This window comes from Hyphomicrobium sp. (assembly GCF_051860585.1).
In the GTDB taxonomy this organism is placed as follows: Bacteria; Pseudomonadota; Alphaproteobacteria; order Rhizobiales; family Hyphomicrobiaceae; genus Hyphomicrobium_C.
In genome coordinates, this window is record NZ_JBHYDS010000002.1 from 490,216 (window position 1) to 545,408 (window position 55,193).

Consider the following 55,193-nt stretch of genomic DNA (forward strand, 5'->3'; position numbering starts at 1 on the left):
TTTGTGTTTATCTGCTTTCAAAAACACTGCGCCCACTCCCCCCCCCCCGGGGGGGGGGGGGGGGGGGGGGGGCCCACACCGCAGCTTCAGCAGTTGGGATTCCCCCCACCCCTAACCCCTCCCCACAAGGGGGAGGGGAATACTTGGCATGTCCCGCAAGCATCTAAAGCTTCTTCGCAACCGGAAGCGCGGCCCCGGTGACATCGTCGCGCGCGATCTCGCCCAGCACTTCCTGGAAGTCGGCAGCCTCGCTAAAATCACGGTAGACCGACGCGAACCGCACGTAGGCGACGGAATCGAGCGCCCGCAAACCGTCCATTACATAGGCGCCGATGGTCGACGACGGGATCTCCGTCTCGCCCGAGCTTTCGAGCTGGCGGACGATGCCCGAGACCATGCGGTCGATCCGCTCAGTTTCGATCGGCCGCTTGCGCAGCGCAACCGCCACCGACTTCGAAAGCTTGTCGCGGTCGAACGGCACCTTGCGCCCGCTGCGCTTGAGCACGGTCAGCTCGCGCAGCTGCACGCGCTCGAACGTCGTGAACCTCCCGCCGCAATCCGGGCAGACCCGGCGTCGGCGGATGGCGGCATTCTCTTCTGTCGGGCGGCTGTCCTTCACCTGCGTTTCCTCGCAGGAGCAGTAGGGGCAGCGCATGAAAACTCCTGTCGGGATGAAAAGAGCGACGAACTTAACGCTTTTGCTTCTCGATCGCCTCTCGCATCTTTCGATCGAGATCATTGTAAGAAGCGACCAAGCGATCGCATTCGGCTTTCTCGGCGCCACAACGAAACAACGTTTTCACTGAAAACGCCCCGTCCTTTTGCACGAGGCTGCGGCATACCACGGACGGAAATGCCGGATTTGATGTCGTCGCGAAATTCCAGATGGTGCCCGTCGCCGCATCCGAATAGGACTTCACCGAACCATCGGTCGGCAACTCCTTGACGTTTGGCTTGGCTTGGATGGCGTTTTGTAAGGCTTCGAGCGTCGCGAAGGACTCGCCGCAAAAAAGCTGATCCGAACGCGCGTCCGTCAAGCCCAGTGTCAGCCAGATCAAACCGGCACACACCGATCCACGCATCGATCTCTCCGGCAATATCGGCCTACAGAAACTCGCGCCGGGGTTTTACGAGATTGAACTCGTAAACCCGCTGTCTCTAACCTTATTCGGCTATCAGCGTTGGGACTAGGCCCGAGATCATCAGTAGATCGGGAAACGCTTGCAGAGCGCGGTGGCTTCGGCCTTGATCTTCTCTTCGACCTTGCCGTTGTTCGCTTCGCCGTTCTTGGCCAGACCGTCGAGAACCTCGGCGATCATGCGGCCGATGTCGCGGAACTCGGCTTCGCCGAAACCGCGCGTCGTGCCGGCCGGTGCGCCGAGACGGACGCCCGAGGTGACCATCGGCTTCTCCGGATCGAACGGAACGCCGTTCTTGTTGCAGGTGATGTGCGCGCGGCCCATCGACTTCTCGGAGATGTTGCCGGTGAGCTTCTTCGGCCGCAGGTCGACGAGGATGAGATGCGTGTCCGTACCACCCGAGACGAGTGCGAAGCCGTTGTCCACCAGCACTTCGCCCATGGCCTTGGCGTTGACGATCACCTGCTTGGCGTAGGCCTTGAATTCCGGCGTCAGGATCTCACCGAATGCAACCGCCTTGCCGGCGATAACGTGCATCAGCGGGCCGCCCTGGATGCCCGGGAAGATGGCCGAGTTGACCTTCTTGGCGATGTCCTCGTCATTGGTGAGGATCATGCCGCCGCGCGGGCCGCGCAGCGTCTTGTGCGTCGTCGTGGTGACGACGTGGGCATGCGGGAACGGCGAGGGATGCTCACCGGCGGCCACGAGACCGGCGAAGTGGGCCATGTCGACCATGAGGTGCGCGCCGACTTCGTCCGCGATGGCGCGGAAGGCGGCAAAGTCGAACTGGCGCGGATAGGCCGAGCCGCCCGCGATGATGATGCGCGGGTTCTCGGCCTTCGCGATCTCGCGCACCTTGTTCATGTCGATGCGATGGGTATCGGGCTCGACCTGATAGTGCACGGCGCGGAACCACTTGCCCGACTGGTTGACCGTCGCGCCGTGCGTGAGATGGCCACCGTGAGCGAGGTTGAGGCCGAGGATCGTGTCGCCCGGCTTGGCCAGCGCATTGAAGACGCCCTGGTTGGCCTGCGAGCCCGAGTTCGGCTGCACGTTGGCGAAGCCGCAGCCGAAGATCTGCTTGGCGCGGTCGATGGCGAGGGTTTCGACGATATCGACGAACTGGCAGCCGCCGTAGTAGCGCTTGCCCGGATAGCCCTCGGCGTACTTGTTGGTGAGAACGCTGCCGGCCGCATCCAGCACGGCGCGGGAAACGATGTTCTCCGAGGCGATGAGCTCGATTTCGTGCTGCTGACGCCCAAGCTCCTTGTCGATCGCCGACGCGACCTCAGGATCGGTTTCGGTCAGCGGAGATTTGAAAAACCGGGCGGTCGGGCTCTTGGCCTTCAGTTTGAACATGGACGTTTCCTCGTTGGCATCGGCTTGTAATGGCGGGAGCGTGGGCAGCGCTGGAAATTAATGAACTGAACGAGCGAACCGCCCCCTGTCTGGCGACTGTGGGGATGCGGCATTGCGTGCCCGACTTTCGCATGCCCTTACCATGCGTCAACGGCCCGCAACAGTGAAGTCGCGGTCGCACCCTTTTTTACTGTGCGATGCACCAACTACGCCGCCCGGCAGCCGCAGCGCGGCGGCTCGAAGGCCTACTCCGCCGCGAGCTTGCCCGTGCGGCCGACCGCGGCCGGGCAGGCCGCCCAGAGACCGCGCAGGGCTTCCGTGAGGGCGTCCATCTGCGCGTCCGTGTGATGCGGACCGGGTGTCAGGCGGATACGTTCGGTGCCACGCGGGACGGTGGGATAGTTGATCGGTTGCGCATAGATGCCGTGAGCATCGAGCAGCCGGTCCGTCACTTCCTTGCAATGGACGGGATCGCCGATCAGCACCGGCACGATATGGCTCTGGTTCTGGAACACAGGCAGCCCGGCGGCCGCCAGCCGCGACTTGAGCGCGCGAACGCGCTCCTGGTGGCGGGCGCGCTCCATGTCGCTGCCCTTGAGATGACGGATGCTGGCGAGCGCGCCGGCGGCGATGGCGGGCGCAAGCGAGGTCGTGAAGATGAAGCCCGGTGCAAACGACCGGATCGCGTCGATCAGGTCGCGCGTACCCGCGATATAGCCGCCCATCACGCCGTAGCCCTTGGCCAGCGTGCCGTTGACGATGTCGACGCGATCGAGCACGCCGTCGCGCTCGGCGATGCCGCCGCCGCGCGGGCCGTAGATGCCGACCGCATGCACTTCATCGAGATAGGTGAGCGCGCCGTACTTGTCGGCGAGATCGCAGATCGTGGCGATCGGCGCGATATGCCCATCCATCGAGTACACGCTCTCGAAGGCGATGATCTTCGGCGTGTCGATCGGAACCTGCTTCAGCTTCGCTTCGAGATCGGCCGGATCGTTGTGACGGAAGATGCGCTTTTCGCAGTTGCCGTGCCGGATGCCCTCGATCATCGAGGCGTGGTTCTTCTCGTCGGAGAAGATCACGCAGCCGGGCAGCAGCTTGGCGAGCGTCGAGAGCGCCGCCTCGTTGGCGACGTAAGCGGACGTGAACAGCAGCGCGTGCTCTTTGCGATGCAGGTCCGCGATCTCGTTTTCGAGTTCGACGTGATAGTGCGTCGTGCCGGAAATATTGCGCGTGCCGCCCGATCCCGCGCCAACCGAATCGATGGCTTCGTGCATGGCCGCGATCACGCGCGGATGCTGTCCCATGCCGAGGTAATCGTTGGAGCACCACACGACGATCGGCTTGGCGCCGCCGGGGGTGACGTGGTCGGCTGCAGGAAATGCACCCCGGTGCCGTTTGAGGTCGGCGAACACCCGATAGCGGCCCTCCTTGCGGATCGCATCGAGGGATGCCTTCAAGTGCCTCGCGTAATCGACCATCGAAACGTTTCCTCAGGCTTCGTGTTCTTGGCGCGGCCGTTCTTAACGGCTCAACTCTGTTAACGACAGCATCTTTCGCTGCTATCTACTTTGCAACGGCTCTAATGTCGCGGCAATCCCTTTGGATACAAGCGAAAATCCGAAAACACAATGGAACGCAACGTCCTCCGTGGGCGTCGCCGTTGCTCGCGCTTGATAAATTTTTCGCTTGCTGCATTGCAGCGCGAACCGCGACCAGGAATGTGCGATGCACAACGAGGCGGCGAATTGGCCAGAGTCAATTGACCCTAGGTCAAAATGCGCGGCCGTTCCCGCGCCTCAGGTGCCCGTGCCTTAGGAGGGCGCCTTAGTAGGAGGTCGCGATTTCGGCGACGCCGTCCCGATTGTAAAGGTCACGGCGGAACTGGATCGCGCCGTCTTCCGTCGCCCATGCCGTGATGTAGACAAAGTGCAGTGGCACGGGGGTGGCGAGCCGCACGTCCTTGCGCTCGCCCGTTTTCTTCATCTCCTCGACGCGATCCTGCTCCCAGCCGTCGTTCTGGGCGACGAGCCAGTAGGCGAGACGCTCGATGTTGTGCACCCGGATGCAGCCGGAGCTGGCCGCGCGGAAGTTGCTGCCGAACAGACCCGACGACGGGCTGTCGTGCATGTAGACGGACTCGCCCGAGGCGAAGTTGATCTTCACAAACCCGAGCGGATTGTCCTTCCCCGGCGGCTGCCGGTACGAATAGGACTTCGGCGCTGACGAATTCCAGTCGACCTTTTCGGGATCGACCTTCTTGCCGTTGCTGTAGGCCTCGATCCCCGTCTTGACGAGGACGTTCTCGCCCTTGGCCTGCATCTCCTGGCCTTGCGGAATAAGATCCTTCGTGATCACCGTCGGCGGCAGGCGCCAGGTCGGATTGAAGTTCAGCTCCGTGATCGTCGAGCGCAACAGCGGCGTCGGCCGGTCCACCTTGCCGACCACGCCGGTATGGCGCGTGATCACCTTGTTGAGCGCCACGGCTTCGACCTGCGCGGCCGGGATGTTCACCACCACGTACTTCCGTTGCGGCTTCACCACCGCAGTCAGCTCGGTCAGCCGTTTGAGATTGGCCTTGAGCTGGGTCAGCCGATCCTCGGCCGTCACATTCAAAGCCGCGACCGTCGGCTTGTCGAGGCGGCCGTTCGGCGTCAGTCCATTGTTCGTCTGATAGACTTTGAGCGCCTCGACAAGTGTCCCATCGAGGTTCTCGCCGCCCGCCTTGTCCGCACCGAGTTCGCCGGACACGATCAACCGGTCGCGCAATTCGACGACGGCGAAGTGATCTTCACCCGGCTTGACCGTGGCATCGGGCACCGCCTTCCAGCCGCCCGCTTCGACGATGGCCGTATACCGCTCGATTGCCGTTTTAGTCGCCGCGACATTGGCGGCGGCAAGGGTGGGAAAACCGGGAGGCGGATTGCGTTCCAGCTCCTTGAGGGCTTGCCGTTCCGTCGCCGGATCGCTTCCACCGCCACCGCTGGTCGGACCGAACTGTAGCGCCCAATTTTCGTCCAGCGCATGCGCAACGCCGGCCGATGCCGCGAGCCCCACCGCCGAAAGCGATACCGCCAAAGCGCAAATGTAGAATCGGCCGCCGCGGCCCAACGCTGGTCTGGACATTGTCGTCATGCCCCCCTGCCCTGCTCGGCAGGGCCCTTCCATAGCCGCCGGTCCACACCGACCGGCCCGCACGCTACGCTGCGAAGTGGCCGCACATTCGCATACTCCGCGCCGCAAAAAATAGCCCCACCCCACGCGGACAGGGGAAGTGGTGCCGCCAAGCCACAAAATTGCGGGTGACTCTGACGGAAACGCCCCCGGCCGCCCTGTCAGCCGGGGTACCTCCCCGACGGCAGAACACGCCTGAGGGCGATCCCGGCCACCCAAGCGACGTCCGCAACCGTCACGAATCGAGCTGAGAGCGTCAACAACCGCTTGGTGCGGCGTGTCCCTTGAATCGCGCCGCAATCCATTCGGACGCGGCGAAAGCGCCATCGCGCCCCGCCAGCATATGCGAGACCCCGTCCATCATGTGCAGCGTGACCTTCGCGCCATGCCCGCAAATCCGCTTGGCATACGCTCGGGTAATGCGCGGCAGCACGAGGTCGTCGGCCGTGCCCTGCGCGATAAAGACAGGCAGCCCGGCGGGCAGCACGCCCGCCGAATTCTTTTCCATGGTGTCGCGCAGGCGCGGGTCGGAGATCGGATTCGATCGGAGATAGTCGCGGGGCAGCGCACCCTCGTCGTCATCCTCTTTGAAGAAATCGCTGAGGTCTTCGATGCAGTCGTTGGCCAGCCGCTTGAAGCCGGGAAGGGCTTCGGGGACGACATAATCGGAGAGCGGAAAACCGAACACATGCGACCAGGAATAGAGCGCCATCGTCGTCAGGCTTCGACCGCTGCTCTTGTTCCGGTCCGCATCGAACAGCGCGATGAGGTCTGTGGCGGGCGCCGCCGTTGCCACGCCGAGCAGCTTCAATTCGGGCGCATAGGTGGACGCTTCCGCGCCGGCGAACAAAGCCGCATGGCCGCCCTGCGAATGGCCCCACACGACAAAACGATCGCCGGCGTGCGTGTGCGGAAGCGCGCGTGCCGCCCTTACGGAATCGAGCACGGTCCGGGCTGCATTCTGCCCTATCAGGTAGGGATGCGATCCGGACGCCCCTAGCCCCGCGTAGTCGGCTGCGACGATCACGTAACCGGCGTCAGCAAAGTAATCGAGGCCTTGAATGGACGTCGACAGGTTGGGCATCAGCGTCGGCGCACACCGCGTCACGACGCCGGACGTCGGATGCGCCCAGGCGACCACCGGCCGTGGTGTCGGGCTGTCCGTCTCCGGAAACAAAACGGCGCCCGAGACGGCCAGCGGCTTGTCGTTGAAATCGACGGACCGATAGAGAATACGGAAGCCCTTGTAACCGGGGCGCACGCCGCCTTCGAGCGGCCAGACGCGCAGGATCGCCCCAGGTTGAGCGCCTTCGACATCCGCGGCCGATACGCCGGACTCCGCTAAAGCCGGGTTGAGCGGCAAACCGGTCGCGAACATCGCCGCCGCGAGCAGAAGGATTGCCCCGGCGAGCTCGCCGAGCGAGCCGCACCCGATCACGACGAGACCCCGCAGACGATCGAAGGCGCGCATCGAGATCTGACCCGTTGTGACGTGCAAACGTTGTGATGTGCAAACTGGCTTACCATCCGCCGCGACACGACGCGACGCAGGCCACCTTACGACATCGAGATTTCCTTCTCGCGCAGCGCCCGCTCGATGGCGACGTGCAGATCATTGATGACCGTCGCCCGATGCGCAAGCTTGAGGATGAAGGCGCGCACCTCAAACTCGAGGGCCGACGCGCCGAACCCGATGAAGAACACGCTCGGCTCCGGTGAATCGAGCACCTGCGGAGTTCCCTTCACGGCTTCGAGGATCGCCATCTGCGCCGCCAGTGTGTCCGTGCCGTAGGCGATGGAGACCTTCACGGTGACGCGCGTGATGCTGTCCGCCAGTGTCCAGTTGATCACCTTTTCCGTGATGAGGGACTTGTTCGGAATGATGATCTCGCGGTGCTCGCCGTCCGTCATGCTGGTGGCGCGGATGTGGATCCGCGACACCGTGCCGGTCAGGTTGCCGATCGTCACCGTATCGCCGACGCGGACGGGCCGTTCGAACAGGATGATCAGGCCGGAGATGAAGTTGGCCACGATCTCCTGCAGGCCGAAACCGACGCCGACGCCGAGCGCGGCCACGATCCACTGCACCTGGTTCCAGTCGAAGCCGACGCTGCGGAACGCCAGCACGATGCCTGCAATGGCAATCAGGTACCGGCTGACCGCGCTCACGGCATAGCGCGTGCCGGCTTCGACGCGCAGCCGGTGCAGCGCCGTGATCTCGAGCAGCCCCGGCAGATTGCGCGCGGCGATGAACGTGATCACGAGCGTGACGAACGCCACCAGAACGTTGGACACCGTGACCGGAACCGAGCGTGTCGCGCCATCCACCGTCAAGGTCTGCTGCCAGAGCGCAACGTCGAGCAGGGCCAGCGACGGCAGCGCCTCACGCCAGAACAGCCACAGGCACGCGGCCAGCGCCAGGAACGCGAACAGGCGCACGAGTTGGCGCGTCTGCTCGCTGATGGACGCGATATCGACTTCGGGCTCTTCTTGCAGAGCCAGGAGCACCGGTTCGCCTGCGTTCTCGCTGGCCTGCTGGGCGGCAGCCTGCGCCCGCGCCTTCTCACGGCGCTCCTTGGCGCGGCGGATTTCGAGCCGCCGCCGGGCGACCAGAACCTGGCGCATGGCGATGTTGTAGAGCAGGAACGCGCCGACCGTGATCGCGACCGACAGCACGACGCCGTTCTGAATCTGCGCCGCGCCATCGTAGTAGCCGGACAGCGCCAGGGCAGCGATGGCCAGCGGCGTCGCCCAAAGCAATGTGTGCCACAGCCCGCGCGTGACCCACATCGGATGACCGGGCGTCAGCCGCTCGGCGAAAATGCCCGAGCGCGGCGACGCAATCCGCGCCATGAAGATCGAGACCGCGATGGCGCCGATCAGGAAGGCGAACCGGCCGAGGCCGTCACGCAGGGACTGCGCGTTGTTCACACCGATGGCGCCCAGCAGGAAAGCCACCGGTGTCACGATGAACTTGAGCCACTGGATATTCTGCCAGAGCACCTGGCGCGCCCTGTCTGTCCAGCCGAAGTGCGCCGAGAACAGTCCGTTCTCGACGCAGATATATTGCGCGAACCGCAGGAACGTGACGATCGACGCCGCGCTGAGCAATCCCGTCCCGACCGACGTCGCGAATTCCGACGCCTGCGGAAGCTGCGTCAGAAGCCAGCCCGCAAGACCGAACAGGATCGGCGTCTTGAGCGCCAGCAGAGTGGTGATGCCGAGCGCCTCCGGCGTGCGCCAGTAGTTGTCGGTCGAATAGCGCCCGAGCGATGCGGCAATCGCGCCAAGGCGGGTCTGCAATCGCCGCCAGAAAACGGCCAGCAAGCCGAACAGCGCCACGGCGATCAGCGTCGGCACCGGATGCTCGCCGGCCCGCTCGACGAGCGTCTGCCCGACACCCTTCCAAGCGTCGAGGTTGGCGATCCAATCGATATTCGAACGAACCTGGCTCAGCCACTCCGTCCCGATCGGACCCGAGCTGGGCAGCCACAGCAGGCGGCTATTGAGCAGCGCGCCAAGTTGCGTGGTCTGGTTGAGGAGGTCACGCTCGTTGGCGTTCAACTCGGCGAGTTGGCTGATGCGGGCGGCAAGCGCATCGTGCAGTTGCACGTAAACGTCGCGCCGGATCGCCACGAGCTTCTCGAGATCCGGGCGAACCCCCGCCGGGGGCTGCGGCTCGCCCTGCCGCACCGAGCTTGCGAGCACCCGGTCGGCCATGCCGCTGACATCCGAGAGAGCCCGCCGGGCCTCGTCGGCTTGCAGCCGCTTGAGCCGTGCGTCCACGATCGCCTGTTCGCGATCCCAGATCCGCCGCTTGAGGCGCGCCGCGGACGGAAGCTGCGCGCGCATGGTGCGGAGGAATTCGCTGAACTCGCCACCCGCACTGCCGATTTCGAGAACCTGCTGCGCCGCCGCCTTGCTGTCGCGCAGGCGTGCGAGGTCACCTTGGACTTCGGCGAGCGCCGACTTGCCGTCATCGAGCAGAGCGACCGTGCTGGCCTGCCGCTGCCTCAGCGACTCGGAATCCTTGACGTAAGCTTCGAGCACCGGATGGCGCGCGGACAGCTTGCGTGCCTCGCGATCCGCCTCCTCCTGGCGCTTGTCGGCCTCGATCTGCTTCAGCCCATTGACCCGCGCCTCGATGATGGGGATCCGGCGCGTACGTTTGTCGAGCTTGGCCGCGGCCAGATCCCGCCGCGCCGTCGTTGCCTGCTGACGGGACGGCAGGCTGATCACTTCCTGGTCGAGCATGTTGAGCTTGGCGGCGCGAGCACGGCGTTCCGCCGTGAGCGCCTGCCGTCGCGCCTCCGCGATCAGCGGATCCTCGTCCGCCGCGCCCCCCGCATCGGGATCGTCGAGCGCATCGAGCGCCTGCTTTTCGGCCGATTGCTCCTCGCGCGCAGCCGTCGATCGCGTGCTCGCTTCGCGCAGGCGCGTTTCGAGTTGGCCAAGCTCGGTCTTGAGTGAGGCCGCCTCGCCGTTCGCGGCATCGAGGGCCTGCTGTGCTTCCGGCAACGCGAGCGCCCCGACGCCCTTGGCGAACTCCTCGTCGCTGATATCGGCCTGCAGCGCTTCGAGCTGCTGCTTGGCGTCCGCCACACGCTGCGGTGCGCGCTGGCTCGAATCCTGGAACCGCGCAGCGGCCGCGGCGCTGGCACCGGACGCTTCGATATGGCCGAGCGCGGTGCGCAGCAGTGTCAGCGCCTGATCGCGGATGCCGGGCGCCAGGTCGGCGCGCGCTTCGAGCTCCGTGATACGGGCTTTGATCCGCTCGACCCCACGATCCTGGGCCGGTTGCGCGTCGCCCTGGGCATCGGCCGGAGGCGCCACGGACGGATCGGTGGGCGCCGCTGCCCCATTTGGCGCGGGCGCTCCATCAGGTGCGGCAGGTGCGGCCGCAGGGGCCGTTCCCAGCGCCGGAGCCGGTGCTGCGCCGGGGGCCGGTGCGCCGGCGGGGGTCGCCGTTGCCGGCGGGCGAGCCGGAGCAGCCGCGGGCGCGGGAGCCGCTGCCGGTGCAGGAGCCGGCGCGACCGGTGCCGGGCCCTGTTTGGCGGGCGCCTGCTTGGACGGCGCGGCCTGCTTCGGTGCAGGGTCCACAGGTTGCAGCGGCGCTTGAGCGAATGTCCCCGCTGGGGTGACGGCCAGAGCCAGCAGCAAAGCGCCGCATGCAACGATCGAACGGGGGAATCTCATCATGGGTGCCGGAAGTGCCTCGTGGGTGCCGAGCAGGCGCATCGGTTTGGGGGCCATCGACCCGCAGGGCATCGGAAAAACGCATCGACCCCTACGGACGACAGCTACCTTTTGCTTCAATCAGGCTTTTATGCGGCGTCTTGCACGCGCCGGCGAAGAAGTGGTGCCGCCTGAGAGACTTGAACTCCCGACTAACCGCACAACCAATGCAACCGCTCAGCTACGGACGCAACCGCCGTCCGCTTGTGAGCGCCACTTCTTGACCTCAGTGCGCTGTGACGGCGCATGAGCGCTTCGGCTTCGACCGCTATGAAACGAATCGCTTCGGTTCAGAAAATCAGCAGCTTACGGGCCATAGCTCAAGGTGTTTGTGAGAGCTTAGGCGATAAATGGCGTAATATGCGTCCCGCTCCGTAAGCCGGAGCGGCAACCAGCAAAAAGGAAACCAGCATCCAAAGTGTGTTGGATGGCCACTTGTGCGCGACACCGATTTTTGTCCACCATGAGTAGACAAACACGAGCGTCAAGAGTGTCGCGAAAGACGCGCCTACGAATGCGGTCCAGATGCCGGATCTCCGCAACCCCAGAATGAAGGCAATGACGATGAGGACGACCCCAACGGGATCGGTGGCTCTGGCGTGCGCCATCCCGCTTAGCCAAGCGATGTAAGGCACAACGCCGGGCGCCCGGCGTGCCCAGGTATCTTCAAACCTTTGTTGGGCTTGGCGGGCTATTTCTATGGCGTCTTGCTCGATGCCGGTCTGCGCGAACGCAACTGCGCCCGCGAACAGCGTGAAGGCAATGAACACAGTAAGAATGGTAAAGACTGGTCGTTCCATGCGGCAGTTATTGCGTTTATCCGCATCAGGATCAACTCGCAAAGTCGGACGTCCGACTTTTGAAATAGGTATTGTTCTTTTTATGTACCGCGAGAAAACCCGCTCTAACGCTCTGAAAACGTTGGTGCCGCCTGAGAGACTTGAACTCCCGACCCCCTGATTACAAATCAGGTGCTCTACCAACTGAGCTAAGGCGGCACGAAGCGTCGCCCCTTGTAGCCAACTCTCGTCCCGGGAAAAAGAGACTTCGTGTCGCTTACGCACGCCCGCGCACGCGATCGGCCAGGCGCTTGAGCGCCGGCTGGCGGGCGAGGACCCGCTTGGCGCGGATGGCGGCCGCGACCGCCGCGCCCTTCCAGGTGAGCGGCACGATCAGATCGGCGAGGCCGAACGTGTCCGCCCCGAGCCGCCGCTTGAACTGGTAGTCCCCGATCCCGAGATCGAAAGTGCGGACGCCTTCCGCGACCAGCAACTCCATGACCGCCAGCAGCGTGATCCGCCCCGGTGAGAAGCGGCCCCACTGCGCGTCGTCGCTCGCGATCCGCAGCACGATGAAGCGGTCGCCGCTGCGGACACCGAACACAGCCCCGACCAGTACTTCGCCGGCCGACAGCGTGATCACTTCCGCAAACCCGGCCGGAATGCCGCATGCAATGACGGCCCGATAGAACTGCGCGTAAGCGGGCTCATCGAGACGGTAGTTCGCGCCGGTCTCCTCCCAGCGCTGAGATTGCAGCTGTTCAAGCCAACCGAACGCAGCCGCGATCCGCTCTTCGCCCGCCGCGCGTTCGAGCACCAACGGCCCCGTCGCCGCGATATGGCGCTTGCAGCGATCGACCTCCTTGCGGAATTTGCGGCCGAGGTCGGCCACGTACGATTGCACGCTGTCGGTTACGACGATCACGTTCCCGACCGCACGGCTCGCAAAGGAGCCCGGATAGATCGCAGGCAACGCCGGATACGCTTTGAGATCCGTCTGCAGGCGTTCGAAACGAATGAGGTCGTAGCCTGCGAGGGCAGCGCGGATGGCGTCGTAGAACTGGTGCGCCTCGGCGGCGCTCGCCGGAAACGCAGGCCCGAAGATCGGCGCCGTGTAGTCGGTCACGCCAAATTCGGCGAAACGGACGACGTTGCAACCACGCTCGCGCGTGACGGCAAGCGGGAATGCGCCCGCGAGTGTGCCGTCCGCCTCGCTGCGAACGGCGACACCGAACATGCGCCCACGCGCGCCGCTGCCCAATGTTTCGACAAGCGGACCGAGCCAGCAGGGCGACGAGAACGCGCTCTGCTCCGTTACGCCCTGCATCTCCGCCGCAAGCGAGACCAGCTCGTCGGCGGTGCACGTCACCGCACAATAGGGCGCGCCGCCACGCCGGAGCGTGACGGAAGCCTGCCGGTCGTCGAGCGCGGGCGTGAGGGTAGCGATCGGGATCACGCGAGTGGGCACTTTCGACGGAGGAACTCTTACGGCGCCAAGCCCCGCTTAGCGCCCAACCGGCGCCAGATCGCGGATCGCGCCGATGCGCTCGGTATCGAGCTGGAATTCGATCGACCGGCGTTCCTTGCGGGCCTTCTGCAGCAGACCTGCGCGCTTGACGCCGGCCTGCAACGCCGCCTTTGCCCAGAACCCGGCGCCGTTGATTGCGCGGCTGCGTGGCGTGACGCCGAGCTTGTGGCGCAGGATGCCGTTCGCAAGATTGATCATCTGCGACCGGCGGATCGGTTCCGTCCAGTATTCCGTCGTCATCGACACGTTCAGGCAGTCGAGGTTTTCTACCCGATGCGGCGCATTGAGCGGCCAGTGCAGCATCTCGCCGCCTTCGATCTCGAACACGCGCGCGTGCTCGTCGTACGAGGTATTGTAGGGAATATCGACTTCGACCTGATAGAGCGCGATCCGCTCCAGATCCTCGTCGCGGCGGAATGGCGGCTCGGCCGGATAGACGTAGACGCGCTTCTTGCCGTGGATCTGCCAGAGCGACTGCCCAGGCACGTCCATGTGATAATAGACCTCGGCCTTCGGCGACGAGATCAGAATGCCCATCGTACACCCGAAGGCCGAGAAGCCGGGCACACGCTCGCCGATTTCACCGAACAGCTGGTCGCGCAGCTCCGCGAAGCGCTTGTCGACGCCGCTCACATTGCGCAGGTTCAGCCACATGCGCCCATTGGCGATGCTCTCGATCACGCGATCGCCGGACATCTTGCCGATCTCGCCTTCGCGCCACGTGCGCCGCTCGCCGGGCGCGCCAACCTGCATCAGCGAATAGTGCTCGCGCGGATACCGGTCGACCAGTTCGGCCAGTCCCGCCATCGAGAACAACGGATCGGTGTGCAAACGATGCTTGAGACGCACCGGCTCGGTGGCCCAGGCCCGCGTGACGTCGTCCGTCCAGTTCGTGAAAATTGCATCGCTCATGGGGGGATCTACCGCTTTGAAAACAACAGCTTGAAATTCGGCCTACAAGTAGCGTGCACATGCACGGTGTCAAACGGCTGATGTGTGACAGAGTAAATCCCAGCCGGAATGCGCGGCTAGCTGAGGAAGTCCACCACTTCGAGACCCGGAACCCGATTGAGCGTATGCGGACCATGCACGGCCCCCGTTGCCCCCGCGATCCGCAGGACGCCCCCGGCCTGCTGCGCAAATCCGTCCCGGTCGAGCCGTGTGACCCGCGCCATCGTCAGCGCCGACCCGTACCCGCCTGTACAGTCCTGCGCCGGCCGCCAGAGCGCATCCTTTGCCTTGGTGAGGTTCCCGGCCGGCCGGCTGGCCCGCCGGTCGATCAGCAGCGGATTACCAGGCAGCGGCTCGAAAGACCCGGTCAACGTGTCCGCGGAATAGATGCTGAGCGAATCCCAGCTCGAGCTGGCGAGATCGCGCGTCGAGGCGAACAGGTAGAACCGCCCCTCATGCGCGGCCAGCGTCGCATCGTGCAACTCGGCTTCGATTACTTGGAACGCCGGCACCCAGCGATCCGGAAACGGGTCCGCCCGGTAGAGCGTCACGGCCCCGGATGCCGAGCATTCGGGCATCATGTAGATCTGCCCGTCATGCTCGATGATCTGCGGGTAGGAGAGGTGATACCGTGTCTCCAGCACGGGGCGCGGCGCACTCGCCCGCCCGTCCGCTGAAATCGTGAAATGCGAGATGATCCCGCGCCCGGTCGCGAGCGGCAGTTCCTCGACGAACACATGAGGCACGCCGCCGTGCACCCACACGAACGGATCGGCGAAATAGCGCTGCCCGTCGTCGGGCAGAACGCTGTACGCGCCAATCGCGGGAAGCGCATCGAGCGGGCCGCCACCCTCCGGCGCAAGGCGCCAGCCGACGCGCCATCGCGGCTCAATGCCGACGCGGCGTTTCAACGCCCGCCCTGCCTTGTCGGCGACCTTGTCCCAGGCAAAACGTAACGCCGCGGAGCCACGCAAAGGCGACGACGCAACGCGTCCCTCGTCCGCCGGCGCTTGCGGGAGCGCGTCGACCCCATGAACGGCGGCCGTCGCGAGAACCTGGACGAGACGCGACAACACCTGATCGGCCGCGCGACGGATCTGATGCGGATGCTCGATGGCGGGAAGCGCGGCATCCCGATGTCCCGAGCCGGAGATCTCCAATCCGAGGCGCGGCGGGCGATGGTCGAGCAGCGCCCCCCAAAGCGCCAACTCCGAGAGCTCTCCATCGAACGTTGGACGGATGAGATGGCTTGCGGCGCGAGGCTCTGCCGTCCCGCCGGTCAGATCGAGCACAGTGTCGAAATCCCCCGGCGGGGCCTCTCCGAACGTCACGGCGAGACCGAGGTCCCCGGCCGGGATCGCATCGGACGCCGCAGCCTGGCCGCGCGCGATCCGCCGCTCCGCCTCCAGCAGCAGCCGAAGCGGCAACGGCATGTCCGGACACGGAGCGTCCGCAACGCTGACGGCCAGGGTGACTCCGGGCGCCGCCGAAAGGCGGGAAATTAACCAGCCGTGCCATCGGCGAAGATGACGGCCGTTAAGAAGGACGAGGATGCGCATGCTGACCAAGTGTGGATGAAGTCTGGCGGACCCTCTGACGAACGGCGCGCGCAAGCCAGCCCCGTCCACAGTTGCGGTTAAGCAATCGAGCGACGAAGCGCCTCAACGGATCGCGCGGGAAGTAAGAGTATCACGCACGCTGGGCGCCGGCGCGCCAGCCGGCCGCGCCGCTTCGTTCCCGAGCCATGGATTTCGATGCTTCTCCGCCAGACGCTCCAATATTTCCCGGCGCAATTCCTCGGGCCCGTGTTCCAGTTCGTGTCGATCCTGACATGGACGCACTACCTGTCGCCGACCGATCTTGGCCTCGTCGCGCTCGTCACCGCCGTCCAGGAACTGTCCCTGGCCGCCACGCTCGGCTGGTTCACCCACTACACCTTGCGCTACGCAGCCAGCTTTCAGGGCGCGGCAAAGACCTACCTCGACACCGAAACCTTCGTCATCCTGCTCTCGGGCACGGTAACGATGCTGATCGTTCTTTCCATGCCGGCATTCGTCGACGCCAAGTGGACCTGGCCACTCCTCGCGGCAGCCGTGCTCCAGAGCGTGGGCCGCGTCGCCGTCGCGCAGCTGTCGGACCGTACCCGAACGTGGGGTGATCCCATCTCCTATTCCATCCTGCAGATCGGCTGGCCGGTGGGCGGATTTCTGATCGCCCTCGTTCTCGTCCTCTTCGTCCAGCCTTCCGCGACGGCTGTGCTGGCCGGTTACGCCATCGCCCAGGCTGCGGCCCTCGTTGTCGTGCTGACACGCATCGAGAAGGGCCGCGCCCCCCAGCATTTCGCGCGCGAGCTTTTGAGGAAAGCCGCGACCTACGCCGCCCCGCTGGTGATCGGCACCGTTCTCATCTGGGTTGCCAACAACGGCATCCGCTTCGTCGTCGAATGGCGCGACGGCGCGGCGGCGGTCGGCCTCGTCTCCGTCGGCTGGTCGGTAGGACTGCGCATCGCCTCGGTCGCGGCCATGGTGGTGACGGCCGCTGGCTTTCCCCTCGCGCTCGCCCGCGCGCGCGACGGCGGACCCAGCGCCGGGCAGGCGCAGCTTGCTCGCAACGGCCTTCTGCTCGCAGCCGTTCTCGCGCCCTCAGCCGCAGGTCTTTGGATGATCGCCGGCGCGCTGGTCCCTCTGTTCGTAGGCGCTCAATTCCAGGAAGTGACAGCGGCCATTCTACCGGCCTCGATCCTGGCGGGCGCCGCGCGCAACTTCCGCATTCACTGCGGCGAGCAGGTGTTCCTGTTGCATGAGCGCCCGGTCGTGCCGCTGATCAACGATGCCGTCGACGCGGCGGCCGCGCTCCTGCTCGGCGGGTTCGGGCTCTGGTACGCGGGCTTGCCCGGACTCGTTGCCGGCGCCGCCGTCGGTGCGGTCGTCAGCCTCGCCGTCACGATGATCTGGGCGTGGTGGGACCACGGCTTCGCGATACCCGGCCCCGATGTGATCCGCATCGGCATCGCCACGGCCCTCATGATGGCCGTGATCTGGACACTACCCACGGCAGGAAGCGTGCTCGCCCTCGGCTTCGTGGTGGCTGCTGGAGCGGCCGTCTTCGCCGCCGCAATGGCGGCGCTCTATCCGGCCGAACGCAGGAAGGCGATCGCGCTCGCGGGCGGGCTGCTTCAACGGGGTAACGCGTGAGGCGGCGCTCAAGCCTTTTTGAGCGACCGTTCCCACGCCAGCGCGTGCGTGACGATGAGATCGAGATTGTCGAGCATCGGCGCCCAGCCGAGCTTGCTGCGGATCTTCGAGGACTCCGCGACGATGGCTTCCGCGTCGCCCGGACGGCGCGGAGCCAGATTGACCGGGAACGGCCCGCCGTGCGCGCGCTTAACCGCGTCGATCACCTCGAACACCGAATAGCCGGACGAGTATCCGCAGTTGAACACGTCCGACGCGCCGCCGCCGTCGAGATAACGCAGCGCCACCATGTGCGCGGCGACCAGATCCGTGACGTGGATGTAGTCGCGTACGCACGTGCCGTCGGGGGTGGGATAGTTGGTTCCGAACACGTCCATCGACGGACGCTTGCCGAGCGCCGTCTCGCAGGCGACCTTGATCAGATGCGTCGCGCGCGGCGTCGACTGTCCGGTGCGCCCCTGCGCGTCCGCACCGGCGACGTTGAAATAACGCAGCGCCACGTAGTTGAAATCGTGCGCGGCCGCCGTATCGGCCAGCATCCACTCCGTCATCAATTTCGAAGTGCCGTAGGGCGAGACCGGCTTGAGCGGGGCATCCTCCTTCACCGGAATGTCCTGCGGGTTGCCGTACACGGCTGCCGTCGAGGAAAAGATGAACCGCTTGACGCCACCCTTCACGGCCGCTGCGATCAGCGTGCGCGAATTGGACGTGTTGTTGAGATAGTAGCCGAGCGGATCGGCCACCGAATCCGGCACCACGATCGATCCCGCGAAATGAATGATGGCGCGCACGCCATGCTCGCCGAGCACGCGGCCCACGAGGTCCGCATGACCGGCATTGCCTTCGACGAGCGTGGCTGCCGGCGGCACCGCGGAGCGAAACCCGGTGGAGAGATTATCGAGCACGACAACGCGCTCACCGGCGTCGAGAAGCGCCAGCACCATATGGCTGCCGATGTATCCGGCGCCGCCTGTCACGAGAACTGTCATGCGAGCCGCATAGCATGAAACTGGTTCACAAACCGTTCTCGCAACCCGGATCCCGGCATGCCGTACGGTCCGCAGCACTGATCCACCTTGTGCTGACGGCCGCTCTCGGCGGATCGGCTCATGCGGCCCCGCCGGACAATCCGGCCTGCGCCAAGGACGCCTGCATCGACGGCCGTGTCGTCAACGTCCACGCAGACGGCGGCGCGCCCTATGCCATCACGGAACCGTCCTCCGGCGAGTATCGCTTCGAGCTGCGGCCCGGCGACCGCTGGAGCCTGGATCGCGGCGCACCGCGCGAGCGCGCGGAGCTGAGCTTCGATGAGCAGCCGGTGCGCTTCGACACCCTCTATCGCGTCTCCTACGAGATGCTGATCGAGGGCACCGCGCCCGTCACCTCGGACTGGCTGGTGGTCGGCCAGTGGCACGCCTCCGAAGACCCGGGCGACGCCGCTTCATCGCCGGTCCTTGGGTTGGCGCTCAAAGGGCGCGACCTCACGGTGTTCACGCAATCGACAACGTTGCAAACCCACACCAAGAACCCGCAAGCCATGCAACGGGCACGCGTGCGCAACGTTACGCGCGACCGCTGGATCGCCATTTCATACGATGTGCGGTTCAATCCACGCCTCGGCGCGCTCGATATGCGCATCGACGGCCGCACCGTTTTTTCCGGCGCAATTCCGATCGGCTATGCGGACGCCGTCGGCCCATACTTCAAGTTCGGCATCTACCGCTCGCCCACCCAGCAAACGCTCGCCGTCCGCTACCGCAACCTAAAAATTCGCGAAACCACGCGCTGAGGCTCGTCAGCAACCGATCGTCAGCGCGCCGGAACTGTCCGTCTACTCATCGGGCGGCGCTATCGCAGGCGCGAGCGGTCCCGACGGATTGCCGGGCGGCTTGTGCAGGTACGTCATCGTCAGATAGGCGCCAACCCACGAGCCGATCGCCGCGAAGACGATGTACACCCAATTGTTGGTGTACGAGATCACCGCGAACGACGAGAGCACGTACCAGAGGCTGCTCCAGTTCGCCGCCCAGAAGCGGCGCCGCGCGATCACGGCCGAGGTGAACAGGACGTAGACGGCGTCCGTCGCGGCCGTGGCGACCACCACGCCGGCCGCCAGCAAGGGATCGATCTCGGGAATCATGGCCTGCCTCGCTTCACGCTTGGAATATTAGGAACCAAGCGTGCAGCGGCGCGGCCGTCAGATCAAGGACGATGCATTTTCTAGGTTTGCGCCGTCCGGTCCACCTTGCCGCCCGGCGGCGTAATGCCCATCGAGACGTAGACGCTCATGAGATCGTCGATCCCGCCGTCGGCAAACTCGATCCAGGCGACCGGCACGTAGATCAGCGCGCCGCCGAACGGCACCGGCGCGGACGGGATGAGCACGCCGAAATAGTCGTCCGTCCCGAGCTTGATCGGCGTCTTGGAGGGGAGCAGTGCGAGCACGGCCGCGCCCGGCTTGCCGCCGAAATAGCACCACGCCGGGCTCATGCTCTTCAGGCTGTCGCCCTTCTTGGTATCGACGATCGAGACGAACCGGCTCGACAGATCGTAAAGGCTCGACACCAGCGGAACGCGCCGGATCATGCTGTCGAACAGAGCCGCGGCCCAGGCGCCGACACGGGAATGCACCAGCAGACCCAGCGCGAAGATGACGCCGAAGATCAGCGCGAGACCGATGAGGTAGGGCGCATACTCGGACGCGCTGACGCCGAGCCCGAGCGATCTCAGGAAGCCGCCGAACGTGCTGCTCGGGCCGAGGTACTGGTTGATGAACGACAGCAGCCACGCCGAAACGAAAATCGTCAGCATGAGCGGTAAAGCAGCCAGAAGCCCCGCCAGGAAGATGCGCCCCAGGTGTTTCATGCGCGCAGTCTTTTCATGGCTGATATCCCCCTCGTCGGCCGGCGGCCTAATGGCCAGTCCCCGATAGAGGGACGTTCCTGGACGGCGCCGTCAAGGCCCTTTGTCATGCGGGAGGCCCCGCTCACGCAACGGGGGCGGCACCCGGGCTTTCGACGTCGATCGGCGGCATGCCGCGCGCTTCGCGGGCCATCGTGCACGCGTCGTCACCCGGTTGGCAGTCCCGGCACACCTGAGGCCGGACGTCGTAGATGGAGCACGACGTTGCACACCCGATCGTTCCGGCAAGCGCCGAGCAGCGTTCGCCCTCAAAACGCATTCCGGACTGGCGCTCGTTGACGAACTGCTGCGGGATCAGATCGAGCGTCTCGTCGCTTTCGAGCGTGAAGCGGGGCCAATCGGCCGAATACGCGCAGCACGCGCCGCACGATGTGCATGGCGAGAGCTCGGTTTTCGGCGCTGTGGGCGCGGTGCTCATTCGCCATCCAGCATCGACAAGGCCGCCCGCCGGTCGCCGGGCTTCAAGCGCAGGAACAGCGTGCGCGCCGCCTTGATGTCCTTCTCCGACCCGCTCTCGGACGCGGTGCGCAGCGCGACGGTCGTCGGGTGATCCGCGCTCAGGATAAATCCCAGCGCCTTGGCGAGCCGCCCCATGGCTTCGCGGTCGATGACAGGTTCTGACATTCCGGGTTCCTTATGCACGCAGGGGCGCGATTTTGGTGGACGGATCCGCCCCGCCTGGCCAGCCTCCCCCGCCCGGCCAATCTCGCAGGCTTCGCACAAGATCGGACCGGCCGCGAGCGCGATGATCGGCGTTCCTCTCCGAACCCAAGCCAGGCCCGGCGGCGCGCCGATCCGTGGCGTAGCGGACACGCGAGCGCGCAATTGCACGCCCGCCCCCTGCATTTTGACACGTCCGCCATGGTTTCGGCGCGAAGCTCCGCAGGCTCGATCTACTTTAGGGGTTTCAACGGAGGGATTTCAATGACCAGTCTTCGCATCTGCCTGGCGGCTGCGGTCGTCCTCGTCATGGCTGGCAACGCCGAAGCGGCATGCCAGAAAGTCGTCGGTTCGGCCGATATGGTGACGCGCGACCTCGCCAAGTTCATGGCCAATGCCGCACTGAAGAACGCCATCGAAACAAAGGGCCTGAAGCCCTCGGGCGAGATCGCCCTCACCTGCCGCGACGACACCTTCACGACGTACTGCAAAGCCTCGCGTCCGGCTTGCCACTGAGCCGAACCGCCGGCACCGGAGCGGGTATCGCTCGCTCCGGTCCGCGGGAGTGAAAGCGGGTCGGACGCGCCGCCGCTATCCCAACACGATCACGCCGGCGGACGGCCCGCCAAACTCTCCGGCACCGGCGTGACACGCGGCCGATCCCGCCATCCGCGCGTTGAGGCGTAGAGAACGGCCAGCAACAGCGCCAAGGTGATCAAAGACGCGGTCTCTCTGGGCAGGTTCAGGCCACCGATCGCGACGGGCTTCGTAAGTAAGTCTCCGAAAGTGGCTCCGAACGGCCTTGTGAAGACAAAGGCGATCCAGAAGAGCAGCACGTCGTTGGCGCGGCCGAGATAGTGCGCACCCGCGACGACGCCGATGACACCTGCCGTAACGAGGGCGCCTTGGATGAAGCTCAGCCCCACCACATCGACGAGGAAATCGCCGAACGCGGTGCCAAGGCTGTTCGAAAACAGCACGGCGAGCCAGAACAGCAGTTCTTCATCGCGCCGGACGATCGGATAAACGCTGAGACTTCGGTTGCGCGCGTACCAGATTGCAAGCGCACTTACGAGCCCTGCGGTCAAGATGAGCGAACCCCCGAAATAGCCAAGGCCAAGGGAGCGATCCATGAAGTCCGAGATTTCCGTCCCCGCCGTCGTCGTCGCGATGATCGCCGTCCAGAACAGCAACGGGTGAAACCTGGAGCTAATCTGAAAATACAGAATGACCACCAGCGCCGCGAAGGTGATGCCAAGCCCGACGTAGTAGCCGAGGCCGAGCGTCATGGAGATAAAGTCACCCGCCGTTTCGCCAAGCGTCGTGGCGAGGATCTTCATGATCCAGAAAGGGAGCGTGATCGCGGCCACTTTCGACGCAGGCCAGGTACCTCCGGACTCAACTGCCATGCGAGATCCTCCAGTCAGCACCGCGACCGGAGCATCAAGAGGCAACACGACCGGACGAGGCAAACGTGCGCCTGACTGCTGACATGAGCCTGACGACCACTTACCGGGCGCTAATGGCTTAACGACACCCAGCGGCTAGCCGCGTGCGGATGGTGCTACAGTGTCGGCGACTCTGGCCGGCGACCTGGCATCGCAAAGCTACCCGCGGGGAACAATGCAACCGAATGACATCACGAGGATCGCTGCTGGATTGCACGTCGCGTTGGCCGTGGCAGCGATCTACTACGCTCTGCGGATCAACAACCACGCCAACCTGTCCGAGATCTCCGCCAAGGAACTCTCGGTCATGTCCGGCATCGTGCTGTTGCCCGCCATCTCCGCCTGGATCGGGTTGCGCCTCGCGCACACGCAATCCGCGCGTTGGCTCATGGCCGTTGGCCAGACCCTCGCGCTCGCCCTGTTCGCGGCGACGTTCGTGATGGTGCTGAACAGCGTCGAGCCCATGGCCCCGCTGCTTTTCGTCCTCGTCTCGATGTGGATCGCTGCGGGACTTGCGGTGCTGCTTCTCGTCGTCTGGCTCGCCGGCCGGCGCGGTCGATGACAGCATCGCTGTGTAGACCATCTGCTCCGAGAACCGAATATGCGGTTTGAGCAACGTCTGCCTTCGTGAGGTTTGCCCCGCGCTTCAAATGACCTATGTGAACATACCAACCTCCGCAGCGTCGCGCGGCGCAGCGCCCCCTCAATACAATGGACCCGGCATGACAGAGCACCAGCACCCACGTTCCTCAGGCTTTTGGCTGCTGCATATCGGTTTGCCGATCTTGCTTCTCTCGGCGGCGCTGATGGCTGGGTACGCCGGAGGGACGGTGAAGGAATTGGTCCTCGATTCCAACACCGGCATCCAAGAGAGCGTGACGGGCGCGATGACCGTCGCAGCCGGGGCGATCGTCGCTATTGCGCTGGCGCGTTGGGCGAAGACCTTGGATTGGACGCTGACACTGTGGCTGCTGGTGTTCATCGCCGCGATGGTCTTTTTCGCCGGAGAGGATCTGAACTGGGGCCAGCACTACATTGGATGGACGCCCTCCGACTATTTCCTGAAGTACAACCGTGAGCAGGAAACGAACCTGCACAATATGTGGCCGCTACTGTTCAACCGCCTGCCACGCGCCGTTGTAGAGATCTGGCTCGCTGTCGCATGCATTCTCGTGCCCTTCGGGTGGCGGTTCCCGGTGCGCTTGACCCAGAGCTTCGTTCCGGACGTTCTTTGGCCCGACCGCAGGCTCGCGCTCGTTGCGACGCTGGTCTTCGTCGTCAAGGGAATCCGTCACTACAGCAGCACGATCACCGCTACGGACAACTGGCTGCTTGCCACGCGGCACAGCGAGCTGGAGGAATTGCTCATCGCGTGCTGCCTGTTGCTTTATGCGCTGATGTTGCGCGAGCGGCTGGGAGCACAGGGATAGGTGAAGGGCTTACTTGGCCGCGGCCGTTACCCCTATCGGCTTGGCCGACCGTCTCAGGCAGGACTTGCGGTTCTACTGCCCGTCGTCTGGCTCGCCGGCCGGCGTACGCCCGCCGACATCTGACGTTCCGCGCGGAACTTCGCCTGTCCGGAGCGACCATCGGCGCACCGCCGGCGCCGATGGGCTGACGTGCTTTCAGACGAGCCGGTCCAGGATCTTCCCGACCTCCGCGCCATTGAAGGCACGCAGCGTCTGTGTTCGCACAAAGCCGCGCGCGGCAACGCTCATCGACAGGACCGTCGCGCTTTCGTCATCAGGCGCTTCACAGATCGCGACGACGTCCGTCGGTCCCAGCGTCCAATACATGTCCCGCACGGTGACTCCCGCCTTCTTGGCCATGTCCTTGAACTTGTCCGCGCGCCCCACCGTGTCCTTGACGTCGTGGGCGCCTTTATCCGTGAAGTTGGCAAGCACGATATAGGTTGGCATGGGAGCCTCCTAACTTGGGAACTCCACCCCATCGACCGAAACTCTACTGCTTCCAGGCGACGATGAGTAGGGCGAGGAAGACCCAGCCGCGGGAATGGACTTGGGCTATCCCATTGAAGCAAGCTAGTGCCGCCCGCCGGCCGGTTTACGGGGGCGGCCGAGGGGGCTCTCTTCTCGCCGTCGGTCTCGAAATTGGATCGCGCCGACATACATTAGAAGTGATGGTCCGCTCGTCGCGGCCGGAAAATGCATGTTTGCGCACGAATTCAATCCAGCGAGGTCCACCATGAAAGTCAAAGACGCGATGCACAAGGGCGTCGAGTGGGTCAGCCCTGATACGCCCATCACTGGGATTGCCAAATTGATGCGCGACAGAGACATCGGCGCTGTGCCGATCGGCGACAACGACAAGCTGATCGGGATGGTGACGGACCGTGATATCGTCTGCAACGGTTTGGCGAAGGATGGCTCTGATTCTGAACGGTTGACGGCGCGCGACGTGATGACTCCCGGAATCCATTGCTGCCGCGACGACGACGATCTGACGAAGGCCGTCGGGCATATGGAATCGCTAAGGGTTCGCCGTTTGCCGGTCATCAATAAGAGCAAGCGGATGGTCGGCATTCTAAGCCTGGGCGACCTCGGCCACGCGGCGCAGCGCGAGGTGGTGGCCGAGTACGTCAAAAGCGTGTCGGCGCATCATCATTGATCGCGCTGATGCGGCCGCTTGTTGGCCAACTCGCCGAGGGCGCGTAGAGGCGGCTACCTCCCCGGCCGGCCCGTCTTCCGGCGGGACCCGTCGTCTGGCTCGTCGTGCGTCGCGACGGTTGAGTGAGAAAACGGCCAGTCGATGACGTGCGCTGCGTACAGCGCCCACCACGCGATCACCGGCTGCAGCGCAAGCCTCGGGCCGTGGTACCACCAGGACGACGGCACATACGCGATATCGATGCCATCGATGGCGTGCTTGATGTTGGCGGGCCATACACAGATCGCATAAGCCGCCATCGCGATGGCGGCCGGCCTGCGGAATCGCTCGGTGAAAAGTGCGCCGGCGCCCACGATCTGCAGGACACCGGTGATGAGGATCAGCTCACGCGGGTAAGGCACCCAGTTCGGCGTGATTTGGAGAAGCGCATCGGTCGCCAGGATGTGCATCACCCCAGCCGCCGCGTAGAGAGCCGCGATGACGACGCACATGGCGATTCTGGTGCTGTCGCCCATCGCGGCTCTGATGCTCATGAATGCATGTACGGCACCGTTTCACGACCGGATTGTCACCGACCCCACATTCACTTCCCCGGCCGGCCCGCCTTTCAGGGCTGAGGCAGACTTGATGCAAGACGATTGATCGGGCAACCCATTCCGCTACTTCCCCGGCCGGCCCGTCTTCCGCGCGCGCCCCTTGCGCGCTTTCGTCTGCGCGGGATCGTCGAATTCGACGCTCCGCGAGGGCTTCGGCGGCGGCACGAGATCGGGCTTCTGCGGCAACGGTCCGCCCGACTTCACCGGCAGCGATGCATGCGGGCCCATTTCGTCGAGCGTCGGCTTGTGCGGCCCACGCACGCCTTCGCCGAACGCGCCCGCCTTCGTGCGCGGGTCGATCCGGGGATCGCGCGCCGGGATCGGCCGGTCCGTACCCGGCCCCATGTTGTCGAGCGACGGCTTCTGGATGCGTGAGCCGCCCGCCGGCCGCGACGCCGACTGCGCATACGTTGGCTGCACGGGTTCATACTCAGTCGCAATGCGGGACGGTGTGGTTCCCCCCCTCCTAGCCTCCCCCACAAGGGGGGAGGGACCAGGTTGTGCGAGGGGCTCTCGACCAGTCCCCTCCCCCTTGTGGGGAGGGTTAGGGTGGGGGGATCCCCGACGCGTCTTCTCGGCCAGCACGTTCGCGTTGCCGGCGAACTTGCGGTCGCCCTCGAAGCGCCCGGCCTTTTCCTCAACCGCCGACTGCCGCGCCAGCGGATCGTCGGCAATCGCAAGCTCCGTCTCGCGCAGCCGCTTGAGCTCGTCGCGCAGCCGTGCCGCCGTTTCGAATTCGAGGTCGGCCGCCGCCTCGCGCATGCGCCGCTCCATGTCGGCGATGACGGCCGCAAGGTTGTGCCCCACGGTCGGACTGTCCGCCAGCCCCGCATCGACCGTCACGTGATCCTGCTCGTAGACGGATCTCAGCACGTCCTGGATATTGTGCTTGATGCTCTCCGGCGTGATGCCGTGCTCGGTGTTGTAGGCGACCTGCTTTTCGCGGCGGCGGTCCGTTTCCGCCATCGCGCGCTCCATCGAGCCCGTGATCTGGTCCGCATAGAGGATGACGCGCCCGTCGACGTTGCGCGCGGCGCGGCCGATGGTCTGCACCAGCGACGTCTCGCTGCGCAGGAAACCCTCCTTGTCGGCGTCGAGAATGGCCACCAGCGCGCACTCGGGAATGTCGAGGCCCTCGCGCAGCAGGTTGATGCCGATCAGCACGTCGAATGCGCCGAGCCGCAGGTCGCGGATGATCTCGATCCGCTCCAGCGTTTCGATATCGGAATGCATGTAGCGCACGCGGATACCCGCCTCGTGCATGTACTCGGTCAGATCCTCGGCCATGCGCTTGGTGAGCGTGGTGACGAGCGAGCGGTAGCCTTGCTTGGCGACCTGGCGCACCTCGTCGAGCAGATCGTCCACCTGCGTCTTGGCCGAGCGGATCTCCACCGGAGGATCGATCAGGCCAGTCGGACGGATGACCTGCTCGGCGAACGCGCCGCCGGTCTCGTTCATCTCCCAGCCGCCCGGCGTCGCCGAGACGGCAACGGTCTGCGGCCGCATCGCGTCCCACTCCTCGAACCGCAACGGGCGATTGTCCATGCACGAGGGCAAACGGAAACCGTACTCCGCCAGCGTCGCCTTGCGCCGGTAGTCGCCGCGGAACATGCCGCCGATCTGCGGCACCGTCACATGGCTCTCGTCGACGAACACGAGCGCGTTGTCGGGCAGATACTCGAACAGCGTCGGCGGCGGATCGCCGGGATTGCGCCCCGTCAGATAGCGCGAATAGTTTTCGATGCCGGCGCAGGAGCCGGTCGCCTCCATCATTTCCATGTCGAACACGGTGCGCTGTTCCAGCCGCTGCGCTTCGAGCAGCTTGCCCGTGTCGTACAGTTCGTTGAGCCGCTGCTTCAGCTCGCTCTTGATGCTCTTGATCGCCTGCTGCAGCGTCGGCTTCGGCGTCACGTAGTGCGAATTGGCGTAGATCTTCACGAGCGCCAGCTCGTCGGTCTTCTGCCCCGTCAGCGGATCGAACTCGGCGATGCTTTCCACTTCGTCGCCGAACAGCGAGATCCGCCACGCGCGATCCTCGTAGTGCGCCGGAAAGACTTCGACCGTATCGCCGCGCACCCGGAAGTTGCCGCGCACGAACGCCGCCTCGTTGCGCCGGTAATGCAGCGCCACGAGATCGGCCAGCAGTTGGTCGCGCGACAGCCGCTCGCCCACCTTTACGGCGAACGTCATGGCCGTATAGGTCTCGACCGAGCCGATACCGTAGATGCACGACACGGACGCGACGATGATCACGTCATCGCGTTCGAGCAGCGCGCGCGTCGCCGCATGGCGCATGCGGTCGATCTGCTCGTTGATGTCGGCTTCTTTCTCGATGTAGGTGTCGGTGCGCGGAACGTACGCTTCCGGCTGGTAGTAGTCGTAGTACGACACGAAGTACTCGACCGCGTTCTCCGGAAAGAAGCTCTTCATCTCGCCGTAGAGCTGCGCGGCGAGCGTCTTGTTCGGCGCCAGGATCAGCGCCGGCCGCTGCGTCGCCCCGATCACCTGCGCCATCGTGAACGTCTTGCCCGAACCGGTGACGCCCAGCAGCACCTGCGTTTTCTCGTGCTGATTCACGCCGCCGACGAGTTCGGCGATCGCCGTCGGCTGGTCGCCCTTCGGTTCGAACTCCGAGACGATCTCGAACGCGCGACCGCCTTCGCTTTTCTCCGGACGTTCGGGGCGATGCGGCATGAACATCGGCATCGAACCCGACACAAGCGGATGCGACGCGATCATCGGCTGCCGGGCGAGAATGTCCTTCGCCTTGTCGGAGCGCTCGGCAGGTTTCGTCAGGATCGCGGTGAGGCTGTCACCCAGGCTTTCGCCCGCGGTGGCGCGCGGCGGCAGCGGCCCTTGCTGGCGCAGCGCCGGAAGCGTCGAACGCGACGGCTGCGTCCGGTCTGAGCCCTCTGACCCCGACTCCCCGCCGGCGGGAAAGCTGGAGGCCTGCTCGAGGCTTTGAACTGGAGCGCCGGTAAACTCAGCCTGCGGCGCTTCGGCAAATCCCTGCGCGGCCGCCTTCGCGTTGGCACGGGTCGAGCCGCGCGTTTCGGGGGTCCCTGCAGCCGTTTCGCCGGGCGGCGGCGTGGGCTTGCCCGACCGCGCGCGAGCCTTGCCGGAGGCGAGCGCCTGAGAACGACGCGGCGGCTTTGAGGAACCGGGAGACTTTGGGGATGAGGCCATGGACCGGAATATGGCGCGTTGAACGCCCGGAGAAAAGGGGAGGTTCGCGTGTCGTTCTCGCCAGCCTTACCAATCCGTAGGGCGCAGGCAATGAGGCCGAGAGATTGGTGGTGTTTAAGGGATGGACCGCAACGGCCACGGGCCGGGGCGACACCGCCGAAGGGGGGCGGCGAGTTCAAACTGTATGAGGAAAACCCCCATGTCGAAAACAATGTCTTTCGTAACCGCTGCCCTGATGCTGGCCATGGGCTTTGCCGGTGCCGCGTCCGCCGCCGACGCCAAGAAGGCCCCCCCGGCTGCTCATCCGCGCAGCCAGGCGTCGCTGCAATGCTCGGCTGACGCCGATGCCAAGAACTTGCACGGCAAGGCACGCGTGGCATTCCGCCACGATTGCCTGCGCAAGGCCGCTCCGCACAAGGCCACCTACAAAAAGCCGGCGCAACCCACAGCGCCCGCTAACAATGCCGAAAAGCCCTACAACAAAACCTGATTTAAACCTGCGTTTCCGACCCTACCCCTCCCCCCCTGGACCCGCCGGTTGTGCGGGTCCTTTTTTTTGCCTGCCGCTACGGGCTTGAAGTGGCGCGCCCCCACGGACACATGAGCAGGCGTCGGCGTCTCCGAAAGATCGAGGTCGTACTATGCCGAATGTGGATCCCGTGGTCTGGAAACTGGTCAGCCGCACGCTCGTATGGCTCGTGATCAACGCCGCTCTCTTATTCGTCCCCGCGGGAACCATCGCGTGGCCGGAAGCCTGGATCTATCTCGCCCTCATCGGCGTGATGGGCCTCATATCGGGCCTCATCATCGGCAAGCATGACCCGGCGCTCCTGGAAGAGCGCATGAAACCCTTCGTCCAACAGGGACAAAAGGGCTGGGACAAGATCCTGCTCTCCGTGTTCTTCGTGCTCTGGCTCGCACAATATCCCATCGCCGGGCTCGATGCGGTCCGCTTCAAAACCTCGGACATGCCGGTATGGCTCGAAGCGGCCGGCGCGTTCGGCGTCGCATTCGGGATTTATGCCTTCCACGTCGTGATGCGGGCGAACACGTTCGCGGCGCCGGTGGTGAAGATCCAGACCGAACGCAGCCACCACGTCGTGTCGACGGGGCCCTATGCCTATGTGCGCCATCCCATGTACGGCGGCGCCATCGCGTTGATTCTCGGAACGGGCCTGCTGCTGGGCTCGTGGTACGCGACCGCGCTCGGCGTGATCCTCATTCTGCTGCTCGCTGGCCGCGCCGTGCTCGAGGAGGAAACGTTGAAACGCGAGCTCGAGGGCTACGAGGCCTACGCCGCGCGCGTACGCTCCCGCCTGATCCCGGGCATTTGGTGAGGCCCAAACAATCCTACGGAGTACCCTTACGAATTGGCGAGCGCACTTGTCGGCCGGCTCCCGTCCGACCATGTAAATGCGATCACGGATAACGCCTGTCCGTTCCGCCATGGAGACAGTTCATGATCAAGATTGTCCCGATCGCACTCGCCGTTCTCGCCCTGTCGGCCGTGCATGTCGTGATCGCCCCACCCGCCGCACAGGCCGCCATCGTCTGCAAGGACGGCTTCCAGATGTCGAGCAACGGATGGATTTCCACGCCCTACTGCAACGACGCGGAACTCGCCCGCGTCGCCCGCCAGCATGGCGTGCGCGTCTCCGATGCGGACATGCGGGCAAACCCGGCGCGCAAATACGAAATCTGCCGTTTCTTGAGCGGCAGCCTGGCCGCGCGCGACTACTGCCCCGATGGCGACAGCTCGGGTCGCGGACGCTAGAGCATTTTCCGATTTGCCGGACCCGCCAGTTTATGCCCTCCCCCGTCCATGCGAAGCATGGCTTCGCCATGACGGGGAGGGTCGCGCGAATGCGCGGGGTGGGGTGAAGCCGGAGAACAAGCGTGAGTTTTTTACCCTCCCCCACCGCTAGCCCCTCCCCGCATTCATGCGGAGCATGGCTTCGCCATGATGGGGAGGGGGAAGCGCGCGATTCCGTATGATCGGATTTTGCTCTAGCGTCTTTCCGGTTCGGGTGGACGCAGTGCAGTGCCCTCACCCGGAAGCGAAGCCACTCTTCGCATGAACGGGAAAGGCGACGACGGTGTTGTCTATTTTTCAACCACAATTCCCTCTCCCCTTGGGGAGAGGGTTAGGGTGAGGGGTGATGAGGGTAAGGGTAAAGGTAAAGGGGGGGGAGAGCGCCGTTAGCGCCGGACGCGCCGGCGCTGCGTTTCGGCGGGGTTGTCGTCACCCGGATCGACCGCGCCCGCATCCGGCGCCTGCCCTTCGACGGTCGGCGGTCCGGGCTGCTGCTGGGCGATCGAATTGCGCGGCTTCTGGCAATCGGTCAGCCACACGTCGAATACGGGATGCTCGACCGCATTGAGGCCCGGGCTCTGCGCGAACATCCAGCCCGTGAAGATGCGCTTCTCGTTCCCGTCGAGTTGAACCTCGTCGACCTCGACGAACGATGTCGTCTTGGGCGGCTCGGTCGGCGGCCGCGAATAGCAGACACGCGGCGTGACCTTCAGCGCCCCGAACTGCACCGTCTCGCCAATGGCCACTTCGAGCGTCTTGATCGTCGCCGTCACCTTGTCGAGTGCGGAGAACACCGCCACGCGATTGTCGTAGCGCGTGTCGTCGGCGGCGGCGGGCGCAGAACCGAGCGCCGCCAGGGCAACGCCCAGCGCGGCGGCCGCGCCGCCCGTCATCTGTTTCAAGCCTGTCTTGAGGCTAATCATAAAGCCCGCGTCCTTAAGGCGACGGAGCCCGTCCGCCGTGCTTGCCCAATCCCATGCGGCCCAACGATGGCGCAGCCGTGGCGGAAGCCTCCGCTGGACCGGGTAAGGCGCCACGACATGAACCGCGACATGAGCGTGTCGCGCCAGCTCAATCCGGACGCCAGGGTTTGTAGTCGCCGGTCGCCTTCGGCCTCTGCCCGCTCGCCAGAATGGAGCCGCTCGGCCGGTACGCGTCCGGCGTGCCGGTCATGTTGGGCCGATGCGGCTTTTCCCAGGCGCGCGGCACATAGCGCTCCTCGGTCGGCGGCGTGTCGAAGGTGTGGTGCAGCCAGCCGTGCCACTCCGGCGGCACTTTCGACGGCTCGGCCAGCCCCTTGTAGGTGACCCAGCGGCGCGGACGCCCGTGACAAGCTTCGGCGCCGACCCCTTTGATCTGCTCGTAGTAGCGGTTGCCGAACGAGTCGCCCCCGACATAGCGGCCTTGGCGCGCGATCGTGAGCCGCGTCCCCCAGGTGTTGCCGCCCCACCAGCTGAAGATCTCGCTGAAAATGCCCATGCTTCTGTGCCTCTGCGGTGGCGTTAGTCATGAACTACCGCGCTCCGCCGCCAATTGCCAGCCGCCTTTCGGCGCAGCCAACCGTCTTGACCGCAATGCGCGGTCCGCATAGCTTAACAGTATGGTTGAACGACAAACTGCGGACCTCGACCGGGTCTTTCACGCGCTCTCCGATCCGTCCCGCCGCGCCATCCTGCGCCAGCTGACGGCTGGACCGCGCACGGTCGGCGAATTGGCCGATCCCCTGCCGATGTCCCTGGCCGCGGCCTCCAAGCACATCAAGGTGCTCGAGCAGTCCGGGCTGCTTCAAAGGCAGGTGCAATGGCGCACGCACCTCTGCCGCTTGAACCCCGCCCCGCTTGCGGCGGCCCGCACGTGGATTGACGAATACGAAGCGTTCTGGGACCAACGCTTCGATGCGCTGACGGCCTGGTTCGAAGATCGCGACAAGGACGACCAAGAGAAATGAGCCGGACCGATATGCGCCCTGTCGTGCTCCGGCGATCCATTCCCGCATCGGCCGGCGAGGTCTACGCGGCCTGGACGACGCCGGACATCATGCGTCGCTGGCTCGCGCCGGGGCCGAACGAGGTCATCTCGATCGAGGCCGACCTCCGCGTCGGCGGCGCCTTTCGCATCCGCTTCCAGGCGCCCGACGGCGTCATCCACACCATCGACGGCCAATACCGGGATCTCCAACCCGGCCGGCGCATCGTGATGACGTGGGCCTACAGCGGTCCCGTTGCCCTGATTTGCAACATGGAAACCTTGATCGAGGTGGACTTCGAACAGATCGCCGCCGGCACCACGGAAATGACCTTCACCCAAAGCCAGTTCGCGAGCGCCGAGGCAGCCGATGCCTACGCGGGCGACTGGCCAAGCTGCTTCACCAAACTGGACGGGGCCGTCAGTGCACCCGCCGGCAAAAAACACAAAGACGGAACGTAGGGGAGGAAGTGGAATGACACGAGCCGATGGAGGGCGGCGCCACAAGCGCGCGTCCTGGATTACTGCGTGGTTCGCAATCGACGCCGTCGTGGCGCTCGCGCCGCCGATTTACTGGGCAGCCGACGGCCAGACCGCACCCATTCTCGGTGTGCCGGCAGCCGTGTTCTATTTCGTGGCCGTCGCCGTCTGCATCACCGCCAGCATCGCCGCCGCCTATACCGCTGAAGCGCGCAACGGGGAGGCGAACTGATGCTCATAACATTCGGCGCGCTTGCCGCCTTCTTTGTCATCGTGATCCTGGTCCTGCAGGCCAGCGGTATTCGTGACCGCAACTTTTCCGAATACGCCGTAGGCGGCCGCGCGTTCGACGCGCGCTATCAGGCCATGTCGTTCCTCAACACCTGGTATCCGGGCGCGATGTTCACCGCCTTCGGCGGCATGGCCGCCAGCACGGGCGTCATCTCGTTTTACGTTCTGTCCTACAGCCTGCTCACCGTCGTGCTCATGTACCTGATGGCGCGGCCGGTCTGGATCTGGGGCAAAACCTTCGATCTCAGAACGCAGCCCGATCTTCTGTCGCTGCGCTTCAATTCCCGCCACATCAAGACGATCGCGGCCGTCGTCGGCATCATCTCCGGCATTCCGTGGCTCGTGCTCGGCATGCAGGCGCTCGGAACGCTGTTCCAGTACATGTCGCTCGGCACCCTGACATTCTCGCAAGCGGTCATCGCGGGCGTCGCCGTCATCGCCCTGCGGCAGATCTGGACCGTCCGCATGGGCATGCGCGGCGTTGTCATCTCGGACATGGTCCAGGGCATCTTCGCCTACTTCATCGGCACGGCCATGCTCGTCGGCCTCATCCTCTGGATGGTGGTCGCGAAGGACATCTCCTTCGCCTCGCTCGAGCCGCGCATGTTCGCCATCCCGTCGATCGGCTCCACGGAAGGCCCGCTCTACGTCTTCAGCCTCATCCTGACCGGCACCATCGGCGGCTGGTGCTGGCCGTACATCTTCGTACGGCTCTTCACGGCGGATGGCGTCGAAAGCTTGAAGAAGTCCGCGGCGCTCGCCGTGCCGCTGTCGCTGGCCTTCTGCGTCGCATTGCTCGTCTTCGGCATGCTCGCCTCGAAGATTCCAGGCGTCGCAGAGCGCCCGAACGACGTCTGGTTCATCGTCAGCCAGGAGGCCGGAGGGCTATGGCTGCTCGGCCTCGCAGGCGTCATCGTGCTCGCCGCCACGATGGGCCACACCGACGGCAACATCCAGGCCACGGGCGCGCAGATCGCCAACGACCTGATCGGCAACTATTGGAAGCTCGACGAGCGCCAGCTCATCGCGCTGGCCAAGGTCGGCATGCTCGGCCTGACCGCGCTCTCGGCATGGCTGGCCTGCCTCGAGCTCCCCGCCCTGTTCCAACTCGGCGTGCTGGCCTACCAGGGCATCATCCAGCTCGCCGTTCCGCAGTTCCTCGGCATCTTCTGGCGCCGCGGCAACAAGTACGGCGCCATCGCTGGAATGACGGTCGGCTTCGCGATCGCCGTCGCCCTCGAACTGCTCTTCCCGGGCTACCTGCCGTGGGCGTACGGGCTCACCTCAGGCGCGGTCGCGCTGGTCGTCAATCTGGCGATATACGTGGCCTTTGCTTATCTCGTCCCCGAGACGGAGGCGGATCGCAAACGCGTCGATGACCTGTTCGACCTTGTCGAGGAGCGCCGTCTGCGCGTCCCTCAGCCTCTTCCGCAGCCGGCCGAGTAAGGCCGCAAGCAAGGAGAACGCCGATGACGGACATCTATTCGGACTGTCACCGCGTCCTCCAGCAACGCTACGATGCGCGGCCGCTCGCCGACAGGACAGCGGCCGCCATCGTCCATTCCGAGTTCACGCCCGAAGACATCGCGTTCATATCCGAGCGCGACTTCTTCTTTCTCTCGACCGTCGATCCCAATGGCAGCCCGACCGTCTCCTATAAAGGCGGCGCCCCGGGCTTCGTCCGCGTGGAGGACAACACGCTGGTCTTCCCGTCGTACGACGGGAACGGCATGTTCCTGTCGATGGGCAACATCACGGAAAATCCGCACGTCGGCCTGTTGTTCATGGATTTCGAGCGGCCGCGCCGCCTGCGCGTGCAGGGAACGGCGGCGCTCGACGAAGGCCCGGCGCGCGAAGCCTTTCCGGGCGCGCAATTTCTGGTGCGCGTCGAACCGAAGCAGATTTTCGTCAACTGCCCCCGGTACGTTCACAAATACCAGCGGGTCGAATCCTCGAAATACGTGCCGGCCGCCGATGGGTCGGCGCCGCTCGCGCTCTGGAAGCGCCTCGAAATCGTGCATGACACGCTGACGCCCAAGGAACAGGCCGAAGTCGCAGCGGCGGGCTTCATCTCGTTCGACGAATACCAGGCCAAGGTCGACGCCGGCGAAGGCTGACGCGGCCACCCGGATTGGATCGCGCACCGCGGAGTTGCCGACACAGCGATTGAGACGGATTTGCAACACCGACCCCGATACCCGACCGAAAGGGAATCGGCGTAGTCTTTCGTCAGCCTTCGGCATCGCCCGGCTTGCGGCGTTCTCCACATGCCCGAATTTGGGGCATTCCGCGCCAAGCCCGCGTTTTCCGGCTCTCCGCGGTGTCAATCCCCAACTTACCAACACCCGCTAGATGTAGTCTCGGTTGCCCCTGCGACCTACAAAATATAGCTCGCCCGAGTTTCGCCCTGACTCGAATCACACTAGCTTGATGTTGTCGCCGGCCGGATTGAGGGATCGGGTTTGGCGGCCCAAATGCGTACTCCACAATTGCTCTGTCACCTGCCCGCGTCAGCACCGTTTTGAATGCTGACCTCGGAACGCCGCACCGCGGCGGGCCACAGGTGAAGTGTGTCCAAAAATCATCGCAGCGTCATCCTGTAGCTCGTTACGCCGCACGTCCGCAAATCGCTACTGCACGAGGGAAAAATGAAGATCACGCGGCGCTTTACGACTGCAGGCAAGTCTCCCTACGAGACCATCGAATTCCGCCGCGCGACATCTGAGATCAAGAACCCCGACGGCTCTGTCGTCTTCCGCCTCGAAGGCTTCGAGGTTCCCGAGGCCTGGAGTCAGGTCGCCGCCGACATTCTCGCGCAGAAGTACTTCCGCAAGGCAGGCGTGCCGCGCCGCCTGAAGAAATTCGAAGAGACGCAGGTTCCGTCCTGGCTCTGGCGCTCGGTCGCCGACGATCGCGCGCTGGCAGTGCTCCCCGAAGCCGAGCGCTTCGGCGGTGAGAGCGACGCCCGCCAGGTCTTCGATCGCCTCGCCGGCACCTGGACCTACTGGGGCTGGAAGGGCGGCTACTTCACCACCGAGGATGACGCCCGCGCCTTCTACGACGAACATCGCTACATGCTGGCTCGTCAGATGGCCGCGCCGAACTCGCCGCAGTGGTTCAACACCGGCCTGCACTGGGCCTATGGCATCGACGGTCCGAGCCAGGGCCATTTCTATGTCGACCACGAGACCGGCGAGTTGACGGTTTCGGCCTCGTCGTACGAGCATCCGCAGCCGCACGCCTGCTTCATCCAGTCGGTCAATGACGATCTCGTCAACGAGAACGGCATCATGGACCTGTGGGTGCGCGAAGCGCGCCTCTTCAAATACGGCTCCGGCACCGGCTCGAACTTCTCCAGCCTGCGCGGCGCCAATGAGCGTCTCTCCGGCGGTGGCCGCTCGTCCGGCCTCATGAGCTTCCTCAAGATCGGCGACCGCGCCGCGGGCGCCATCAAGTCCGGCGGCACGACGCGCCGCGCCGCCAAGATGGTGGTCGTCGACGTCGATCATCCGGATATCGAGGAATACATAGGCTGGAAGGTGAAGGAGGAGCAGAAGGTTGCAGCCCTCGTCACCGGCTCGCGCATCTGCCAGAAGCGCCTCAAGGCCGTGATGAAGGCCTGCATCAATTGCGATGCGGACGGGGACGCTTGCTTCGATCCCGCCAAGAACCCGGCGCTCAAGCGCGCCATCAAGGAAGCCCGTCGCGACGACGTGCCGACGAACTACGTCCTTCGCGTCATCCAGTTCGCGCGCCAGGGCTACAAGGACATCGACTTTTCGATCTACGACACCGATTGGGACAGCGAAGCCTACCTCACCGTCTCCGGCCAGAATTCGAACAACTCCGTGCGCGTCACGGACGACTTCCTGCGCGCCGTCGAGGACGACAAGGTCTGGGCGCTCACCTCGCGCACGTCCGGCAAGACCGTGAAAACCGTGCAGGCCCGCGACCTCTGGGAACAGATCGGTCATGCCGCCTGGGCGTCGGCCGATCCCGGCATTCAGTTCCACACCACCATCAACGACTGGCACACCTGCCCGCAGTCGGGACCGATCCGCGCCTCGAACCCATGCTCGGAATACATGTTCCTCGACGACACGGCCTGCAACCTCGCCTCGATGAACCTGCTCACCTTCCGCAACGAAGGCGACAAGCGCTTCAACACGGACGACTTCGAGCACGCCTGCCGCTTGTGGACCGTGGTGCTCGAGATCTCGGTGCTGATGGCTCAGTTCCCGTCGAAGCAGATCGCTGAGCTCAGCTACCGCTACCGCACGCTCGGCCTCGGCTTCGCCAACATCGGCGGCCTGCTGATGGCGTCCGGCATTCCCTACGACTCGGACAAGGGCCGCGCCATCTGCGGCGCCATCTCGGCGCTCATGACAGGTGTGTCCTACGCCACGTCATCCGAAATGGCCGGCGAGCTTGGGCCGTTCCCGGGCTATGAGCCGAACCGCAACGACATGCTGCGCGTCATCCGTAATCACCGCCGCGCGGCCTACGGCAACGCCGAAGGCTACGAGGCCCTTTCGATTGCGCCTGTCCCTCTCGATACCGCGAACTGCCCCGACCAGAACCTGGTCGTCGCCGCCCAGGCGGCATGGGATGTCGCCCTCGACCGCGGCCAGAAGTGGGGCTTCCGCAACGCGCAGTCGACCGTCGTCGCGCCGACCGGCACCATCGGCCTCGTCATGGACTGCGACACCACCGGCATCGAGCCGGACTTCGCGCTCGTCAAGTTCAAGAAGCTGGCCGGCGGCGGCTACTTCAAGATCATCAACCGCGCCGTGCCCGAAGCGCTCCGCACGCTCGGCTACCGCGAAAGCGAGATCGCCGAGATCGAGGCCTACGCCGTCGGCCACGGCACGCTCGCCCAGGCGCCGCACGTCAACCACGGCTCGCTGATCGCCCGCGGCTTCACGCCGGAGATCCTGACGAAGATCGAGGCCGGTCTCGGCACCGCGTTCGACATCAAGTTCGTCTTCAACCGCTGGACGCTCGGCGACGACTTCCTGACCGGCACGCTGAAGATCCCGACCGCCAAGCTCGACGACCCGGCCTTCGAACTGCTGGCGCACCTCGGCTTCTCGAAGAAGGACATCGAGGCCACCAACGAGCACGTCTGCGGAGCCATGACGCTGGAAGGCGCGCCGCACATCAAGCCCGAGCATCTGCCGGTCTTCGATTGTGCCTCGCCCTGCGGCCGCAAAGGCAAGCGCTACCTCTCGGTCAAGAGCCACATCCACATGATGGCCGCGTCGCAGCCCTTCATCTCGGGTGCGATCTCGAAGACCATCAACATGCCGAACGAGGCGACCGTCGAGGACTGCAAGGAAAGCTACAAGCTCTCCTGGCGTCTCGCCCTCAAGGCCAACGCCCTTTACCGCGACGGCTCCAAGCTCTCGCAGCCCCTGAACGCCCAGGTGCTCGGCGACGACGCTGACGAGCAGGACGAAGTTGCCGAGCAGGTGACATCCGACAAGCCGATGGTCGACCGCATCCTCGTCACGGCAGAGCGCCTGGCGAAGCGCGTCACCGAACTCGAAGCCGAGCTGAAAGCCGCCTCGGCCCACCAGCGCGAGAAGCTTCCCGGCCGCCGCAAGGGCTACACGCAGAAGGCCTCCGTCGGCGGTCACAAGGTCTATCTCCGCACGGGCGAGTACGACAACGGCGGCCTCGGCGAGATCTTCATCGACATGCACAAGGAAGGCGCCGCCTTCCGCTCGTTGATGAACAACTTCGCCATCGCCATCTCGCTCGGCCTTCAGTACGGCGTGCCGCTGGAAGAGTACGTGGAGGCCTTCACCTTCACGCGCTTCGAGCCGGCCGGCCTCGTACAGGGCAACGAGACGATCAAGAACGCGACCTCGATCCTCGACTACATCTTCCGCGAACTGGCCGTGTCCTACCTCGGCCGCAACGACCTCGCGCATGTCGATCCGCGCGAAATCGTGGGTGAGACGGGCCTCGGGTCATCCGACCAGGAGACGGATGAGCAGCTCGATCTCAACCTGCCGGAGAGCGTGACGAAGGTGGTGTCGAAGGGCTTCATGCGCGGCAATCTTCGCCTCGCGTCCGGCGGCCGCGGCCAGCATCACGAGACGGCGCACGCCGTATCGCTGCAGCACGATCTCACGGAAACCTATCCGATGACCGAAGGCGCGACCGCGCTCTACACCACCGACGGCGCCACCGCGCTGAAGGCGGATACCGAGGTCATGTACCGGCGCACGACGGTTTCCGAAACGCAGGTCGTGGCGACCAAGCGCTCATCCAACGACCGCGTCGCGGAAGCGCGCCTGCGCGGCTACGAGGGCGTCTCGTGCTCGGAATGCCAGAACTTCACGATGGTGCGAAACGGCACCTGTCTCAAATGCGACACCTGCGGCTCGACCAGCGGTTGTAGCTAAAGGGTATGCGACTATGAAATCGTTCTACGATCGCGTCTGCACTCAAGTGCACGAGCTCGATAAGTCATCCGACGAGGATGAAAAGTTACTCGAGGTGGTTGTGCGTCATATCGACGACGCACAATGCCGACGGGATGGGCAACGCGTATCGATCGACGATGGAGTCGCGCGGGTGGAATACAAAGGTGAAGTGAGCGCTCAGTTCACCGTAAAAAATGGCCAATACCTGTACCGAAGTCCAAAATCAGATTGGACATCGGCGCCGAATTTTGAGGCCATTCTTACCGGGCTGGCGAAGCAGATCGCGATCACAATTAGGAACTACCGCGAGAGCCCATCTGAGCCGGTTAAGAAAAGCGCTCCCCTCTATCCTGTCTAGCTCAATCGGAGGGCGGGACCGCAAGGCCCCGCCCTTTTTTGTTCAGAACAAGAAATGACACGACGAACGGGAAGGAAGCGGCGCAACGATCGAGAGACGAGAACACGCCGAATGACCTCGACACCTTTTGAACTTCTGGAACTCCCGGACGGCCGCTGGTGCGTCGCCCGCATCGCGTCGGCGGCCAGCACTCTTATCGCGGGTTCGTTCGCGCCGCTGGAGTCGCTTGCCAACGCCGCGACGGCAGCCGCTCCCGGTCCGGTCGGCATCTTCCCCTCGCGCGACGCCGCCGAACTCGCCATCCAACGCGCCGCGCCCGCGCACGACGTCTTCTCCATTTGGCTCCGAGGGTGACGCGGGCTGGACCCCAACGAGCCGTGCCGATTTGACCTCGACGTCGGCCTCGGCCATCCGCTGTCTGTGGCCGAACCTACTTCCGGAACACGCTAGTAGGCGGTGCGCGGCGGTGATCCCCCGAATTTCGTCAACAATGACAATCGGCTGACACCGCTTCTTACCCCCACAATCCACAGACGGGGGCGTGCGCTTCTGTGGATCGAAGCAGGCGTGCAACAGACATCCACGCCAAAAAGCGCAATGTGAACAACGAGAACGTATGGCGCGGCGACGGGGGCGAAAGCACTCGCCGCAGCGTCCGCAAGGCAGGCTTCCCGACGGCTTACGCCGTGGCGACGCGTAGCGTCGAGCCCGCCTGACAGCCCTCCTCCCGGAACGGCTGCGCACGTCTCGCGTGTAACGCGTCCGCCAGAGTATCGCGTCAAAGAGCGTATCGCGTCGAAAAGCGTAACGCTTCGCCCAAAGTCACGGGATTGAAGCGCAACAGCGTCCATCAGTGTAAGAGTATCGAGGTACGGAACGGCTCCCTTCGAACGAGGGCGACCATGACCGCCTACATCCCAAGGCTTGCCCGGATCGCATCCGGACAAGGATCGAAAGGAAAGCGCTCCGCCTCGCCAGGCGACGGAGTGCTGCGGTCAGGCAGCATGAGAACCCTCGCGCGCATCGCGCCTGAAATCCGTCAGCGTCTCGCCATCGGCCGCCCGTTCTCGGATACGGCCCTGCTGGCGAGCCTCGCGGCCATCGCAAGCTACCCCTCGAACGAGGAGCGCTGGCGGGCAGCGGTATCCTCGACACTCGGACAGTACATCGCGAACAGCAGCCAGGACGTTCATCGCGCCCTGGTCACTCTGCTCTCGCTGCTGCCCGCGCCTGGTGCATAAGCCCCGCCCGAATCGGTTCATGATGAGGGCGGACACGGAATTTCGTTCGCCTTCGAAGGTCGGGCGCGCACCACGCGCCACCGCACCCGACAACCTGATACGGAGCTACCCATGCCGTCCGCCGGCCTCGCGGCCCCCGCCGTCGTTTACCTCCTGGCCGATCATCTCGACTCCGCTCTCGCCGCGGGTGAGGATCTCCTGAAATCGAATTTGAGCTGGAATGCAGGCGATGCGCGCCTCGCTGACGGGCTGAACGAGCAACGCCGTGAAGAACGCGCCGCCATCGAAGCCGCGCGCGGTCTCGAGATGGTGCTGCTCGCCCGCGTTCTGAAATCGCGGGAATGCGCCCAGGATCTGGCCAAGGCCGACAGCTATTTCAAACTTGTGTCCCGGCTCTACACGAGCGGCACGGAAATCATCGCCGACGCGGCGAGCGAACTCGCCGACGAGCAGGCCCAGGCCTTCGATGTTGGCGACGGCATGACGGGATATCTGCGCTCGCGCGGGCTGATCGACGAGGATGCGGCCGCCCCGCTGGACGCCACCGCTCTACCCGTCACCGAACAATATCGCGTCGCCGGCCGCATGGCGCTCGGGCCCCTGCTCGATCTCGTCGCGATGTTCCTCGACACGCTCGAGACGCATTACGAACTCTACGACCAGCCGCAGCGGCGCGGGGCAGATAAGCCCGACGCCGCCGCGACCAATGCCGCGATCTAGAGTGCTTCCGGAAAAGTGGATGCCGGTCATGGCGAAGCCATGCTAGCGACAGTGCCCGATAAGAAGCACGCCAAAGCAAAGAGCTAGAGTCTTTCCGCAATCCAACCAAAAATCGGAAAGACTCTAGCGGTCAGCCGTCGTAGCCGCCGCCGTAGCCACCGAAGCTCGCCTGACGGCGGCGTGCTTCCTGCGGAGCAAGGCGATCGATGCCCGCATAGGTATGGCGCGTGAACACCGACATGTCGTTCGTGCCGTCCTGTGTCACGATCCGTTTGCCCTGCGGAGCTTCGGCCACGACAGCGGGTTGCTGTACGCGAGCCGGTTGCTGGCGGTTCTGCTTGCGCTGCGCAACGCGATAGGATCGCGAGTTACGCTGCGCCACGCGCTCGGCGCGCGCTTTATGCGGCGCAGGCGCGACCGACTTGAGCGCCGACGCTGCAGGCGCCTCACTGACATCAAGACTTGCGAGAACCACGGGCTTCGCCGCAACGGCTGCTGACGCGACCTTCGCCGCGTCGTCCGCGCTGTCAGGAGCGACCGCGGCGAGCACCGTCGGCACGATCGGAGCCGCGCCGCTCTGCGTGCCGATCGAACCGGCGAGCTGCGTCGGGTTGCCGGCGCCGAGACCGGCGACGGGAATGGGTGACTCGAGACCGGCCACCATGTAGGCCGTCGCCGCGCCGGACTGCGCCTCATCGAGGCTCGCGAACGTCCCGATATAGCCCGGCACCTTCGGATACGTGCGGTTCCGCTTGTAGGTCGCCTCTTCCTGGGTCGGCGCATCGATCACGCGAACCTTGAGCGTGGCCACGCCTTGCCCCTTGAAGCCGAGCACCTCGGCCGCCTTGATCGAAACGTCGAGCCTGCGGTTGCCCCAGTAGGGACCCGCATTGTTGATGCGCAGCACGACCGATGCGCCGGTCGCCGGCGCCCAGGCGAGAACGGTGGTGCCGTCCGGATAGATCGGGCTCGCGGCATTGTCCGGCTCGTCGTGGCGGAACGCTTCGCCGGAGGAGGTCAGTCCGCACGGGTTGTAGCGATCACGCTTGCATGAGTCGTAGTGGGAAGCCTGGACCGTCTCGTCCTTGCCGATCAGCGCCTCGGTCTCGGCGAGGGTCTTCACGCGATGGCACTTGCCATAATAGCAGTAGCTCTTGCCGGGGGTTTTCGCCTCGACGGCGGCGCCCGAGAAGAAGAGGGCTCCGAGTGCCGGCGTCAGGGCGAAAACAACCTGTCCTGCGATCTTACGTGCACCTCGCGGGCGACGCCCGCTCGAATGTGTTCGCATCGATCAGCTCCATTTTCTGTTTGTACGATGGGTCGTCTGCCGGACGGCATCCCCCCGCCCGTTAACTCTTCGTGGCGCAAAAGAGCAGCAGCAACGTGAGCGGGCGACGGGCAACGTTGCCGCACGGAGGGAGGCGCTGAACGATCGGATGAGAGGGGTTCTAAAGTAGCTCGCGCTCCGCGAGTGCGCGCGCCAGGCCCGATCGGGCGTCCTCGAGACGGACTGGATCGACGCCGCGCAGGACCAGTTCGGTCCGGTAACGCCCGTCCTCAAAGGAGGGATAGCTGCCCATGGCGATGTCGGGGTAGACGGACTGATGCGTCGCGAACAGCTCAGCGATCTCACCCTCGGGTTTGGACAGCACAATCGAAACGCTGTGCACTTTCGGGCCCCGCCTGAGTTGTTCTGTCGCAGCATCGAGCATCGACTTCATGATGTCGGGCACGCCCGCCAAAACGAAAACATTGGCAATTCTGAAACCGGGCGCGGCCGAGAGCGCGTTGGCGATCAGCTCCGCACCGGCCGGAATGCGCGCCATCCTGAGGCGAGCCGGCGTGAGGGGAATGCCGCGCGCGGCGTAAACGGGCGCCATCATCGCCACGGCGCGGGCATCGATGTCGACCACCACGCCGAAGGCCGCGCCGATGCTGTCGGCCGTGATGTCGTCGTGCGTGGGCCCGATGCCGCCGGTCGTGAACACATACGTATAGCGTGACCTCAGCGCGTTGACGGCCACGCCGATGTCCGCGGCCTTGTCGCCGACGACGCGAACTTCGGAGAGTGCAATGCCGATGGCGGTCAGGTGCTCGGCGATGGTGCCGATGTTGCGATCCTTCGTACGCCCCGAAAGAATCTCATCGCCGATCACGAGCAGTCCCGCGGTCACAGTCTCGCCGGATGCTGTCTCGTCGGATGCCATCTCGCCGAAAACCTGAGGCGTCTCTGGGTTCGTCATGGGCCGCTGTCCTTGCTCGGTCGCGCCATCCTACCATGGCCCGAATGGAAGTCTGAATGCGCGCCGGGATTGCTGGTTGCGAACCGGGCCCGCCCCTCCTATTCCTCACCAGCCATGAAGTTCCCCTCTCCTCTCATTCGCGGCCGCCTGGTCAAGCGCTACAAGCGGTTCCTCGCCGACGTCATTCTCGACACGGGCGAAGCCGTCACGGCCGTCTGCTCCAACACCGGGTCCATGATGGGCCTGACCGCGCCGGGCTCGCCCGTCTGGCTATCGGTCAGCGCGAGCCCCACGCGCAAATACGCTCACACGTGGGAACTGGTGGAGCAGGATCTCGGACAAGGCCCGGTCATCGTCGGCATCAACACCGGCCATCCCAACCGTATCGTTGCCGATGCGATCGCCGCTGGGCGCATTCCGGAGCTGGCGGGCTACGCGAGCTTGCGGCGCGAAGTGAAATACGGTGTGTCAAGCCGCATCGACATTCTGCTCGAGGACCCCGCCCGTGGCCTCGCCTATGTCGAAATCAAGAATGTGCATCTCTCGCGCTCGGCCGGTCTCGCCGAGTTTCCGGATTCCGTGACCGAACGTGGCGTCAAACATCTCGTCGAACTGAGCGCGATGGTGGCGGCCGGACATCGCGCCATGATGATCTATCTGATCCAGCGCGCCGACGCGGAGGCGTTTGCGTTCGCGGCCGACGTCGATCCGCGTTACGCGGCGGCGTACGCAACCGCGCGCGCCTCCGGTGTCGAAGCGCTCGCTCTGGCCTGCACGGTCACACCGGAGTCCATCACGCTGGCCCACCCGGTTCCGATGCGGGCAGACGATACGCCTCTCGATAAGCCGCAACGGGCAAGCGATCGCGGCGGTTGTGCTCAAAGCACCAAAAGAGCGCGCGGCGGCAAGCGCCGGGAATAATTTTTATTGGAACGAACTGCCCTCGCGCCGGATTCACACTCCGTACAGCGTTAGCGATCGGTCGTGTCTTGCGCCCTGCGATGTCCCCGTGCCTGCAGGATGCACGACTGCGGCCCAACAACCGACGAGCGTAATAAGGACCAAGAGGTGCGAATGAGCAGACTGACATGGATAGGCGCATTTGCCGTCGTCACGGCGATGGGTGTCGCAGCAGCCAACGCTGCGCCCGGCTATTCAACCGCCAACGTTAACTTCAGGACCGGACCGGATACCGACTACCCGGCCGTAAACGTGATTCCGGAAGGCGACCCGGTGGACGTTCGCGGATGTCTCGATGACGAATCGTGGTGCGACGTCATCTGGGCCGGCCAGCGCGGATGGGTCTACAGCGAGTATCTCGCGTTCGAGCAGCGTGGCCGCTACGTCGCCCTGCCAGATGTCGGCTTGGCGGCGTTCTCCATTCCGGTGGTCCGCTTCGCCGCTGCCGACTATTGGGACCGCTACTACGTCGGACGTCCCTGGTACAAGGAACGCACGCGTTGGATCGGCTTCAAGCCGCGTCCGCGCCCCGGTTGGCATCGCCCGCCATCCGGCAAGCGTGAAGCCGGCTGGTGGCGGAAAGACTACCGCCAGCCCGCAGGCATGAAGGGGCCGCCGATGCGCGACTGGAAGCGCCCTGACCGTGGACGCGGCCCGGATCGCAACGACGTCCGCGGCAACGATCGTGGTGGTCCCGGTCGCGGCGATGGCCGAGGTGACAATCGCGGCGACAACAGAGGCGACTATCGCGGCGACGGGCGGCGCTAACCCGCTCTGCATATCCCCTGAACGAAATGAAACGCGGCATCGTCGATGCCGCGTTTCCATATTGCGCAGGCCGATGTCGAGCGGCGCTACTCGGCCGCCTCCCCATGGGCCGACAGCACTTGATCGGCAAGCCGGCCGGTCAACTCGGCGAGGTGATCGAACTTGGCCGTGTAGGTGCCGACACCCGATGTCGCCGAGCGCAGCTCCACGATCAGGTCGTCGATCTCGGCGGACGGGATATGTGCCGTCACCACGTCCCAGCCTGGCCATCCGGGGCGACTGTCGAAGCCCAGGATCTGCCCGCGCCGTTGCGGGATCATGCCATTGACGCGCGCCGTCGCGTCGGACGGAACGGAGATGTCGACCACCATCACGGGCTCGAGCAGCACCGGCTGGCATTTCGGCATCCCCTCGCTCATCGCCAGCCGCCCCGCTTGACGGAATGCCATGTCGGAGCTGTCGACCGTGTGATAGGAACCGTCCCGCAGGGTCACGGCGATATCCACGACCGGGAAACCGAGCGGCCCGTGTTTCATGTAATCGCTGACGCCGATTTCCACCGAAGGAATGAACTGCTTCGGCACCACGCCGCCCGTGATGGAATCTCCGAAGGCGAACCCCGCCCCGCGCGGCTGCGGCTCGATGGACAGCACCACGTCGCCGAACTGCCCATGCCCGCCGGATTGCTTCTTGTGGCGTCCACGGATCTCGGTCGCTTTGCGGATCGTCTCCTTGTAGGGCACCTGCCGCTTGTGCCGCTCCACCACCACGCCGTACTTGCGCTGCAGGCGCTCGAACGACACGCGGAGATGCATTTCTCCCTGCCCCTTGAGCAGCACCTGATGCGTTTCCGCATTGTGCTCAACGAACAGCGAGGGATCTTCTTCGACCAGCTTGGCGAGCGCCGACGAGAGCTTCACTTCGTCCTTGCGGTCGTTGAGGCCGATGCCGGACGCGAGCACGGGCTCCGGCGCGGCCGGACCCTTGATTTGCACGATGCCCGACTTCTCGGCCGTGATGGTCGTGCCGGTCCGCACATGGTCGAGCCGGCCCAGCGCAACCGTATCGCCGGCTTCGGCCGCGCCCCGCTTCACAGGCTCTTCGCCCTTCATGGAGAACACGCCGGCCGCGCGCTCCTCGTTGGCCTCGCCACCCGTGACGGTCGTGCCATCACCGATGGAACCCGTCAGCACGCGCGCGAGCGAAAGCTTCCCGCCGTGCCCCGTGTAGAGCGTCTTGAACACGTACGCCGCGCTCTTTGCATTCTCGACCTTGAGACGGCGCGCCGTCGCATCCACGAAGGGTGCTTCATGACGCAATGCCTTCAGGAGCCGCAGGATGCCGTTGCCGTTCTGCGCACTCCCGAGCAGCACCGGACAAATGAGCCCGTCGCTGAATTCGCGCGAGAGGTCGCTGAACACGAGATCCTTTTCCGGAGGCAGATCCGACAGCAGCTTTTCCATCAGATCGTCGTCGTAGTCCGCGAGTTGCTCCAGCATATGGAAGCGCGCTTCCTTCTCGCGCTCGAAATCGCCGGCCTTCATTTCCACCATTTCCGACGGCTCGTTCTTCCGGAACAGAAACGCGCGTTCGAGCGCGAGGTCGATGAACCCCGTCGCCGCGCCGTTCTCCCAGATCGGGATCTGACGCAGCACGAGCGGCTTCGTGGACGCCGGCTGCAGCGCCGGAATGATTTCGCGAATGGGGGTCTGGCAGGAGTCGATCTTGTTCAGGAACAGAAGATGGGGAATGCCGCGATCCTCAAGCTGCTTCAGGATCACTTGAAGCGACGGCACGCGTTTCGGGTCGGGTTCGGAGACGACGATCGCCGCGTCGCACGCCGTGAGCGCTTCCGCGCCCTCATGCTGGAATTCGATCGACCCGGGACAATCGATGAAGGTGAACGTGTCGCCCATGAATTCGACATCGGCGACATTGAGCTGGACGCTCATGCCGTGGGCGCGCGCCTCGGGGGAAGCATCGCCAACGGTGGTCTTTTCAGCGGTGGAGCCCGCCCGGACGATGCCGCCGGTGCGCGCCAGAATGGCTTCGAGAAGGGTCGTCTTTCCGGAAAGAAAGGGTCCGATCAGTGCGATGCAGCGGGTGCTGCGGCCCGAAGTTCCAGTGCCGGCACCCGCAACTGTGGTGCCCCTTGGGCGATTGGATTGCCCCATGGTGTCCTCCTTCCCGCTTCCCGGATCGAGGGTCCGGGTTGAGCGCTACGAGGCGCAAGGAAATGCACGCGTCGCGCATTCCCGCGCCTCACGAAGGAGCGCGACGTTAATGATCGTCGCGCCGCGCCGTCCAAGACGCAAGGGGGCTTCCGCTTAATCTCGCACTAATCATTGCAGCTCACACTTTCCAGGTGAGTCGCGGCACGCTTTCTATTGCGATGCAGCAAGTATTCGCACCTGCGGAAGGCGCATTTCGTGAAAAATGTTTCGAAAAATTACTTGAAGAGTAAGCGTCTCCGCCTCATCATGAAAGTGTCAGCTTTGGGGTGTAAGTGCTTCAGGTGATGGACGCAGACGTGAGTCTGAACAAAAAACGGATCAGGGAGGCAAGCTAGGCGGTTGTAAATTCGAGTGGTTGGCCCGGAACCAATGGCTCGGAAATTCGCTTACGCTGCAGGAGGACGCCTCAGATGCACAGAGAATTGCTGAACAAGTCACTCGCGAAAGCGGCCGATGCCGCCGGTTACGCCATGGCGGCGTCCGAAGAGGATCTGGCCGAGTTGAACCGCTGCCAGCCGGAAGTCGCGCTTCGCAACGGCCACGCCGCTGCCGCGAGCGCCGCGCGCCGCATGTCGCTCCCCTTTGCCCGCTTCGAGCAGTGGGTGGCACATATGCTGTCGCTGTCCGATATCCGCGCCCACACACCCCGCGGGCTGCTTCCGAGCCGCTAAACCCGGCATCGGGCAAGCATGGAATTCCCAGGCGGGCTCAAACGAGCCCGCCTTTTTAATGTCCGCAACTTTTTACGGGCTGCGATGACGCCCCCAGGCACACCCTTCGAGACACGCCGCAATTGACTTGCGCCAGCGTCAAATGCCAGCGTGAGCGGCGTGTTCGTGTCGGGACGAGCAACGGAAACCGAGCAACGGAAAGTTCGCGCCAGCCGCGTTCACGACGGGACCTTGAGGGAGAAAAGTTCATGCGCCGGATTGTCTTGGCAGTCGCCGCCGCCGCCATAGGCGCAACCGCCGTTATCGCCCAGAACGTTGGCGTCATCGACGAGCGCCAGAAGCTGCTCAAGGACATGAGCAAGACCACAAAGCCGGTCGGCGCCATGTTCAAGGGCGAAGCCGAGTTCGATCTCGCCAAGGTACAGGCCGCCCTGAAGGCGATCCAGGAGACGGCTCCCCGCCTTCCGCCTCTCTTCCCGGACAATTCCAAGACCGGCGGCGACACCGAGGCGCTTCCCGTCATCTGGGACGAGAAGGCCGACTTCGAAGACCGCTTCAAGAAGCTCGCCGACGCGGCAAAGGCGGCCGAGGCCACCATCACCGACGAGGCGACCTTCCCCGATACCTGGAAGCAGGTGATGGGCAACTGCAGCGGCTGCCATAAGAAGTACCGCAAGCCGAAATCCTGATGCCCGACCCCGTCCTCCCTCGCTCGACGATCTCCGGCCGAGCGGCCCGCGTTCCGGCCTGGGACCTCCCGACGCGCCTCTTTCATTGGACGCTGCTCGGCCTCGTTGTGTCGGCCTGGGCGACATCCGAGTTCGCGGAGTCCCTGGGCGACGAAACGCTGGTGCTCCATCGCGCCAACGGGCTCGCCCTTCTGACGCTTCTCGTCTGGCGCATGTTATGGGGCGTCTTTGGCTCATCGACCGCACGCTTCGCGACCTTCGTCGGCGGTCCGCGCCGGATTGTGGCGTACGCGCGCGGGCTAATCACCGGCCGCTCTCCCGCCTATCTCGGCCATAACCCGCTCGGCGCGCTCATGGTGGTCGCGCTGCTTGCCAGCCTGCTCGCAATCGCAACGCTCGGCTTGTTCGCGACCGACGACAACGACCTCGCCGGCGGCCCGCTGTATCGGCTCGTCGGCGAAGCCGCCAACGCCCGCGCGGCAGGACTTCACGACCGGATCTTCCATGTCGTGCTGCTGCCGCTGGCCGCGCTTCATGTTGCGGCCAACACCCTTTACACGCTCGTGAAGAAGGAACCTCTCATCCAGGCCATGATCCGGGGAACGAAACCGGCCGCCGACTATGCCGACGCCGCAAGCGTCGAAATCCCGAGCGCGCCGGGCCTTCGGGCGCTCGCCTGCTTGGCCGCGGCCGCCGTCATCGTGCTCGGCGGGATCTTAGCGCTCGGCGGCAACCTCACGCTGAAATAGCGCTGACCACCTTCACGGCGTCACCGCCACGCCGATCGCGCCGTCGAACCGCGCACCCTCGAGCATCGCCCCGCTCAGCGTCGCGCCCGTCAGATCCGCACCGGAAAAATCCGTGTCCCGCAGGTCTGCATGACTGAGATCGGCGTTCCGGAACACGGACGACGCGAGCGACAACCCGCGCACATTCGCGCCGGCCATGATCGCGTCCGTGAAATCACACCGGATCAGCCCGGTGGTGGGCGCGCCGCCCAGGTCCCGCTCTTCCCATAGGGTAAAATTCGCGCCCGACAGGTTCGCACTCCGGAAGTTCGCGCCATCCAACCGCGCCGTGAGCCGCACACGCGCCATGTTCGCATTGCGGAACACCGGCAGGTCCCGCGCGTCGAAACGCATGTCGGAAAACACGCTCGGCCGCCGCATCGACGCATCCTGCAGGGTTGCGTGTGAGAGCCGCGTCCGCACGAGCGTACAACGGTCCAGCACCGCCCCCGTCAGATCGGCGCCCTCCAGGTTTGAATCGGTAAAGTCGGCTCCGAACAGATTGCACCGGGAGAGATCGGCCGCCTTGAAATCCAGCTCCGCCAGATTGAGCCCGCTCAGATCCTGGCCCGCAAAGCCCGGACGCTGCCCCGCCTCCGCATCCATCAGCATCTTGACGACATCGCGGACGCCAAGCTTCGGCCCGCCGCCTCCGAACGCCGCCGCACCCGGCACGCTCACCGCCAGGAGCGCGACGAAGGTCCGCCGGTCGAGACGGGAGCCGCGCGCCGCACGTGTCATGCCTCGGCACCCACCGGCTTGCCATCCGCCGGCAAGATGCCCGGCACGGGCGTTTCCTGTTCGATGGCGGCGAACAGGGCCTCCACCCGCTCGCGTTCGGCGTCGCTTTGCAGGATGAGAAAAGCCGCCGCGACGTAAATCGCGAGATTGACCGCCAGCGCCAGAAGACCTGACGTCAGCCCGTAAGCCCAGGGCAGATTCATCGGCCAGACGTACTCGAGCACGAGCACCACGGCGAAACCGGCAAGCATTCCCGCGATCGCCCCCGTTGCATTCCCCCGCTTCCAGAACAGTCCGAGGAACTGCGGCACGGCGAGCTGGATGACGCCCTGATAGGCCAGGATCGCGATCGAGAAGAGCGCCGGCAGTTCAAGGCAGGCGAGCCACGCCGAAAACAGCGTCAGGATCACCATGCCGCCCTTGGCGACGACGATGAGCTGCGTGTGATCGAGTGTCCGGTAGCTGCCCACGAGATCGTTGGCGAGCTGCGTACCCGTGGCCTGGATATGCCCGTCGATATTGCCCATCGAAGCAGCCATCACGACCACGCCTGCGAGCGCGAGCAGCCAGAGCCCTCCCGCCTCCTTGCTGACGATGAAGATGACCTCGTCGGGCCGTTCGGTGACGCCCGGAATCTGCGACCCCAGCATGCCGAAGGCAAGCAGCGCACTCGCGAACACGAGCGCGAGCGGCACGGCGAGGGCCGCGGATTTCTTGAGGCTCCGCACGCCATCCGCCGTGTAAAGCCGGACGAAGATGGCCGGCCAGCACCAGCCGCCGATGGTGCCCGTCAGGATCAGGCTGAACACGAACAGCGGCCCTTCCGTCGAGCCCAGGCCCGGGATCGTCAGCATCCGCGGCTCGATTGTATCGAACGTGATCCCCCGCGCCGTCACCATCCACACGATCATGCCGACCAGAATGATCGTGCCGCCGACGTACGCGGTCAGCCCCTGCGCCATGTCCGAAATGACGACGCCGCGCATCCCCATGCGCACCGTCCAGAACTGCCGGACGCCGATGACGGCCACGCCTACGATCACCGCATTCGAGAACGACAGCGCATGCAAAGAGAGATGCTGGAACAGGAAACCGAGCGACAGCATGCCCATGATCAGCCAGGGCAGGCCCGAGACGATGCCGAGCACGGCGCTGATCGGCCGGATGTGGCGCGAGCCGAACCGCAAGGCCAGCAGATCGGATTGGGTGCGAAGATCGAACGCCTTGCCCCAGATCCACACGGGCTTCGCCATCAGATACATCAGCACGACGGTCAGCATCGTGTACGTGACGAAGTAGAACGACAGCACCCCGACGCTCGCCGCCATGCCGCCGAAGGCCGTGATCACGGCCCCCGGAAAATACGTATTGAGGAACGACATCGCCTGGAAGCGGGCGTCGAACGAGCGCCCACCCACGGCATAGTCGGAAAACGTGCGGTCTCTGATCCAGCTCACGGTCAGGATCGCGACGATCGCCAGGAAGAACAGGGCGAGCGCGCCGAAGGTGACGATCATGGATCGAAACTCCCGGTGGCGTCTTCGACGAGATAGGCCGCAACGAGGCTCGCGCAGATGAACGCCGCCACGCCGCCGAAATAAATGAGGGCCTCAGGTAGGCCAAACACGCTGGCATCCCCGGTGTTGGCCCAATGCAGTGGCGGCGCGAGTGCGAGCACGGCATCGAGGGCAAACAGCCCGTAAAGCCACCGCGGCATGTCACGGCCGAGCGCCGTTTTCGACGTCATTGAAAATCTCCCCCTCAACCGCCACGCGTCCGGCGCGGGCAAATTTCGTCAGCACTGCTTGATTAGCCGTGCATGGAGGGGGAGCGCTTGAAGGAACGTGCTGCGAGCGCGCAGGCCGAAACTGGGCACAAAAAAACGGGGGCACTGAGCGCCCCCGCAAAACGATAACCAAAGCGGCTTGGCAAAAGGAAAGACGAAGCCTCCCGCGCGCCTACTTCAGGTTCCCGCAGAAGCGCTGGATGCGCGTGCAGGCTTCCGTCAGCGCTTCGGTCGACGTCGCATAGGAGATGCGGAATGCGGGCGAGCCTTCGAACGCCGCGCCATGCACCACGGCCACGCCCTCTTCCTCGAGCAGCGCCGTCACGAAGTCCTCGTCGGTCTTGATCGCGAAGCCCTTCGGCGTCGTCTTGCCGATCGCGCCGGCGCAACTCGGATAGACGTAGAACGCGCCTTCGGGCTTCGGGCACATCACCCCCTTGGCCTGGTTCAGCATGCCGACCACGAGATCGCGCCGCTGCACGAACACGGCGTTGTTCCGGGCAATGAAATCCTGCGGTCCGTTGAGCGCTTCGACACCCGCCCACTGCGTGATCGAGGTCGGGTTCGAGGTCGACTGCGACTGCAGCTTGCGCATCGCATCGATCAGCTTCACCGGACCCGCCGCATAGCCGAGCCGCCAGCCCGTCATGCAATAGGCCTTCGACAGGCCGTTCATCGTCAGCGTGCGATCGTAGAGCCCGGGCTCGACCTGCGCCGGCGTCGCGAACGTGAGGCCGTCGTAGAGCAAATGCTCGTACATATCGTCCGTCAGAACCCAGACGTGCTGGTTCTTCGGACGCAGCAGCACGTCCGTCAGCAATTTGAGATCGTCATGCGAATAGGCCGCGCCGGTGGGGTTCGACGGCGAATTGAGGATCAGCCACTTCGTTTGTGGCGTGATCGCCGCGTCGAGCGCCTCGGGCTTGAGCCGGAAACCATCCTCGATCCGCGTCGGCACGAACACCGGCTTGCCACCGCCGAGCATCACGATGTCGGCATACGACACCCAGCACGGCGCCGGAATCACCACCTCGTCGCCCGGATTGAGCGTCGCCAGCAGCGCGTTATAGAGCACCTGCTTGCCGCCCGTGCCGACCGACACCTGGGCGGCGGTATAGTCGAGGGCGTTGTCGCGCTTGAACTTGGCCACGATCGCGGCCTTGAGCTCGGGCACGCCGTCGACATCGGTATACTTCGTCCGGCCTTCCTTCAGCGCCTTGATGGCCGCGAGTTTGATGTTCTCCGGCGTATCGAAATCCGGCTCGCCTGCCGAAAGCGAAATGATATCCCGGCCCTGAGCCTTGAGCTGTCGCGCCTTCATCGAAACGGCGATGGTCGCGGACGGTTGGATACGGTTCAGGCTGTCGGCAAAAAAGCCCATCTGACGATCTTTCGAATTTCGTTGAATATGCGCGCGGCGCGGACGCTAGCGCCGACGCTAAGGATGTCAATATGCCCAAAGTCGCGGCTCTGCACGTTTTGCGGCCGCCTGTAGATATCGCAGCCGCAGCCGCCGTTGCGAAGCGGCATCACACCTTTCGGTAATATTTTCTGAACTAAGGAATAGCGCGCCGTTGCCACAATTGGAGCAAACCCAGGCCACAGCGCACGGGTGATATCGACCTCGGATCACGTTGGCGAATCTCGCCGGAAAGGAGATCGGACCGCATGAAGCATCTCAGACTTTCCCCCGTTTTCCGTAAGCATTTGCCGGACCTGGTCGCAGGCATCGCCGTGTTCGCTCTGATGGTCGGCCTGACGGGCTGGCATGTGGGCATCGCGCTCGCATCCGACGGCTCTGCAGCCGCCCAGATGGACCGCAACGCCTCGGCCGTCCTGCTGGCCGGCGCGGTGGCTGCCATGGCCGTCTTCAACACCGCCTTTTTCCGCCATCTGTGCAGGGTTCACGGCGCCCGCGCTAAAGCGGTTTCTCGCCGTCCTGACCAATCCGGACGAGGTCCTGGCGCGTAAAAAGTTAAGCCAGACCATAACTTCACCCTCTTGGGCTCGCCCTCGAACCCGGTCCACGCTATAAGCGTTACAGGTTATCTTGAGAGACACTGCCGACTAGAGATCACCCAAGGGCTCGACCATGACCCTCCGCCGCTCCGCCGTCACCTTGCCCCCCGCCGCCCGTACCGTTGCGGTTCTGTCGGTGCTCACCGCGTTCGGCATCGGAATTGCCGCCTCCAATACGGAAGACGTGATTGCT

55 protein-coding genes and 1 tRNA gene (1 of these 56 running past the window's edge) are annotated in these 55,193 nt (G+C 64.7%); 26 read left to right on the forward strand and 30 right to left on the reverse strand.

Annotation, left to right across the window (positions count from 1 at the left end; translation table 11 throughout):
- Window positions 1–163: 163 nt before the first annotated feature.
- The 12 genes from nrdR to ACTIFK_RS05195 all read right to left on the reverse strand — a co-directional run bounded on the left by nrdR (window position 164) and on the right by ACTIFK_RS05195 (window position 15,598).
- Window positions 164–655, reverse strand: a complete 492-nt coding sequence (nrdR, locus tag ACTIFK_RS05140) for a transcriptional regulator NrdR (RefSeq protein ID WP_439541971.1) — start codon at window positions 653–655, stop codon at window positions 164–166.
- Window positions 656–689: 34 nt separating this feature from the next.
- Entirely contained in the window at window positions 690–1,082 is a 393-nt protein-coding gene (locus ACTIFK_RS05145) for a hypothetical protein (RefSeq protein WP_439541972.1), read from the reverse strand.
- 120 nt (window positions 1,083–1,202) lie between these two features.
- Window positions 1,203–2,498 carry a serine hydroxymethyltransferase gene (gene glyA, locus ACTIFK_RS05150; RefSeq protein WP_439541973.1) on the reverse strand — a complete coding sequence of 432 codons (1,296 nt, stop codon included), beginning with the start codon at window positions 2,496–2,498 and terminating at the stop codon, window positions 1,203–1,205.
- A 245-nt stretch (window positions 2,499–2,743) separates the two neighbouring features.
- On the reverse strand, window positions 2,744–3,979 hold the full coding sequence (gene hemA / locus ACTIFK_RS05155; protein WP_439541974.1) for a 5-aminolevulinate synthase: 1,236 nt from the start codon (window positions 3,977–3,979) through the stop codon (window positions 2,744–2,746).
- 346 nt (window positions 3,980–4,325) lie between these two features.
- A complete protein-coding gene (locus tag ACTIFK_RS05160) occupies window positions 4,326–5,624 on the reverse strand; it encodes a L,D-transpeptidase family protein (protein ID WP_439541975.1) in 1,299 nt (432 codons plus the stop codon).
- A gap of 304 nt (window positions 5,625–5,928) precedes the next feature.
- On the reverse strand, window positions 5,929–7,143 hold the full coding sequence (locus tag ACTIFK_RS05165; protein WP_439541976.1) for an alpha/beta fold hydrolase: 1,215 nt from the start codon (window positions 7,141–7,143) through the stop codon (window positions 5,929–5,931).
- Between the two features lie 86 nt (window positions 7,144–7,229).
- Entirely contained in the window at window positions 7,230–10,871 is a 3,642-nt protein-coding gene (locus ACTIFK_RS05170; RefSeq protein ID WP_439541977.1) for a mechanosensitive ion channel domain-containing protein, read from the reverse strand.
- 356 nt (window positions 10,872–11,227) lie between these two features.
- Window positions 11,228–11,707, reverse strand: a complete 480-nt coding sequence (locus ACTIFK_RS05175) for a hypothetical protein (protein WP_439541978.1) — start codon at window positions 11,705–11,707, stop codon at window positions 11,228–11,230.
- 122 nt (window positions 11,708–11,829) lie between these two features.
- Window positions 11,830–11,905: transfer RNA gene (locus ACTIFK_RS05180), tRNA-Thr, on the reverse strand.
- A gap of 58 nt (window positions 11,906–11,963) precedes the next feature.
- Window positions 11,964–13,142 carry a GNAT family N-acetyltransferase gene (locus ACTIFK_RS05185; RefSeq protein ID WP_439541979.1) on the reverse strand — a complete coding sequence of 393 codons (1,179 nt, stop codon included), beginning with the start codon at window positions 13,140–13,142 and terminating at the stop codon, window positions 11,964–11,966.
- Between the two features lie 48 nt (window positions 13,143–13,190).
- The gene (locus ACTIFK_RS05190; protein WP_439541980.1) at window positions 13,191–14,126 is read right to left on the reverse strand and encodes a hypothetical protein; all 936 of its coding nucleotides are present in this window, start codon (window positions 14,124–14,126) and stop codon (window positions 13,191–13,193) included.
- A 116-nt stretch (window positions 14,127–14,242) separates the two neighbouring features.
- Window positions 14,243–15,598, reverse strand: coding sequence for a glucosamine inositolphosphorylceramide transferase family protein (locus ACTIFK_RS05195; RefSeq protein ID WP_439541981.1), 1,356 nt, complete (start codon window positions 15,596–15,598; stop codon window positions 14,243–14,245).
- Window positions 15,599–15,919: 321 nt separating this feature from the next.
- Here ACTIFK_RS05195 and ACTIFK_RS05200 point away from each other — a divergent pair, with 321 nt between their 5' ends.
- A complete protein-coding gene (locus tag ACTIFK_RS05200; protein ID WP_439541982.1) occupies window positions 15,920–17,359 on the forward strand; it encodes a lipopolysaccharide biosynthesis protein in 1,440 nt (479 codons plus the stop codon).
- Between the two features lie 8 nt (window positions 17,360–17,367).
- On the opposite strand, the gene galE is transcribed toward ACTIFK_RS05200, so the two are convergent.
- Entirely contained in the window at window positions 17,368–18,348 is a 981-nt protein-coding gene (gene galE / locus ACTIFK_RS05205) for a UDP-glucose 4-epimerase GalE (RefSeq protein ID WP_439541983.1), read from the reverse strand.
- Between the two features lie 14 nt (window positions 18,349–18,362).
- Here galE and ACTIFK_RS05210 point away from each other — a divergent pair, with 14 nt between their 5' ends.
- Window positions 18,363–19,148 carry a heparin lyase I family protein gene (locus tag ACTIFK_RS05210; RefSeq protein WP_439541984.1) on the forward strand — a complete coding sequence of 262 codons (786 nt, stop codon included), beginning with the start codon at window positions 18,363–18,365 and terminating at the stop codon, window positions 19,146–19,148.
- Window positions 19,149–19,190: 42 nt separating this feature from the next.
- Here the strand turns inward: ACTIFK_RS05210 and ACTIFK_RS05215 are convergent, their stop codons facing one another.
- The 4 genes from ACTIFK_RS05215 to ACTIFK_RS05230 all read right to left on the reverse strand — a co-directional run bounded on the left by ACTIFK_RS05215 (window position 19,191) and on the right by ACTIFK_RS05230 (window position 20,905).
- Window positions 19,191–19,496 (reverse strand): hypothetical protein, encoded by a 306-nt coding sequence (locus ACTIFK_RS05215; protein WP_439542076.1) that lies wholly within the window; start codon window positions 19,494–19,496, stop codon window positions 19,191–19,193.
- An 83-nt stretch (window positions 19,497–19,579) separates the two neighbouring features.
- A complete protein-coding gene (locus tag ACTIFK_RS05220) occupies window positions 19,580–20,224 on the reverse strand; it encodes a DUF502 domain-containing protein (RefSeq protein ID WP_439541985.1) in 645 nt (214 codons plus the stop codon).
- A gap of 121 nt (window positions 20,225–20,345) precedes the next feature.
- The gene (locus ACTIFK_RS05225; RefSeq protein WP_439541986.1) at window positions 20,346–20,699 is read right to left on the reverse strand and encodes a YkgJ family cysteine cluster protein; all 354 of its coding nucleotides are present in this window, start codon (window positions 20,697–20,699) and stop codon (window positions 20,346–20,348) included.
- Window positions 20,696–20,905, reverse strand: coding sequence for a hypothetical protein (locus ACTIFK_RS05230; RefSeq protein WP_439541987.1), 210 nt, complete (start codon window positions 20,903–20,905; stop codon window positions 20,696–20,698). The genes ACTIFK_RS05225 and ACTIFK_RS05230 overlap by 4 nt, the downstream gene beginning before the upstream one ends.
- Window positions 20,906–21,205: 300 nt before the next feature.
- On the opposite strand from ACTIFK_RS05230, the gene ACTIFK_RS05235 reads away from it, so the two are divergent.
- On the forward strand, window positions 21,206–21,457 hold the full coding sequence (locus ACTIFK_RS05235) for a hypothetical protein (protein ID WP_439541988.1): 252 nt from the start codon (window positions 21,206–21,208) through the stop codon (window positions 21,455–21,457).
- 89 nt (window positions 21,458–21,546) lie between these two features.
- Here ACTIFK_RS05235 and ACTIFK_RS05240 read toward each other — a convergent pair whose 3' ends face one another.
- Window positions 21,547–22,350 carry a COG4705 family protein gene (locus ACTIFK_RS05240; RefSeq protein ID WP_439541989.1) on the reverse strand — a complete coding sequence of 268 codons (804 nt, stop codon included), beginning with the start codon at window positions 22,348–22,350 and terminating at the stop codon, window positions 21,547–21,549.
- Between the two features lie 214 nt (window positions 22,351–22,564).
- Here ACTIFK_RS05240 and ACTIFK_RS05245 point away from each other — a divergent pair, with 214 nt between their 5' ends.
- Window positions 22,565–22,951: a hypothetical protein gene (locus tag ACTIFK_RS05245; protein ID WP_439541990.1), complete on the forward strand. Its 387-nt coding sequence runs from the start codon at window positions 22,565–22,567 to the stop codon at window positions 22,949–22,951.
- Between the two features lie 160 nt (window positions 22,952–23,111).
- The gene (locus ACTIFK_RS05250; protein ID WP_439541991.1) at window positions 23,112–23,819 is read left to right on the forward strand and encodes a hypothetical protein; all 708 of its coding nucleotides are present in this window, start codon (window positions 23,112–23,114) and stop codon (window positions 23,817–23,819) included.
- A gap of 195 nt (window positions 23,820–24,014) precedes the next feature.
- On the opposite strand, the gene ACTIFK_RS05255 is transcribed toward ACTIFK_RS05250, so the two are convergent.
- Window positions 24,015–24,308: a GYD domain-containing protein gene (locus ACTIFK_RS05255; protein ID WP_439541992.1), complete on the reverse strand. Its 294-nt coding sequence runs from the start codon at window positions 24,306–24,308 to the stop codon at window positions 24,015–24,017.
- Between the two features lie 286 nt (window positions 24,309–24,594).
- Here ACTIFK_RS05255 and ACTIFK_RS05260 point away from each other — a divergent pair, with 286 nt between their 5' ends.
- Window positions 24,595–25,017: a CBS domain-containing protein gene (locus ACTIFK_RS05260; RefSeq protein WP_439541993.1), complete on the forward strand. Its 423-nt coding sequence runs from the start codon at window positions 24,595–24,597 to the stop codon at window positions 25,015–25,017.
- 53 nt (window positions 25,018–25,070) lie between these two features.
- Here the strand turns inward: ACTIFK_RS05260 and ACTIFK_RS05265 are convergent, their stop codons facing one another.
- Both ACTIFK_RS05265 and uvrB read right to left on the reverse strand, forming a co-directional pair.
- Entirely contained in the window at window positions 25,071–25,550 is a 480-nt protein-coding gene (locus ACTIFK_RS05265) for a DoxX family protein (protein ID WP_439541994.1), read from the reverse strand.
- Window positions 25,551–25,676: 126 nt separating this feature from the next.
- Complete coding sequence (gene uvrB, locus ACTIFK_RS05270; protein WP_439541995.1) at window positions 25,677–28,799, reverse strand: excinuclease ABC subunit UvrB; 3,123 nt, start codon at window positions 28,797–28,799, stop codon at window positions 25,677–25,679.
- Between the two features lie 199 nt (window positions 28,800–28,998).
- Here uvrB and ACTIFK_RS05275 point away from each other — a divergent pair, with 199 nt between their 5' ends.
- The 3 genes from ACTIFK_RS05275 to ACTIFK_RS05285 all read left to right on the forward strand — a co-directional run bounded on the left by ACTIFK_RS05275 (window position 28,999) and on the right by ACTIFK_RS05285 (window position 30,573).
- Window positions 28,999–29,289 (forward strand): PsiF family protein, encoded by a 291-nt coding sequence (locus tag ACTIFK_RS05275; RefSeq protein WP_439541996.1) that lies wholly within the window; start codon window positions 28,999–29,001, stop codon window positions 29,287–29,289.
- Between the two features lie 151 nt (window positions 29,290–29,440).
- Window positions 29,441–30,136: a methyltransferase family protein gene (locus ACTIFK_RS05280; RefSeq protein WP_439541997.1), complete on the forward strand. Its 696-nt coding sequence runs from the start codon at window positions 29,441–29,443 to the stop codon at window positions 30,134–30,136.
- Window positions 30,137–30,258: 122 nt separating this feature from the next.
- A complete protein-coding gene (locus tag ACTIFK_RS05285) occupies window positions 30,259–30,573 on the forward strand; it encodes a hypothetical protein (RefSeq protein ID WP_439541998.1) in 315 nt (104 codons plus the stop codon).
- A 425-nt stretch (window positions 30,574–30,998) separates the two neighbouring features.
- Here ACTIFK_RS05285 and ACTIFK_RS05290 read toward each other — a convergent pair whose 3' ends face one another.
- Together ACTIFK_RS05290 and ACTIFK_RS05295 are read right to left on the reverse strand one after the other, a co-directional pair.
- On the reverse strand, window positions 30,999–31,535 hold the full coding sequence (locus ACTIFK_RS05290) for a DUF2155 domain-containing protein (RefSeq protein WP_439541999.1): 537 nt from the start codon (window positions 31,533–31,535) through the stop codon (window positions 30,999–31,001).
- Window positions 31,536–31,683: 148 nt separating this feature from the next.
- Window positions 31,684–32,091, reverse strand: coding sequence for an NADH:ubiquinone oxidoreductase subunit NDUFA12 (locus ACTIFK_RS05295; RefSeq protein ID WP_439542000.1), 408 nt, complete (start codon window positions 32,089–32,091; stop codon window positions 31,684–31,686).
- Window positions 32,092–32,212: 121 nt separating this feature from the next.
- On the opposite strand from ACTIFK_RS05295, the gene ACTIFK_RS05300 reads away from it, so the two are divergent.
- The 10 genes from ACTIFK_RS05300 (at window position 32,213) to ACTIFK_RS05345 (ending at window position 42,101) form a co-directional block, all read left to right on the forward strand.
- Window positions 32,213–32,560, forward strand: coding sequence for an ArsR/SmtB family transcription factor (locus ACTIFK_RS05300; protein WP_439542001.1), 348 nt, complete (start codon window positions 32,213–32,215; stop codon window positions 32,558–32,560).
- On the forward strand, window positions 32,557–33,039 hold the full coding sequence (locus tag ACTIFK_RS05305; RefSeq protein WP_439542002.1) for an SRPBCC family protein: 483 nt from the start codon (window positions 32,557–32,559) through the stop codon (window positions 33,037–33,039). The genes ACTIFK_RS05300 and ACTIFK_RS05305 overlap by 4 nt, the downstream gene beginning before the upstream one ends.
- A 13-nt stretch (window positions 33,040–33,052) precedes the next feature.
- Window positions 33,053–33,289: a hypothetical protein gene (locus ACTIFK_RS05310; protein ID WP_439542003.1), complete on the forward strand. Its 237-nt coding sequence runs from the start codon at window positions 33,053–33,055 to the stop codon at window positions 33,287–33,289.
- Window positions 33,289–34,794 carry a sodium:solute symporter family protein gene (locus ACTIFK_RS05315; RefSeq protein ID WP_439542004.1) on the forward strand — a complete coding sequence of 502 codons (1,506 nt, stop codon included), beginning with the start codon at window positions 33,289–33,291 and terminating at the stop codon, window positions 34,792–34,794. Before ACTIFK_RS05310 ends, ACTIFK_RS05315 begins: the two co-directional genes overlap by 1 nt.
- Before the next feature lie 23 nt (window positions 34,795–34,817).
- The gene (locus ACTIFK_RS05320) at window positions 34,818–35,465 is read left to right on the forward strand and encodes a pyridoxamine 5'-phosphate oxidase family protein (protein ID WP_439542005.1); all 648 of its coding nucleotides are present in this window, start codon (window positions 34,818–34,820) and stop codon (window positions 35,463–35,465) included.
- A 531-nt stretch (window positions 35,466–35,996) separates the two neighbouring features.
- Entirely contained in the window at window positions 35,997–39,761 is a 3,765-nt protein-coding gene (locus ACTIFK_RS05325) for a vitamin B12-dependent ribonucleotide reductase (protein ID WP_439542006.1), read from the forward strand.
- Window positions 39,762–39,774: 13 nt separating this feature from the next.
- Window positions 39,775–40,140 carry a hypothetical protein gene (locus ACTIFK_RS05330; RefSeq protein ID WP_439542007.1) on the forward strand — a complete coding sequence of 122 codons (366 nt, stop codon included), beginning with the start codon at window positions 39,775–39,777 and terminating at the stop codon, window positions 40,138–40,140.
- Between the two features lie 111 nt (window positions 40,141–40,251).
- Window positions 40,252–40,494, forward strand: coding sequence for a hypothetical protein (locus ACTIFK_RS05335; RefSeq protein WP_439542008.1), 243 nt, complete (start codon window positions 40,252–40,254; stop codon window positions 40,492–40,494).
- 548 nt (window positions 40,495–41,042) lie between these two features.
- On the forward strand, window positions 41,043–41,381 hold the full coding sequence (locus ACTIFK_RS05340) for a hypothetical protein (protein WP_439542009.1): 339 nt from the start codon (window positions 41,043–41,045) through the stop codon (window positions 41,379–41,381).
- 111 nt (window positions 41,382–41,492) lie between these two features.
- Window positions 41,493–42,101 carry a hypothetical protein gene (locus tag ACTIFK_RS05345; RefSeq protein ID WP_439542010.1) on the forward strand — a complete coding sequence of 203 codons (609 nt, stop codon included), beginning with the start codon at window positions 41,493–41,495 and terminating at the stop codon, window positions 42,099–42,101.
- A 130-nt stretch (window positions 42,102–42,231) separates the two neighbouring features.
- Here the strand turns inward: ACTIFK_RS05345 and ACTIFK_RS05350 are convergent, their stop codons facing one another.
- Window positions 42,232–43,389 carry a septal ring lytic transglycosylase RlpA family protein gene (locus tag ACTIFK_RS05350; RefSeq protein ID WP_439542011.1) on the reverse strand — a complete coding sequence of 386 codons (1,158 nt, stop codon included), beginning with the start codon at window positions 43,387–43,389 and terminating at the stop codon, window positions 42,232–42,234.
- A gap of 160 nt (window positions 43,390–43,549) precedes the next feature.
- Window positions 43,550–44,308: a competence/damage-inducible protein A gene (locus ACTIFK_RS05355; RefSeq protein ID WP_439542077.1), complete on the reverse strand. Its 759-nt coding sequence runs from the start codon at window positions 44,306–44,308 to the stop codon at window positions 43,550–43,552.
- Between the two features lie 150 nt (window positions 44,309–44,458).
- Between ACTIFK_RS05355 and sfsA the strand changes: the two genes are divergently transcribed.
- Together sfsA and ACTIFK_RS05365 are read left to right on the forward strand one after the other, a co-directional pair.
- Window positions 44,459–45,265, forward strand: coding sequence for a DNA/RNA nuclease SfsA (sfsA, locus tag ACTIFK_RS05360; protein ID WP_439542012.1), 807 nt, complete (start codon window positions 44,459–44,461; stop codon window positions 45,263–45,265).
- 153 nt (window positions 45,266–45,418) lie between these two features.
- Complete coding sequence (locus tag ACTIFK_RS05365; protein ID WP_439542013.1) at window positions 45,419–46,072, forward strand: SH3 domain-containing protein; 654 nt, start codon at window positions 45,419–45,421, stop codon at window positions 46,070–46,072.
- Between the two features lie 86 nt (window positions 46,073–46,158).
- Here ACTIFK_RS05365 and ACTIFK_RS05370 read toward each other — a convergent pair whose 3' ends face one another.
- Entirely contained in the window at window positions 46,159–48,246 is a 2,088-nt protein-coding gene (locus tag ACTIFK_RS05370) for an elongation factor G (RefSeq protein ID WP_439542014.1), read from the reverse strand.
- 470 nt (window positions 48,247–48,716) lie between these two features.
- Here ACTIFK_RS05370 and ACTIFK_RS05375 point away from each other — a divergent pair, with 470 nt between their 5' ends.
- From ACTIFK_RS05375 to ACTIFK_RS05385, 3 genes are all read left to right on the forward strand, one after another.
- Window positions 48,717–48,977, forward strand: a complete 261-nt coding sequence (locus ACTIFK_RS05375) for a hypothetical protein (RefSeq protein WP_439542015.1) — start codon at window positions 48,717–48,719, stop codon at window positions 48,975–48,977.
- A gap of 248 nt (window positions 48,978–49,225) precedes the next feature.
- Window positions 49,226–49,666, forward strand: a complete 441-nt coding sequence (locus ACTIFK_RS05380) for a c-type cytochrome (RefSeq protein ID WP_439542016.1) — start codon at window positions 49,226–49,228, stop codon at window positions 49,664–49,666.
- The gene (locus ACTIFK_RS05385) at window positions 49,666–50,415 is read left to right on the forward strand and encodes a cytochrome b/b6 domain-containing protein (RefSeq protein ID WP_439542017.1); all 750 of its coding nucleotides are present in this window, start codon (window positions 49,666–49,668) and stop codon (window positions 50,413–50,415) included. The genes ACTIFK_RS05380 and ACTIFK_RS05385 overlap by 1 nt, the downstream gene beginning before the upstream one ends.
- A gap of 12 nt (window positions 50,416–50,427) precedes the next feature.
- Here the strand turns inward: ACTIFK_RS05385 and ACTIFK_RS05390 are convergent, their stop codons facing one another.
- The 4 genes from ACTIFK_RS05390 to ACTIFK_RS05405 all read right to left on the reverse strand — a co-directional run bounded on the left by ACTIFK_RS05390 (window position 50,428) and on the right by ACTIFK_RS05405 (window position 54,362).
- Complete coding sequence (locus tag ACTIFK_RS05390) at window positions 50,428–51,195, reverse strand: pentapeptide repeat-containing protein (RefSeq protein WP_439542018.1); 768 nt, start codon at window positions 51,193–51,195, stop codon at window positions 50,428–50,430.
- Window positions 51,192–52,712, reverse strand: coding sequence for a sodium:solute symporter family protein (locus ACTIFK_RS05395; protein WP_439542019.1), 1,521 nt, complete (start codon window positions 52,710–52,712; stop codon window positions 51,192–51,194). The genes ACTIFK_RS05390 and ACTIFK_RS05395 overlap by 4 nt, the downstream gene beginning before the upstream one ends.
- Window positions 52,709–52,942 carry a hypothetical protein gene (locus ACTIFK_RS05400; RefSeq protein WP_439542020.1) on the reverse strand — a complete coding sequence of 78 codons (234 nt, stop codon included), beginning with the start codon at window positions 52,940–52,942 and terminating at the stop codon, window positions 52,709–52,711. Before ACTIFK_RS05400 ends, ACTIFK_RS05395 begins: the two co-directional genes overlap by 4 nt.
- A 211-nt stretch (window positions 52,943–53,153) precedes the next feature.
- Window positions 53,154–54,362: a pyridoxal phosphate-dependent aminotransferase gene (locus ACTIFK_RS05405; RefSeq protein ID WP_439542021.1), complete on the reverse strand. Its 1,209-nt coding sequence runs from the start codon at window positions 54,360–54,362 to the stop codon at window positions 53,154–53,156.
- A 287-nt stretch (window positions 54,363–54,649) separates the two neighbouring features.
- On the opposite strand from ACTIFK_RS05405, the gene ACTIFK_RS05410 reads away from it, so the two are divergent.
- Window positions 54,650–54,952 (forward strand): hypothetical protein, encoded by a 303-nt coding sequence (locus ACTIFK_RS05410; protein ID WP_439542022.1) that lies wholly within the window; start codon window positions 54,650–54,652, stop codon window positions 54,950–54,952.
- Window positions 54,953–55,073: 121 nt separating this feature from the next.
- A protein-coding gene (locus tag ACTIFK_RS05415; protein WP_439542023.1) for a hypothetical protein crosses the window boundary here: on the forward strand, window positions 55,074–55,193 show its beginning. It continues 396 nt past the right edge of the window; 120 of the gene's 516 nt are visible here — the first part of the coding sequence; it begins with the start codon at window positions 55,074–55,076; its stop codon lies off the right edge, out of view.

Bases quoted from the DNA above. Each gene is read 5' to 3' on its own strand.
- ACTIFK_RS05275 (WP_439541996.1), top strand. From the start codon at position 28,999: ATGTCGAAAACAATGTCTTTCGTAACCGCTGCCCTGATGCTGGCCATG.
- ACTIFK_RS05335 (WP_439542008.1), top strand. From the start codon at position 40,252: ATGACCTCGACACCTTTTGAACTTCTGGAACTCCCGGACGGCCGCTGG.
- ACTIFK_RS05395 (WP_439542019.1), bottom strand. From the start codon at position 52,712: ATGATCGTCACCTTCGGCGCGCTCGCCCTGTTCTTCCTGGCGATCGTC.
- ACTIFK_RS05295 (WP_439542000.1), bottom strand. From the start codon at position 32,091: ATGGGCATTTTCAGCGAGATCTTCAGCTGGTGGGGCGGCAACACCTGG.
- ACTIFK_RS05230 (WP_439541987.1), bottom strand. From the start codon at position 20,905: ATGTCAGAACCTGTCATCGACCGCGAAGCCATGGGGCGGCTCGCCAAG.
- ACTIFK_RS05365 (WP_439542013.1), top strand. From the start codon at position 45,419: ATGAGCAGACTGACATGGATAGGCGCATTTGCCGTCGTCACGGCGATG.
- ACTIFK_RS05385 (WP_439542017.1), top strand. From the start codon at position 49,666: ATGCCCGACCCCGTCCTCCCTCGCTCGACGATCTCCGGCCGAGCGGCC.
- ACTIFK_RS05225 (WP_439541986.1), bottom strand. From the start codon at position 20,699: ATGAGCACCGCGCCCACAGCGCCGAAAACCGAGCTCTCGCCATGCACA.
- ACTIFK_RS05235 (WP_439541988.1), top strand. From the start codon at position 21,206: ATGACCAGTCTTCGCATCTGCCTGGCGGCTGCGGTCGTCCTCGTCATG.
- ACTIFK_RS05175 (WP_439541978.1), bottom strand. From the start codon at position 11,707: ATGGAACGACCAGTCTTTACCATTCTTACTGTGTTCATTGCCTTCACG.
- ACTIFK_RS05410 (WP_439542022.1), top strand. From the start codon at position 54,650: ATGAAGCATCTCAGACTTTCCCCCGTTTTCCGTAAGCATTTGCCGGAC.
- ACTIFK_RS05165 (WP_439541976.1), bottom strand. From the start codon at position 7,143: ATGCGCGCCTTCGATCGTCTGCGGGGTCTCGTCGTGATCGGGTGCGGC.
- ACTIFK_RS05200 (WP_439541982.1), top strand. From the start codon at position 15,920: ATGCTTCTCCGCCAGACGCTCCAATATTTCCCGGCGCAATTCCTCGGG.
- uvrB (WP_439541995.1), bottom strand. From the start codon at position 28,799: ATGGCCTCATCCCCAAAGTCTCCCGGTTCCTCAAAGCCGCCGCGTCGT.
- galE (WP_439541983.1), bottom strand. From the start codon at position 18,348: ATGACAGTTCTCGTGACAGGCGGCGCCGGATACATCGGCAGCCATATG.
- ACTIFK_RS05190 (WP_439541980.1), bottom strand. From the start codon at position 14,126: ATGAGCGATGCAATTTTCACGAACTGGACGGACGACGTCACGCGGGCC.
- sfsA (WP_439542012.1), top strand. From the start codon at position 44,459: ATGAAGTTCCCCTCTCCTCTCATTCGCGGCCGCCTGGTCAAGCGCTAC.
- ACTIFK_RS05325 (WP_439542006.1), top strand. From the start codon at position 35,997: ATGAAGATCACGCGGCGCTTTACGACTGCAGGCAAGTCTCCCTACGAG.
- glyA (WP_439541973.1), bottom strand. From the start codon at position 2,498: ATGTTCAAACTGAAGGCCAAGAGCCCGACCGCCCGGTTTTTCAAATCT.
- ACTIFK_RS05300 (WP_439542001.1), top strand. From the start codon at position 32,213: ATGGTTGAACGACAAACTGCGGACCTCGACCGGGTCTTTCACGCGCTC.
- ACTIFK_RS05340 (WP_439542009.1), top strand. From the start codon at position 41,043: ATGACCGCCTACATCCCAAGGCTTGCCCGGATCGCATCCGGACAAGGA.
- ACTIFK_RS05315 (WP_439542004.1), top strand. From the start codon at position 33,289: ATGCTCATAACATTCGGCGCGCTTGCCGCCTTCTTTGTCATCGTGATC.
- ACTIFK_RS05280 (WP_439541997.1), top strand. From the start codon at position 29,441: ATGCCGAATGTGGATCCCGTGGTCTGGAAACTGGTCAGCCGCACGCTC.
- ACTIFK_RS05195 (WP_439541981.1), bottom strand. From the start codon at position 15,598: ATGCCGTTGCCGCTTCGGCTGCTGCTGGAGGCGGAGCGGCGGATCGCG.
- ACTIFK_RS05375 (WP_439542015.1), top strand. From the start codon at position 48,717: ATGCACAGAGAATTGCTGAACAAGTCACTCGCGAAAGCGGCCGATGCC.
- ACTIFK_RS05305 (WP_439542002.1), top strand. From the start codon at position 32,557: ATGAGCCGGACCGATATGCGCCCTGTCGTGCTCCGGCGATCCATTCCC.
- ACTIFK_RS05350 (WP_439542011.1), bottom strand. From the start codon at position 43,389: ATGCGAACACATTCGAGCGGGCGTCGCCCGCGAGGTGCACGTAAGATC.
- ACTIFK_RS05260 (WP_439541993.1), top strand. From the start codon at position 24,595: ATGAAAGTCAAAGACGCGATGCACAAGGGCGTCGAGTGGGTCAGCCCT.
- ACTIFK_RS05390 (WP_439542018.1), bottom strand. From the start codon at position 51,195: ATGACACGTGCGGCGCGCGGCTCCCGTCTCGACCGGCGGACCTTCGTC.
- ACTIFK_RS05370 (WP_439542014.1), bottom strand. From the start codon at position 48,246: ATGGGGCAATCCAATCGCCCAAGGGGCACCACAGTTGCGGGTGCCGGC.
- ACTIFK_RS05250 (WP_439541991.1), top strand. From the start codon at position 23,112: ATGACAGAGCACCAGCACCCACGTTCCTCAGGCTTTTGGCTGCTGCAT.
- ACTIFK_RS05285 (WP_439541998.1), top strand. From the start codon at position 30,259: ATGATCAAGATTGTCCCGATCGCACTCGCCGTTCTCGCCCTGTCGGCC.
- nrdR (WP_439541971.1), bottom strand. From the start codon at position 655: ATGCGCTGCCCCTACTGCTCCTGCGAGGAAACGCAGGTGAAGGACAGC.
- hemA (WP_439541974.1), bottom strand. From the start codon at position 3,979: ATGGTCGATTACGCGAGGCACTTGAAGGCATCCCTCGATGCGATCCGC.
- ACTIFK_RS05265 (WP_439541994.1), bottom strand. From the start codon at position 25,550: ATGAGCATCAGAGCCGCGATGGGCGACAGCACCAGAATCGCCATGTGC.
- ACTIFK_RS05240 (WP_439541989.1), bottom strand. From the start codon at position 22,350: ATGGCAGTTGAGTCCGGAGGTACCTGGCCTGCGTCGAAAGTGGCCGCG.
- ACTIFK_RS05245 (WP_439541990.1), top strand. From the start codon at position 22,565: ATGCAACCGAATGACATCACGAGGATCGCTGCTGGATTGCACGTCGCG.
- ACTIFK_RS05145 (WP_439541972.1), bottom strand. From the start codon at position 1,082: ATGCGTGGATCGGTGTGTGCCGGTTTGATCTGGCTGACACTGGGCTTG.
- ACTIFK_RS05320 (WP_439542005.1), top strand. From the start codon at position 34,818: ATGACGGACATCTATTCGGACTGTCACCGCGTCCTCCAGCAACGCTAC.
- ACTIFK_RS05170 (WP_439541977.1), bottom strand. From the start codon at position 10,871: ATGATGAGATTCCCCCGTTCGATCGTTGCATGCGGCGCTTTGCTGCTG.
- ACTIFK_RS05160 (WP_439541975.1), bottom strand. From the start codon at position 5,624: ATGTCCAGACCAGCGTTGGGCCGCGGCGGCCGATTCTACATTTGCGCT.
- ACTIFK_RS05290 (WP_439541999.1), bottom strand. From the start codon at position 31,535: ATGATTAGCCTCAAGACAGGCTTGAAACAGATGACGGGCGGCGCGGCC.
- ACTIFK_RS05220 (WP_439541985.1), bottom strand. From the start codon at position 20,224: ATGAAACACCTGGGGCGCATCTTCCTGGCGGGGCTTCTGGCTGCTTTA.
- ACTIFK_RS05310 (WP_439542003.1), top strand. From the start codon at position 33,053: ATGACACGAGCCGATGGAGGGCGGCGCCACAAGCGCGCGTCCTGGATT.
- ACTIFK_RS05400 (WP_439542020.1), bottom strand. From the start codon at position 52,942: ATGACGTCGAAAACGGCGCTCGGCCGTGACATGCCGCGGTGGCTTTAC.
- ACTIFK_RS05210 (WP_439541984.1), top strand. From the start codon at position 18,363: ATGAAACTGGTTCACAAACCGTTCTCGCAACCCGGATCCCGGCATGCC.
- ACTIFK_RS05405 (WP_439542021.1), bottom strand. From the start codon at position 54,362: ATGGGCTTTTTTGCCGACAGCCTGAACCGTATCCAACCGTCCGCGACC.
- ACTIFK_RS05330 (WP_439542007.1), top strand. From the start codon at position 39,775: ATGAAATCGTTCTACGATCGCGTCTGCACTCAAGTGCACGAGCTCGAT.
- ACTIFK_RS05355 (WP_439542077.1), bottom strand. From the start codon at position 44,308: ATGGCATCCGACGAGACAGCATCCGGCGAGACTGTGACCGCGGGACTG.
- ACTIFK_RS05255 (WP_439541992.1), bottom strand. From the start codon at position 24,308: ATGCCAACCTATATCGTGCTTGCCAACTTCACGGATAAAGGCGCCCAC.
- ACTIFK_RS05345 (WP_439542010.1), top strand. From the start codon at position 41,493: ATGCCGTCCGCCGGCCTCGCGGCCCCCGCCGTCGTTTACCTCCTGGCC.
- ACTIFK_RS05380 (WP_439542016.1), top strand. From the start codon at position 49,226: ATGCGCCGGATTGTCTTGGCAGTCGCCGCCGCCGCCATAGGCGCAACC.